The 57,221-nt window shown below is 62.5% G+C and carries 47 protein-coding genes and 8 pseudogenes (1 of these 55 running past the window's edge); 20 read left to right on the plus strand and 35 right to left on the minus strand.

Going from position 1 to position 57,221, the window contains the following annotated elements; all coding sequences use genetic code 11:
- Positions 1-54: 54 nt before the first annotated feature.
- Positions 55-294: pseudogene (locus PAA8504_RS19295) on the plus strand (integrase core domain-containing protein); the annotation flags it as partial.
- A 734-nt stretch (positions 295-1,028) separates the two neighbouring features.
- Here the strand turns inward: PAA8504_RS19295 and PAA8504_RS19300 are convergent.
- From PAA8504_RS19300 to PAA8504_RS19315, 4 genes are read right to left on the minus strand one after another with little or no spacing between them, the layout of a single operon-like run.
- Positions 1,029-1,892, minus strand: coding sequence for a glycosyltransferase family 2 protein (locus PAA8504_RS19300; RefSeq protein WP_108895785.1), 864 nt, complete (start codon positions 1,890-1,892; stop codon positions 1,029-1,031).
- 2 nt (positions 1,893-1,894) lie between these two features.
- Positions 1,895-2,458 (minus strand): SAM-dependent methyltransferase, encoded by a 564-nt coding sequence (locus tag PAA8504_RS19305; protein ID WP_245897702.1) that lies wholly within the window; start codon positions 2,456-2,458, stop codon positions 1,895-1,897.
- A 4-nt stretch (positions 2,459-2,462) separates the two neighbouring features.
- The gene (locus PAA8504_RS19310; protein WP_108895787.1) at positions 2,463-3,140 is read right to left on the minus strand and encodes a PIG-L deacetylase family protein; all 678 of its coding nucleotides are present in this window, start codon (positions 3,138-3,140) and stop codon (positions 2,463-2,465) included.
- Positions 3,133-4,146 carry an acyl-CoA dehydrogenase gene (locus tag PAA8504_RS19315; RefSeq protein ID WP_146190535.1) on the minus strand — a complete coding sequence of 338 codons (1,014 nt, stop codon included), beginning with the start codon at positions 4,144-4,146 and terminating at the stop codon, positions 3,133-3,135. The genes PAA8504_RS19310 and PAA8504_RS19315 overlap by 8 nt, the downstream gene beginning before the upstream one ends.
- 285 nt (positions 4,147-4,431) lie before the next feature.
- Here PAA8504_RS19315 and PAA8504_RS19320 point away from each other — a divergent pair, with 285 nt between their 5' ends.
- Together PAA8504_RS19320 and PAA8504_RS19325 are read left to right on the plus strand one after the other, a co-directional pair.
- Positions 4,432-4,848: a ribbon-helix-helix domain-containing protein gene (locus tag PAA8504_RS19320; RefSeq protein WP_108895789.1), complete on the plus strand. Its 417-nt coding sequence runs from the start codon at positions 4,432-4,434 to the stop codon at positions 4,846-4,848.
- Positions 4,849-4,873: 25 nt separating this feature from the next.
- A complete protein-coding gene (locus tag PAA8504_RS19325; protein WP_108895790.1) occupies positions 4,874-5,956 on the plus strand; it encodes an extracellular catalytic domain type 1 short-chain-length polyhydroxyalkanoate depolymerase in 1,083 nt (360 codons plus the stop codon).
- Positions 5,957-6,416: 460 nt separating this feature from the next.
- Here PAA8504_RS19325 and PAA8504_RS19330 read toward each other — a convergent pair whose 3' ends face one another.
- The 6 genes and pseudogenes from PAA8504_RS19330 to PAA8504_RS19355 form a co-directional block, all read right to left on the minus strand.
- Positions 6,417-7,541: an ATP-binding protein gene (locus PAA8504_RS19330; RefSeq protein ID WP_108895791.1), complete on the minus strand. Its 1,125-nt coding sequence runs from the start codon at positions 7,539-7,541 to the stop codon at positions 6,417-6,419.
- Between the two features lie 39 nt (positions 7,542-7,580).
- Complete coding sequence (locus PAA8504_RS19335) at positions 7,581-8,570, minus strand: SpoIIE family protein phosphatase (RefSeq protein WP_108895792.1); 990 nt, start codon at positions 8,568-8,570, stop codon at positions 7,581-7,583.
- 29 nt (positions 8,571-8,599) lie between these two features.
- Complete coding sequence (locus tag PAA8504_RS19340) at positions 8,600-9,016, minus strand: ATP-binding protein (protein ID WP_219928958.1); 417 nt, start codon at positions 9,014-9,016, stop codon at positions 8,600-8,602.
- Positions 9,013-9,369, minus strand: coding sequence for an STAS domain-containing protein (locus PAA8504_RS19345; RefSeq protein WP_108895793.1), 357 nt, complete (start codon positions 9,367-9,369; stop codon positions 9,013-9,015). Before PAA8504_RS19345 ends, PAA8504_RS19340 begins: the two co-directional genes overlap by 4 nt.
- 16 nt (positions 9,370-9,385) lie before the next feature.
- On the minus strand, positions 9,386-10,255 hold the full coding sequence (locus PAA8504_RS19350; protein WP_108895794.1) for an STAS domain-containing protein: 870 nt from the start codon (positions 10,253-10,255) through the stop codon (positions 9,386-9,388).
- Between the two features lie 325 nt (positions 10,256-10,580).
- Positions 10,581-11,247, minus strand: a pseudogene (locus PAA8504_RS19355) (transposase); the annotation flags it as partial.
- A 389-nt stretch (positions 11,248-11,636) separates the two neighbouring features.
- Here PAA8504_RS19355 and PAA8504_RS19360 point away from each other — a divergent pair.
- From PAA8504_RS19360 to PAA8504_RS19375, 4 genes are read left to right on the plus strand one after another with little or no spacing between them, the layout of a single operon-like run.
- On the plus strand, positions 11,637-12,728 hold the full coding sequence (locus PAA8504_RS19360) for a transporter substrate-binding domain-containing protein (RefSeq protein ID WP_181375882.1): 1,092 nt from the start codon (positions 11,637-11,639) through the stop codon (positions 12,726-12,728).
- A 10-nt stretch (positions 12,729-12,738) separates the two neighbouring features.
- Entirely contained in the window at positions 12,739-13,560 is an 822-nt protein-coding gene (locus PAA8504_RS19365; protein WP_108895796.1) for a class I SAM-dependent methyltransferase, read from the plus strand.
- On the plus strand, positions 13,557-15,119 hold the full coding sequence (locus tag PAA8504_RS19370) for a transporter substrate-binding domain-containing protein (RefSeq protein WP_108895797.1): 1,563 nt from the start codon (positions 13,557-13,559) through the stop codon (positions 15,117-15,119). Before PAA8504_RS19365 ends, PAA8504_RS19370 begins: the two co-directional genes overlap by 4 nt.
- Entirely contained in the window at positions 15,116-15,772 is a 657-nt protein-coding gene (locus PAA8504_RS19375) for an ABC transporter permease family protein (protein ID WP_108895798.1), read from the plus strand. Before PAA8504_RS19370 ends, PAA8504_RS19375 begins: the two co-directional genes overlap by 4 nt.
- A gap of 252 nt (positions 15,773-16,024) precedes the next feature.
- On the opposite strand, the pseudogene PAA8504_RS22845 reads toward PAA8504_RS19375, so the two are convergent.
- Positions 16,025-16,179, minus strand: a pseudogene (locus PAA8504_RS22845) (IS3 family transposase); the annotation flags it as partial.
- On the opposite strand from PAA8504_RS22845, the gene PAA8504_RS19380 reads away from it, so the two are divergent.
- From PAA8504_RS19380 to PAA8504_RS21890, 3 genes are all read left to right on the plus strand, one after another.
- A complete protein-coding gene (locus tag PAA8504_RS19380; protein WP_108895799.1) occupies positions 16,167-16,394 on the plus strand; it encodes a hypothetical protein in 228 nt (75 codons plus the stop codon). The pseudogene PAA8504_RS22845 and the gene PAA8504_RS19380 sit on opposite strands and share 13 nt — an antisense overlap.
- Positions 16,395-17,503: 1,109 nt before the next feature.
- Positions 17,504-17,965: a hypothetical protein gene (locus PAA8504_RS19385; protein WP_108895800.1), complete on the plus strand. Its 462-nt coding sequence runs from the start codon at positions 17,504-17,506 to the stop codon at positions 17,963-17,965.
- A 441-nt stretch (positions 17,966-18,406) separates the two neighbouring features.
- Complete coding sequence (locus PAA8504_RS21890; protein WP_146190538.1) at positions 18,407-18,652, plus strand: hypothetical protein; 246 nt, start codon at positions 18,407-18,409, stop codon at positions 18,650-18,652.
- A 627-nt stretch (positions 18,653-19,279) separates the two neighbouring features.
- Here the strand turns inward: PAA8504_RS21890 and PAA8504_RS19395 are convergent.
- The 3 genes from PAA8504_RS19395 to PAA8504_RS19405 all read right to left on the minus strand — a co-directional run bounded on the left by PAA8504_RS19395 (position 19,280) and on the right by PAA8504_RS19405 (position 22,961).
- Entirely contained in the window at positions 19,280-20,755 is a 1,476-nt protein-coding gene (locus PAA8504_RS19395; protein WP_108895802.1) for an L-lactate permease, read from the minus strand.
- 3 nt (positions 20,756-20,758) lie between these two features.
- Positions 20,759-21,760, minus strand: a complete 1,002-nt coding sequence (locus tag PAA8504_RS19400; protein ID WP_108895803.1) for a 2-hydroxyacid dehydrogenase — start codon at positions 21,758-21,760, stop codon at positions 20,759-20,761.
- A 598-nt stretch (positions 21,761-22,358) separates the two neighbouring features.
- Entirely contained in the window at positions 22,359-22,961 is a 603-nt protein-coding gene (locus PAA8504_RS19405; RefSeq protein WP_281259966.1) for an IS3 family transposase, read from the minus strand.
- A gap of 153 nt (positions 22,962-23,114) precedes the next feature.
- Between PAA8504_RS19405 and PAA8504_RS22195 the strand changes: the two genes are divergently transcribed.
- Positions 23,115-23,396 carry an IS110 family transposase gene (locus tag PAA8504_RS22195; protein WP_181375883.1) on the plus strand — a complete coding sequence of 94 codons (282 nt, stop codon included), beginning with the start codon at positions 23,115-23,117 and terminating at the stop codon, positions 23,394-23,396.
- Positions 23,397-23,420: 24 nt separating this feature from the next.
- Positions 23,421-23,807, plus strand: a complete 387-nt coding sequence (locus tag PAA8504_RS19415; protein ID WP_181375884.1) for a transposase — start codon at positions 23,421-23,423, stop codon at positions 23,805-23,807.
- A 263-nt stretch (positions 23,808-24,070) separates the two neighbouring features.
- Here PAA8504_RS19415 and PAA8504_RS21895 read toward each other — a convergent pair.
- The 6 genes and pseudogenes from PAA8504_RS21895 to PAA8504_RS19445 all read right to left on the minus strand — a co-directional run.
- Positions 24,071-24,364, minus strand: a pseudogene (locus PAA8504_RS21895) (hypothetical protein); the annotation flags it as partial.
- A gap of 330 nt (positions 24,365-24,694) precedes the next feature.
- Positions 24,695-25,678: an ABC transporter ATP-binding protein gene (locus PAA8504_RS19425; RefSeq protein ID WP_108895807.1), complete on the minus strand. Its 984-nt coding sequence runs from the start codon at positions 25,676-25,678 to the stop codon at positions 24,695-24,697.
- Positions 25,679-25,681: 3 nt separating this feature from the next.
- Positions 25,682-26,506, minus strand: a complete 825-nt coding sequence (locus PAA8504_RS19430; RefSeq protein WP_108895808.1) for a carbohydrate ABC transporter permease — start codon at positions 26,504-26,506, stop codon at positions 25,682-25,684.
- Positions 26,503-27,363 carry a carbohydrate ABC transporter permease gene (locus PAA8504_RS19435; protein WP_108895809.1) on the minus strand — a complete coding sequence of 287 codons (861 nt, stop codon included), beginning with the start codon at positions 27,361-27,363 and terminating at the stop codon, positions 26,503-26,505. The genes PAA8504_RS19430 and PAA8504_RS19435 overlap by 4 nt, the downstream gene beginning before the upstream one ends.
- Before the next feature lie 81 nt (positions 27,364-27,444).
- Entirely contained in the window at positions 27,445-28,725 is a 1,281-nt protein-coding gene (locus PAA8504_RS19440) for an ABC transporter substrate-binding protein (RefSeq protein WP_108895810.1), read from the minus strand.
- A gap of 22 nt (positions 28,726-28,747) precedes the next feature.
- A complete protein-coding gene (locus PAA8504_RS19445; RefSeq protein ID WP_108895811.1) occupies positions 28,748-31,072 on the minus strand; it encodes a family 78 glycoside hydrolase catalytic domain in 2,325 nt (774 codons plus the stop codon).
- Between the two features lie 141 nt (positions 31,073-31,213).
- On the opposite strand from PAA8504_RS19445, the gene PAA8504_RS19450 reads away from it, so the two are divergent.
- Together PAA8504_RS19450 and PAA8504_RS19455 are read left to right on the plus strand one after the other, a co-directional pair.
- Positions 31,214-32,200, plus strand: coding sequence for a LacI family DNA-binding transcriptional regulator (locus PAA8504_RS19450; RefSeq protein WP_245897703.1), 987 nt, complete (start codon positions 31,214-31,216; stop codon positions 32,198-32,200).
- A 236-nt stretch (positions 32,201-32,436) separates the two neighbouring features.
- Positions 32,437-33,546: pseudogene (locus PAA8504_RS19455) on the plus strand (IS110 family RNA-guided transposase).
- 581 nt (positions 33,547-34,127) lie between these two features.
- Here PAA8504_RS19455 and PAA8504_RS19460 read toward each other — a convergent pair.
- The 4 genes from PAA8504_RS19460 to PAA8504_RS19475 all read right to left on the minus strand — a co-directional run bounded on the left by PAA8504_RS19460 (position 34,128) and on the right by PAA8504_RS19475 (position 37,723).
- The gene (locus PAA8504_RS19460) at positions 34,128-34,775 is read right to left on the minus strand and encodes a nucleoside triphosphate hydrolase (protein ID WP_108895813.1); all 648 of its coding nucleotides are present in this window, start codon (positions 34,773-34,775) and stop codon (positions 34,128-34,130) included.
- Between the two features lie 15 nt (positions 34,776-34,790).
- A complete protein-coding gene (locus tag PAA8504_RS19465) occupies positions 34,791-35,567 on the minus strand; it encodes an ATP-binding cassette domain-containing protein (protein ID WP_108895814.1) in 777 nt (258 codons plus the stop codon).
- Positions 35,564-36,628 (minus strand): ABC transporter permease, encoded by a 1,065-nt coding sequence (locus tag PAA8504_RS19470; RefSeq protein WP_108895815.1) that lies wholly within the window; start codon positions 36,626-36,628, stop codon positions 35,564-35,566. The genes PAA8504_RS19465 and PAA8504_RS19470 overlap by 4 nt, the downstream gene beginning before the upstream one ends.
- A gap of 78 nt (positions 36,629-36,706) precedes the next feature.
- Positions 36,707-37,723 carry a substrate-binding domain-containing protein gene (locus PAA8504_RS19475; RefSeq protein WP_108895816.1) on the minus strand — a complete coding sequence of 339 codons (1,017 nt, stop codon included), beginning with the start codon at positions 37,721-37,723 and terminating at the stop codon, positions 36,707-36,709.
- Positions 37,724-37,903: 180 nt separating this feature from the next.
- On the opposite strand from PAA8504_RS19475, the gene PAA8504_RS19480 reads away from it, so the two are divergent.
- Both PAA8504_RS19480 and PAA8504_RS19485 read left to right on the plus strand, forming a co-directional pair.
- The gene (locus PAA8504_RS19480; protein WP_108895817.1) at positions 37,904-39,067 is read left to right on the plus strand and encodes an ROK family transcriptional regulator; all 1,164 of its coding nucleotides are present in this window, start codon (positions 37,904-37,906) and stop codon (positions 39,065-39,067) included.
- Positions 39,068-39,706: 639 nt separating this feature from the next.
- Positions 39,707-40,718, plus strand: a pseudogene (locus PAA8504_RS19485) (IS5 family transposase).
- A 608-nt stretch (positions 40,719-41,326) separates the two neighbouring features.
- Here the strand turns inward: PAA8504_RS19485 and PAA8504_RS19490 are convergent.
- From PAA8504_RS19490 to PAA8504_RS22620, 11 genes and pseudogenes are all read right to left on the minus strand, one after another.
- Positions 41,327-41,983 (minus strand): DMT family transporter, encoded by a 657-nt coding sequence (locus PAA8504_RS19490; protein ID WP_442417782.1) that lies wholly within the window; start codon positions 41,981-41,983, stop codon positions 41,327-41,329.
- Between the two features lie 18 nt (positions 41,984-42,001).
- Positions 42,002-42,247 carry a DMT family transporter gene (locus PAA8504_RS22615; protein ID WP_245897705.1) on the minus strand — a complete coding sequence of 82 codons (246 nt, stop codon included), beginning with the start codon at positions 42,245-42,247 and terminating at the stop codon, positions 42,002-42,004.
- Between the two features lie 84 nt (positions 42,248-42,331).
- Positions 42,332-43,096: an ABC transporter ATP-binding protein gene (locus PAA8504_RS19495; RefSeq protein ID WP_108895818.1), complete on the minus strand. Its 765-nt coding sequence runs from the start codon at positions 43,094-43,096 to the stop codon at positions 42,332-42,334.
- Positions 43,093-44,127 (minus strand): FecCD family ABC transporter permease, encoded by a 1,035-nt coding sequence (locus PAA8504_RS19500; protein WP_370739710.1) that lies wholly within the window; start codon positions 44,125-44,127, stop codon positions 43,093-43,095. Before PAA8504_RS19500 ends, PAA8504_RS19495 begins: the two co-directional genes overlap by 4 nt.
- A gap of 2 nt (positions 44,128-44,129) precedes the next feature.
- Positions 44,130-45,137, minus strand: a complete 1,008-nt coding sequence (locus tag PAA8504_RS19505) for an ABC transporter substrate-binding protein (RefSeq protein WP_108895820.1) — start codon at positions 45,135-45,137, stop codon at positions 44,130-44,132.
- A gap of 311 nt (positions 45,138-45,448) precedes the next feature.
- Positions 45,449-46,103: pseudogene (tnpC, locus tag PAA8504_RS19510) on the minus strand (IS66 family transposase); the annotation flags it as partial.
- 131 nt (positions 46,104-46,234) lie between these two features.
- Positions 46,235-47,094, minus strand: a pseudogene (locus PAA8504_RS19515) (transposase).
- Between the two features lie 434 nt (positions 47,095-47,528).
- Positions 47,529-48,755, minus strand: a complete 1,227-nt coding sequence (locus tag PAA8504_RS19520; RefSeq protein WP_108895821.1) for a GAF domain-containing sensor histidine kinase — start codon at positions 48,753-48,755, stop codon at positions 47,529-47,531.
- Between the two features lie 288 nt (positions 48,756-49,043).
- Positions 49,044-49,472, minus strand: coding sequence for a response regulator (locus PAA8504_RS19525; RefSeq protein WP_181375885.1), 429 nt, complete (start codon positions 49,470-49,472; stop codon positions 49,044-49,046).
- A complete protein-coding gene (locus tag PAA8504_RS19530) occupies positions 49,438-50,868 on the minus strand; it encodes a sensor histidine kinase (RefSeq protein ID WP_108895823.1) in 1,431 nt (476 codons plus the stop codon). Before PAA8504_RS19530 ends, PAA8504_RS19525 begins: the two co-directional genes overlap by 35 nt.
- 281 nt (positions 50,869-51,149) lie before the next feature.
- Positions 51,150-51,521 (minus strand): hypothetical protein, encoded by a 372-nt coding sequence (locus tag PAA8504_RS22620; RefSeq protein WP_245897706.1) that lies wholly within the window; start codon positions 51,519-51,521, stop codon positions 51,150-51,152.
- A gap of 369 nt (positions 51,522-51,890) precedes the next feature.
- Between PAA8504_RS22620 and PAA8504_RS19540 the strand changes: the two genes are divergently transcribed.
- The 4 genes from PAA8504_RS19540 to PAA8504_RS19555 form a co-directional block, all read left to right on the plus strand.
- Positions 51,891-53,051, plus strand: a complete 1,161-nt coding sequence (locus PAA8504_RS19540; protein ID WP_245897707.1) for an MFS transporter — start codon at positions 51,891-51,893, stop codon at positions 53,049-53,051.
- A 493-nt stretch (positions 53,052-53,544) separates the two neighbouring features.
- Positions 53,545-54,885, plus strand: a complete 1,341-nt coding sequence (locus tag PAA8504_RS19545; RefSeq protein ID WP_108895825.1) for an IS1182 family transposase — start codon at positions 53,545-53,547, stop codon at positions 54,883-54,885.
- A gap of 561 nt (positions 54,886-55,446) precedes the next feature.
- Positions 55,447-55,827: a glucose dehydrogenase gene (locus PAA8504_RS19550; protein WP_108895826.1), complete on the plus strand. Its 381-nt coding sequence runs from the start codon at positions 55,447-55,449 to the stop codon at positions 55,825-55,827.
- Between the two features lie 8 nt (positions 55,828-55,835).
- Positions 55,836-57,221: the 5' portion of a pyrroloquinoline quinone-dependent dehydrogenase gene (locus tag PAA8504_RS19555; protein ID WP_245897708.1), read on the plus strand. Its footprint extends 708 nt past the window's final position; the window shows 1,386 of its 2,094 coding nt (coding positions 1-1,386); it begins with the start codon at positions 55,836-55,838; the stop codon falls past the right edge of the window.

Raw genomic sequence — 57,221 nt, forward strand, 5'->3', positions numbered from 1 at the left:
TACATCGCGTCCCGTTGCCCGGCAGGGTCATGCGGAGCATGATCCCGGGAGGGGGGAAAGCCAATGCAGAACGGTTTCGTCGAGAGCTTCAACGGCAGGATGCGCGATGAGCTGCTCGACGAGACCACGTTCCGCAACTTGGCCCATGCGTGGATCGTGATCGCCGCATGGGCTAACGACTACAACACCGAACGCCCGCATTCGGCCTTGGATTACCAGACCCCGGTCGACTACGCGCGGACCCTGACCACCGCAATCGTGGCAGGTCAGTGGCTCTCCAGATCAGGGCCTTGAGCTTCGCAAGCGCCATCTCAATGGGGTTTAGATCCGGGCTGCAGAAAGGCATGAACCGGAATCAGGCACCTACGGCCTTCATGGTCGTCGATGCCTTGGGGCTCTTGTGCGATGCCGGGTTGTTTAGAATGGTCTTCGCGCCCAGTGCCGAGGGCCGGTTGGGTCTCGACATTGAGCGCGAAGACTCCGAGACATGGCACCGTCGATCACCCCGGGCGCATCCAGCCAGTCGTGACACAGGGCCGCGATGAGGGTCGGGGTGTTCCCTTGGCCGAAGCACCCGTGGTCGACGAGGCGCTTTGCCTTTTGGGGCCATCCAGTGGTCTAGGCCGTATTCGTCTTCGGCGACGTTTCGTCGATGAAACCAGGGCAAATAAGGGCGTTGCGCAATCCAAGTGTCAAGGATCATCATCCGTCCGACTCCAGTGCCATGAACGACGCCCTGCCCTCTATGAGTCAAAAATATCGCGTTCACCCGGGAGTCTGCAGTTCGACGCAAAGGCACTTCTTCTCCCCCCTTGTCGTGTCGTTCCCGGGCCGCGGCGGACGGCGCCGACGGCCAGGAAGCGATATGCGTCCGTTCTTCGCGTCATACTCGCCCTATCAGGGTCACGGGTCATCGGCCAATGGATCCGTTCCAAGCTTGGGTTGCCGCCCCAGCCGCTGCGATGGGGGCCGTGTCTGAGCGGCGCTTGCCGCCCAATACGAACTATAGGCCACGGTTCACTACAGCATCAGACTGCGCCGGCGAGCTGCGATGCATGATGCGCCGAGATCAAAGCGCGGAGATATTTTGCCGTGCGGCGAAGATCCGCAATCTCCCCTTGCAAACGGATCTGATCGGTCGCACGCGCCGAGATGGTATCAGCCATTCCCCCGGGCGCTCGCCCTTCAAGACGACACGAGGCGGTCACCACCAAGTCCCACGGCCGCGCGATGCGACCGCCCGATGCCTCGATCCGGGCGACGATCCTGCGATCTTCGTGGCACGGGATCGCTTCGAATCCGCCCGCGGCGAGATACGTGCCGGTCCGAAAGGCCAGGCTCGCACCCGGCGTCTGCCCATGCCGCGGCAGGGGGTCGTATGTGCAGGGCGCACGAAGGCCGTCCAACTCGGCCCCCAGCGCGGCAACCTCGTCTTCCAGCGCGCCGTGCATGCGCACGATCCTGGGCAATCGCGCAAACTCTTCCGGGTCAGGCACGACACGGCCACAGATCACGTCGACCTTTTCCATCGCACTCCGTACGATATGGCCCCACCCCGGCATCACGACGCAGTCGGCATCAGTGGTAGCCAGAATCGTTGCATGGGGCGCCGCGTCGAGGGCCGCCTGCATCCCCATTCGCCGCGCCTCCCCCACGCCCCCGGAAAGGCAGCCGGTTTCGAGCACGGCGACGCGCAGACCCTTGGATCGCCGGGCGATGGTTGCAGTCGCGTCGGAGCATCCGTTCGCGATGACGATAACGTCCTGGATATCAGGCTCAGAAGCGAATGCGGACAGGGTGACGGGAAGTCGGTCCGCCTCGTTGCGCGCCGGTATGGCGACGATGAAGCCGCTCACGCCCCAATCGGATGGAATGAAAAGGTCATCTCTCATCGTCAAGCCCCGCCGAGCGGTGCAAAGAGGTCGATCCGATGGCGCGGGTCGCCCGGTTTCGCAGGTATTCCATCGCGGGTCGTAGAAGCCGTGAAGTGTTTGAACGCGTCCGATCCTTCCAGCGGATTGCCGGAGGGTCCAAGCCAGGTCACAGCCAAGATTACTGCACCGGGCCACCGGAAATCGAGTTGTTCCGCAAGCGCCCGTAGCCCTGGCCGGTCCAGAAAATAGAGGATCTCCGACAGGACGATCAAATCGTAGGCCCCCTCGGGCAGTTCGCAGGGCAAGAACGCCTGAACGAACTGCCCTTTCGGGACGGCGGCCCGTGCGGCATCGAGGGCTGCGGGGACGGCATCGATACCGGTATAGGCGTCGCAACGCGGGGCCAGACGCGTCGCGAGCTCTCCGTTGCCGCAGCCAATTTCCAGGGCGTGGGCATATCGCAGGTTCGGCAGTGCGGCGAGCGTGGCCTCGAACCGGGCAGCTTCGTAGGGCGAGGACCGGAAATCCCACGGATCGTCGGTTCGGGCGTACAGGTCTTCCAGATGCGTCCGCGAAACGGCCAAGGCGCTAACCGATCCGCTCGTCGAAGATCTCTGGACCTTCGGCGAACATCCGGGCAAAGCCATCGGGCATTGTGAACCCGTCGGGGTCATCGCGGATCACCCTGCCGTGCTGGCTAGCATGCGCTTCAATGGCACGTTGTTTCAACGCCGTGTCGACCGGATAGGTGAAACGCCGACTGCCGGGAACAGGCGGCGCCTCACCACCGCCAGCCCAGCGCGACCAGATCGGATAATATAGCAGCCGCAATCGCGGTCGCCGGGACACCAGTTGGCCGGCGAGTGACGCCGTCGTCACGTGGTCGCAATGGGGGTCGAGGGGCGACGGTGCGATCAGGACTCGGCAGCCCAACCGGTCGATCAGGTCCTCGAGCCTCGAAAGAACGGCCCTGAGCGGCACCTCGTGGAGGGCCGCATCGGGATAGCCTAGACACGTCACGTCCCGGCGCGGATCGCCGCCCAGAATCTCGATGGCACTGGCCAACTCGCGCGTGCGTATCAAAGTAACATCTTCGGCGCTGCGGGGATGCGACGCCCCGCCATCCGTAAGGCAGACGACATGGGCCTGTTTGCCGCTCCGCCACCAATCGGCGAGAAGTGCGCCGCAGCCAAGCACTTCGTCATCCGCGTGCGGCGCCAAAACCAGCAACGAAGCCGCGCCGGAAAGATGATTTTCCCTATCCATGCCAGATACCGGAAAGCGGTCCGGTCCTTCCAAGAAGGGTCCGGCCGGCGCGTAGCTCCATCGCGTCTCGGGCGACCTGCCGGCAATAGGTCGCCAGATCGCGTGCCATCCGTCCCGTCTCGGAACCCTGCGCGAAATGTGGAAGGCCCACCGATCGCTCGACGGCCGCAATCGTATCCTGCGCCAGATCCTCGGTCAGAAGGCGAGCCTGGATCGACAGGGCCACCGACCGATCAGGATCGACGGCCCCTTCTTTTCCCTGGGCCACTTTTGCAGAACGCTCGACCAGGCCGAACGCGGCGAGAGCCCTCGCGAGTGGACCGGCAAGCCGGGCAACCTGTGCATCCGCGTCGAGACGCCCGAGGCCTGCAAGATAGTCGCGCGTCGCGCCCAGAAGGCCCATTGTTCCCCCAAGCTGCAGCGCCGCGATGCGCCAGACGCCCCCAACGAATGTAGGCTCCGCGTGGTACGCCCCAGGGGCACCGATCCACGAAGGCCGCAGGCCTGTCACGTCGAACTCTCCCGAAACGGTCGCGCGCATGCCCAGCATGTCCCAGCATTCAGGACGGCACCTTGCAGGATCGTTCGCCTCGACAAGGGCCAGCCGGCTTGTGTCGCCATGCGCGACGGTCACCAGCGCGTGCGTGACGACTCCAAGGCCCGAGGCATATCGCTTGCATCCCGAAAGCTGATCGCCCGCGGCCTTCACCGGATCGTCGCCATCCGCCCCCCAGATGCCAAGAATGGCGCCGTCCGGCACAACGCTCGGTGCATGAAGGTCTAGAAGCTGCCGCGCATTCACATGCCCCTCGGCGAGGCGTGCCACGGGCAAATTCGCTTCGGCCAGTGCGACGAGCGTTCGGGCAAGCTCAACAGGCCTGTCGTCATCCAAAACTCCCGAAGCCAGAACATTGGTGATCGAAGTATAAAGCGATGCCCCGGCATCCTCGTCCGCTGCCCTCTTGCGAAGTGTTCCGAGGATCTGGTCCCGGGAATGAAATGGCATCTGGTTGCCCAAGGTCTGGTCCTGTCGCGAACGGCCATGCAGTTCTGGCTTGCTTGATAAGCGCAACAGCCCATCAGGGTCTTCGTTCCGCCCAGGATCTTGTTCCGCGCAAAAATTGGTCGGGCGGCCGTCAGGTGCAACTCCGGCGCTGCCTTACGCTGTTCGGGCCTGAATTGCGCCCTTTGCAGCAGGCCGAAATTCGAATGGACCGAAGAATTCCCTTTGGCGCCTTGCCGTTCCGAAAAATAGCATCCATATACCATCCACACGGATGGAGAATCAGCGATGGCCGAGATACGACAGCTCAGGGACAAGCAGCCGGAAAACGAGAAGATCACCATCAACCTCGGTTTCGTCGATCTGGGTCGCATCGACCTTCTGGTGCAGGAAGGGTTCTACTCGAACCGCAGCGATTTCATCCGCACCGCGATCCGAAAGCAACTCGACACGCACGGAGAGGCTGTCGACCGCTCGATCGAGCGCCATACCATGGAGCTCGGCCTGCGAGATTTCAGCCGCGCGGAACTCGAGCAACACCGTGCGGCAGGCGAGGTCCTGCACATCAAGGTCGTCGGCCTCGCCCGTATCGGCTCTGACGTCACGCCCGACCTCGCCCTGGCGACTATCGGCTCGATCACCGTTCTCGGCAGTCTTCAGGCCTCCGCGGACATCAAGAAAGCCCTGGCCGACCGCATTCAGTAACGGCAGCCCCATAAGGACGAAACAGATGATCAACTTCAACGCCGGCGCATGGCGCCCGGCGAGCGATGGCGCGCGCGCCGCACAGCTCTCCGCCGCCAACGATCTGGTGACCCGCACACTCGCTCAGCACGGTCTGACCGCAGGATCTTTGCCCGGTGGCAACACAGTCGGGGTTGACGCCGCACCCGCTGCCTTGTCCGCCCTTCTGGCCCGTTTTCAACCGATCGGGTCCATGGCAACCGAACCCTATGGTCTGCCGGAGGGTGCCCGCTTTGACGATGACAGCTTCACCTGCGCCGCCGGGACGCGCCGATATCGCACCTACGTCCCTGCCTCTGGGCAGACCGGCGTCACCGGCCTCGTGGTGATGCTCCACGGTTGCACGCAAACCCCGGAGGATTTCGCTGCTGGCACCGGGATGAACGCCCTGGCCGAACAACACCGCTTCATCGTCGTCTATCCCCAGCAGTCGCGAGGTGACAATGCCCAGTCGTGCTGGAACTGGTTCAGCCGCGGCGATCAGAAACGGGACCGCGGCGAACCCGCGATCCTTGCCGGCCTGACCCGGGACGTCATTGCCCGCCACGACGTTCCCGAAGACAAGGTCTTCGTCGCGGGACTTTCGGCCGGGGCGGCGATGGCCGTGATCCTCGGGGGTGTCTACCCCGATCTTTTCAAGGCCGTGGGCGCCCATTCCGGACTACCTGCCGGAGCGGCAAACGATATACCTTCCGCCTTTGGGGCGATGGCCGGGCGCGCGGCCGAGGGCGCTCCGCGTTCGACCATCACGCGAACCATTGTTTTCCACGGCACCGGCGATACCACAGTCCACCCATCGAACGGCGAACGGATCGCCCGGCAAGCCCTCGAGGGCGGCCCGCGGCAGAGTATTCAGGATGAGGGCACCGGAACGATCGACGGCCGATCCTACCACCGATCCTCGACCTACCGTTCCGACGGTGTGGAAGCGGTGGTTCACTGGACGGTGGAGGGCTTGGGCCACGCATGGTCGGGTGGACAATCCGCAGGCAGCTATACCGACCCGCGTGGTCCGGATGCCAGTGCAGAAATGGTCCGCTTCTTCTTCGCGGGAGCCGCGGCAGACTGACACTTTTGCGTCATTCGCTTGGCCCGAACGCCGAAGTGCTGAAGGACCGATAATCCAAGCGGGGCAGATCAAAAGGCAGGTCGCTCCGCACCCCGGTCCACCTGTGTCGGCGTGAAGATCAAGACCGGGTCGTCCAAGCAGGACGGCCCGGTTCCCTCGGCTTCGCGCCCATCAGAGACGTCGAAAGGGCCATACCTGGTTCTCTGGATCCCGCGCCCACTCAGTCCCGACTGCTATCACGATGTCTTACCCGGCGAAGGCTTGCGAAAACAATCATTCTGCCCCGTTTGGATTTGCAGAAACGCCTACCGTGCAACGGGCGCCGTTGGGCGATACGACCGATCGGATCGCCTATCCGGCTGTTCCCTCTCCAGCCCAGAACAGACGTTCGAAGGCTACATGGCCGCCCCGGTACACCCCTCGTTCGCCAAGGATTAGGCAGCGTCTCGAAATGGCGGGTCTAGGCAATCACCGGGAAGGTCATCTCGACAGTAAGACCCTCCCGTCCGTCGACCGAGAGATGGCCCATGTTGCTCGAGACGGTTCCGCGGATCATACTCCACCCGAGCGATCCCGACCGTTCCGGCTGCTGTCCGTCGGACAGGCCATTGCCGTCATCCCCGAAGCGAAATCGCACCAGCTCGCCCTCTGTGAACAGCGAGAGCTTGATATGGCCCCGGTTCCGCCCCGCGAAGGCATGCTTGAACGTGTTGGTGATCAGTTCGCTGGTAATCAGCCCCAGACCCAGCGCCAAGCGTGCCGGGATGGGGGTCTCGTCTGCCTCCACCTCGACGCGGACCTTCAGGTCCGCACGGTTGAACGTCTCGGCCAGCGCGGCAATCTGTTGCAAGTGGGCACGCGGGCTGACGCTCGATTCCTTGCCGGACTGTAACAGCCTGTGCGTCCGCGCCATCGACTCCACCCGAATACCGAGTGAGGCCAGGACATCCCGCGTTTCCTCGGCCTTGGCGCGGCGTCGTTCCATACGCATCAAAGAGGCAATCATCGTGAGGTTGTTGGCGGTGCGGTGATGAACTTCGCCGATGGCGAGGTCGCGGGCGCCGAGGTCGGTCTCGAGCTGGCGGATACGCCGGTCTGCGTTGGACTCGCGCATCAGGATCTCTTCACACCGCATACCCGCGTCCGCGGCGCACCGGGCCAGTTCCGAGGTTTCGACCGGAGCCTGGAAATCCGCCTTGACGCGCGTTCCCGAGGCCCCGGTCTCGATCTCGAAGTCATCCGCCATTCGCTTGACACCCGAAAGGCCAAGCCCCAGCCCGCTCTTGCGCAGGGATGGGCCTTTGTCGGCAAGGGCGGCGTCAACGTTGTTGATCCCGGGTCCCTGGTCGGCGAAGGCAAGGCGCAGAACAACCGTTCCACCCCGCGGCTCGTGCAGGCTGAGGCGCGCGTAGCCGCCCCGGCCGTGTTCGATCACGTTGCGGGACAATTCCATGGCACAGGTGATCACCCGCGTGGCGTGAAAGGGCTTGAACCCGACAGCTTCGGTCACCGCCTTGGCGATCTGCTGCAGGACTTTCACATCATCGGTATCCGTGAGCGAAAGGGAGGTAATCGTATGGGCCATCGTCCTCTCTGGGTGGGCAGGGCAAATGCGGGTTCAGTTCTACGGGCTCCAACGGACCGCGGCCACGCTGATGTCGTCGCTTCGATGCAGATCGTGCCGCGCCAGCAGTAAAGCAGATGCCATGAGCGCGCTATGCCCGGACAGGCTCTGCGCTACGTCGCCATTCACGGTCCGCAGCCCGTCGCTGTGCAGCACGACGAGGTCGTTGGGTTCGAGGTCGAGCTGCTCTTCCATGGGGCGGGAAATCGCGCTGCCCACGTAGCCGTCCCGGGTCACGAGGCGTTTGACTTCACCCCGCCGCAGACGAAAGCAGCTGATATTTCCAAGATTACCGTAATCCATCCGCGGGATGTCGGGGTGTAGATCCAGGATCGAGATGACGCCGCCACGCGATCCCTTAAGCTCCTCGACAAGCTGCGAGATTTTCTCCCGTGGGGTCTCAAGGGGGCGCCGTACCGCGCCCTGAGCCATGGCTTGCCCGGCTTCGGCGGCCGACATCCCGTGCCCCATGCCATCGCTTAAAGCGAGTCGAACGCCGCCCCGGTGGGCCAGCGTGGCCCAGGCATCACCACAAACCGTTTCGGTCGGGTGGGACCGGCGCAATCCGGCCACGTCGAGGCCCTGGGGCCGCTCCACCTCGGGGCCGTCGAAACGGCACGCCCATATTGTTCCGGTTGGCCCGGTCACGACTTCGGCGCGGTCCGACAGTCGCTCGATGGCGCCGATGCCTATACCCGCCCCGGCGCCCCCGCTTTGCCGATCCTGACGCATGAGGTCGAAATTGGAAATGCCCGGCCCCCGGTCATAGGCGACCAACGCGACCGAGTGTCCCCGGGGCTGCGGCATGGCTTGCGCGATGAAAAAGCCCTCATCGGCGTATTTCAGAATATTAGTCGTCAGTTCAGTCGCGACGATGGCCAGTTCCTCGGCCGTGTCCGCGCCGAGTCCGGCTTGAAGGGCTTCGGCGCGCGCATGTTGACGTGCGATGGCCACGTCGGCGCGCGTGGTGATGTCAAGCAATTCCAGCATGCCGTCGCTCTTCCTGATGCCGCGACGGTCTAGGCGCGCCCGGCCAATCTCACATGTGTGCCGACTCCGGGTTCGGAGACGATGTCGAATTCGTCAACGAGGCGCTTCGCGCCTCCCAGCCCGCGCCCCAATCCGGTGCCCGACGTATAGCCGTCGCGCAGGGCAAGCGCCATGTCCTCGATGCCGGGGCCGTCGTCGATGCAGTCGACCCAGACCATGCGATTGCCGGCGTCGCAATGGATAAGCGCGACAGCCCCGCCGCCATAGTTCAGCCCGTTGCGGAAGATCTCGCTTGCCGCGGTCACTAGGCGGGTTTTCCGAATGGCTTTCGCCCCCAGACCATCCATGGCCCGTCCGACAGCCTGGCGCGCGCGCACGATATCCTTTTCGACGGTGATCTCGTGCCGCTCAAACAGCTGCCCGCGCAACCTGGGCAGCCGGTTCACCGACCTGACCGCAGGCGAGATACCGCATGCTGAAGGTTGCGCGCCGTCCGAACCGAGGGCAGCGTCATTCCCAGCTCGACCAGCGTCATGGCCACCGCCGGTCGCATGCCGACCAGGTAAGTCGGCGCATCCAGCAGCACCCCGATACCGGCAAGCTGGGCGATGATGCGGCCCACGAAGGTGTCCACGATCTCCAACGCGCTGATATCGATCACGATGCCCTGAGCGTCGTTGGCGTGCACCTCTTCGGCCAGCCGATCCTGAAGCGCCACGATATCGCCATCGTCGATGTTCTCGTCGATCGCGACCAGCATGATCTCGTCGACCAGGAAAAGCCCTGCCGCCTGGCTCATTTTCGACCGCCTCGCCTCACTGGACCTTCCGAGCAACGACGCCGGCTTCCAATTGGCGCAACGCGTCGGCCAGGGCCATTCGCAGCGAACTGCGGGTGCGGACCTCACCGGTGTCGACGCCCAGTTGCACCATGGTCTGGGCGATGCGCGGGCTGATGCCGCTGATGATCGCCTCGGCCCCCATCAGCCGCACGGCGGCCGCGGTACGGATGAGATGCTGCGCGACCTGCGTGTCCACGGTCACGACGCCTGTGATGTCGATGATGACGATATCCGCCTTCTTCTCGACGATCGCGGAAAGCGTGTTCTCCATCACCTCCTGCGCGCGCATCGAGTCCAGCGTGCCGACCAGCGGCACGGCGATCACGCGGTCCCACAGCTCGACCACGGGCGAGGCAAGCTCCATCATCTCGTCGTGCTGACGCTGGATGGTCTTGTCGCGATCCGAGATGCACAGCTCGGTCGTGTAGAGTGCGACCGCGTCGATCAGGCGGGTGAACTGGCTGATCGCCTCGATAAGGACCTTGCCGTTTACGTCATCGACCGTATCACGCAGCCGCTCGAAAAGCGGGTATTTCAGCGCCAGAACGAATGCCGCCATGTCGCCGGTCGAGACACCGCGCTTGGTCCGCTCGCGTGTGACCTCTGCCAGCGCCGCGCGCAGGTCGTCCCAGCACTCGGCCTCGGGGTCGAGATCGTCGCTCTCGATGCTGGCACTGACGCCTTTCGCCAGCGCATCATAGAGCATTGTGATCTGCGCCCGCGCTTCGCTTTCGGTGAAAAGGTCCTTGCGGATCAGGCCTTCCTCGGCTTGGGACGAGCCCCACGCCTTCAGCAGCCTGTCGCGTTCGTTGTCCAGAATAACATGAATATGGCGCACGGGCATGATACTGGTCCTTGGTTAGGCGACAACGAATGCGTCAAGTCTTTTCGAGTATCATCCGTGACTTGTGAATAGCAAAAATTACAATTGCCACGGACCAGCAACGAAACGCTCCCTGAGCGGCTGCAGGCTGGTTCTCCCGATCCCGTCTCACGACTGTTGCGCCAAACTGCTCCTTGCCCTCTTCCGCTCCGACGTCCTCGCGATCGACGGTCGGCTCATGCCGCCGCGACCCGAGACTGATAGACACCGCTCTTGACCGGCAGGGCCCGGACGATGCGCGCCATTCACTGCCCGGCATCACATGCGCAGCATGTTTGAGAGGGATGTTCGCCAATGCAACGCGCACCGGCATCGGCGGCTTGCGCGACAGCATGCCGCCCAGCCACGTGCCGGGCTTGGCCGAAGCGTGGGTATGCCGTTTGATAATGACGCTGTTGGCGCCGATGATCAGCAGGCGTCGCAGGGACCGCTCGCCCATCCGCTGCCCGGCATGGCATTTCGCAGAAATGTCCCGCGAGGGTCGTCGTGGCTCCGAGCCGCCGGTCGAGTGCTGCCGGGGCACGAGGCCGAGCCAGGCTGCAAAATCGCGCGCTCGGCGGAACGTGTCAGGCGGGGCCAAAGTTGCGATGGCTGTCGCAATCAGCGGGCCGATACCCGGCACCTTCATCAGACGCCGCGCCACTTCGATCTCTTTGGCGCGTTGATTGATCTCTGCATCAAGCTTGCCGATCTCTGCCTCGAACTGCGTCAGTCACGTAGGCGGGTGGGATCAGCCGAACGTCATGGCCCAGCTTGCCGACCTCACGACCCCAGAAATGAGCGCCGCCGCGGGCTTCCATCGCCACGAGGCAGGCCGGGAGCTGGCCGGAAAGCTCCAGCACCTGATCGCGCCGCAACGTCTTGCGCAGGACCGCACGACCAGTGCCGTCGGCCCTATGCCCCTGGACCACGGTCTTCGCCAGATCGAGCCCGACCGTGAAAATCTCCGACATGACCGCTCCCCTCCCGTGGATCGTTGCCTTGGCACACCGATGCCGTAGGGGGGCGGTCACATCATCAACGCCGATCTGCGGTGGAAGGCCCTAAGCGCATGCGACAACGCCAAAGGCATGATCTGCGGTCTTCCTCAACAAAACTGCAACGGTCATCGAACACGCGCCTCCAAGTCGGAAATTTACCGGCTGGTGACTTCTTTGCGTCAGTTTGTCCGCCATCACGCTCCCTGATCGAAGCGTGGTTTGCTCTGATCGCGGGGAAATCGACAATGTGGCTTCGCTTCTGCGTCCTGTTGCTCGCAGGTTCCGTCGTTTATTTTGCTTTCACGACGACTCCCGTTGAAGCCGCAAAGCTCAAACTTTGCTCGGACATTACCCGATCCGCCGTGGCGAGCGACCAAATCCTCGTCGGGGTTCGAGACGCACCGCCATTCGTCGAAACTGACGATATTCGTGGTCTGCATGGCCTGTCCATCGATCTGTGGGAAAGCATCGCGATGGACCTGACCGATTCCGGATTGATCTCGGGATATGCCTATGTCGAATGCCCCCTCGGAGAGCAGATCGACCGCCTCGAAGATGGATCGCTCGACATCGTAATCTCGCCCCTCACCGTGACGTCCGAAAGACTGGCGCGGTTCGATATGTCACACCAGTACGCCTCGTCCGGCCTGACGGTGGCACGACGTCGGACCGAAGCAATTAACTATACGGCAGCCGCAGAGATCCTCAAATCGGCTCTTTCGCACAATCGGCTTATCGCGATCGCCCTTGGCTTTGCCGCCCTAAACTTGTTCCTCGCAGCGGTAATCAGGCATCATTGGGTGAACTCAGAACATGCGCCGCGGGCGAGCGGGAAATTCTCGGCGTTCATGCAATATGGTTTTGAGGCCGGAACCCGAACGACCGGCCTGCGCGGGATCAGCGACAAGTTCGAGACGATGGGCGGGCGGTTGATCGAGCTGTTCATGATCGTCATCGGGACGGCCATATCCGCGCTGTTGGTCTCGTTGATAACCACATCCTTTGTTGGTTCGATGGGGCAGTCCGGGGATGTCGATGCGCAAGACCTTGGAGCCTATCGGATCGGCACTTTGGCGGACTCCACCGCGATGCGGTTCGTCGAACGCCAAGTGGATGATACCGAATGCACCGCCACGCAGTCCAGCTCCGAACCGGCATGTCGGACGGTGCGAAGCTGGCAGGATGCCATGTCGCTCTTGGCGGATGGTGAGGTCGATCTGGTTGTCGGAGACTGGCTCCAGCTCTCCTACCTCGCCCGGTCGGATCTTTACGGCGAAGTCGATGTGCAAAGCAAAGTAATGATGAACGAGCCCTACGGTTGGGGCCTGTCCCGGGATCGGGACGATAATATCGGGCTCGAGATCGACCGGGGCATCGTGCAGCGGTTGCGCAGTCCGGAATGGCGCAGCTTCGTAGAACGGTATCTTGGCGACGGAAGCATTTCCCCCGAATAAGGAGAAACGAATGACCGACCAGATACTTTTCCCGGCGGGCACACTCGGTTGCGCGGCGGGCTCTCCGCGCGACGCTGTGCAAACAGCCGCGCAATACGAAGTCTATTACGGGAAGGGACACTATGACGCGCGGTATCCCCGGCCGAACCCTCGCCTGCTGCGCCTTGTTGCCAAGCACCTACAGCCATCGGGCAGGCTGCTGGATTACGGATGTGGTAGCGGACGGTATCTGCTCCCTCTTGCGTCAGGCACCTCATCGGCTATCGGGTTTGACATCTCTGCTACGGCACTCGCCACTCTCAGAAAGCGGTCGACTGAGATGGGGCAGACTAACGTCGTTCAGGCAATCGGCCCGAACCTCGGTGATCTCGACGAGCATCTAGAGCATACCGGGCTCGTCGATCTCGCCATCTGCCTTTTCGGCGTTCTCAGCCATATCACGGATGATGCGGCCCGCCACGCCGCGCTTGTAAGACTTCGCCGCGCAATCGATCCCGGGCGCGGCAGGGTCATCCTGTCGGTGCCGAACAAGCGCCGCCGTTTCCGCAATGAGCAGCGAGATCAGACCGCTGTTAGCTCAGGTCGGATCAACTACACCCGTACGCTCGGAGCTGACAGGGTCGATCTGGGATATCGCTTGTACGACACGGAAACGCTGCGGTCTGAACTCGCCGAAGCCGGTCTGGAAGTAGAAGCCTTTCATGCCGAAAGCTGCCTTCCGGAAAACATAGTGGCGTCCCATCCTAACCTCGCCCGCCTGGATGGTGCGCTTAGTCGGCTGTGCCCGTCGAGCTTGGGCTACGGCATCGTTGCAGTAGCGCGCCCGGCATGATCGGCTACTGCATCAAGCTGATGGTGCTTGCGCTTGCGGTTTTGGCGGCGGAAAGTGCGAGCGCCGATACGTTGGATGACATTTCGGCCAGTGGAACGATGACCGTGGGCGTCAAAGTCGACTATGGCCCTTGGGGACACTACCGGCCGGACGGCACGATTGACGGCTTTGAGCCGGATTTGGCCCGGCTGATAGCAACGGATCTCGGCGTCAACCTTCGCCTCGTGCCAGTGACGAGCGCAAATCGGCTGGCCCGCTTGGCACAAGGTGATGTAGATCTGGTCGTCGCCACGATGGGCGACACCGAGGAGAGAAGGCACGTCGCCCGCCTCATTACACCGCACTACTACGCCAGCGGCGTTCGACTGCTGATGCCGTACGGTGCCGCCCTCGATAAGTGGAGCCATCTTCAAGGGCGCAGCGTATGCTTGGTGAAAGGCGCCTATCAGAACCGCCATCTGATCGAGACATGGATGGTTACGCCGGTGGTGTTTCCGTCGCTCACGGATGCCGGAGCTGCGCTGCGCCAGGGGCGGTGTGTCGGACTTGCCTATGATGACACCTTGCTGGCGCAGATCGCCGGGACGCGAGACTGGTCCGGCTACAAGATTTCCCTGCCGCCCGAATTCGCAACGTCTTGGGCGATGGCCGTACGGCTTCCCGACAAGCGATTGGCCCGAAGAATAGAAGACCTGCTCGCCGGTTGGCATTCGGACGGCACACTGCTTGACCTCGAGAACAAGTGGCTCGGCGACACGAGCAACTTCCTTGAGGATCAGAACGCCATCTGGTCGCAGACGGCAAAAGGGAAACGCATCTGTGTTCGCGGACCTGACGGGGACTTCCCGGAGGCCTGTATGACAAGTCGGGTCATCCGCACCGGCCAATCCTTCGCGGCGCCGGAATGGATGGCGAAACTGACTGGTGCGACGGGAATTGACCCGGCTTTCCTGCTCGACCCTTTCAACCGGGGACGGATCAAAGCGGCCCTTGGAAATACCCTACTCATCGTAGGGCTAAGCTTGGCGGGTGCTAGCGTGATCGGCATCGGGGCCGCACGGCTGATCTCGCGATCTTCCGGCGGTAATCGCCAAGCGCGGATCACCGCTCGAATTGTGGGAAGTGGCTTGGCATTGGCGCAACTGACGCCTCCGATCCTGCAGCTCTACATATTGTTCTTTGGTCTTGCGGCCTGGATCCAAGCCAGTACCGGCTACCAAGTCTGGACCCTCGCAATAGCAGCATCGGTCTTCTCGGCATACGCCGGTGCGACGATTTCGGCGCTGGTCGTCAACGCTTATCGTGCCGCGCCAGATGCCGGTTTTCGGGAGGCCATCGCGACTGCCTTCGACGGTATCGTGGCCACCCTGGTAAATATCGCCAAGGCGACAGGAATTGCGAGTGCAATCGCGTATTTCGACACGATCACCGTTGCGGGTGATCTGATTGCGGAAGGGGCAGACAAAGCAACCGTGATGAACCTCCTTCTCGTCTTCTATCTCGTTTTGGTCATGGCTGTAATGGGTGTTCTTAACCTGCTGAAGGCAAGGCTGCTGTGACGATCGCCGCCAAACTCAGTCTCCTCCTCGAATGGTCTGGATATATCGCAGGCGGCTTCGTCGCGAACCTCGCAATCTCTGCTTTGGCCATGGTCTTGGGAACGCTTGTCGGCGCGGGTCTGGGCGCGTTGCGAACCAGTCCAAGTCTTCTCGCCCAGCAGGGCGGCGGTTTTGCGACGTCGCTGGTCCGCAACGTGCCCTCTTTCGTCCTGATGTTCTATCTCGCCGTAATGCTCCCGCAGGAAGCTTCACTGCCTTTTTTGGGTAGCCACGTGATCCAGCCATGGATGAAAGCCGGTTTGGCGCTGGCCATTCCAGTTTCGGGCTTCGTCTCTGACGCGTGGGTCGGCGCGAGGCGAAATGGAAGGTCTCTGTTCGACTCGGCTGCCCGCTTCGCTTGGATCCAATACGGAATGATCGTGGTCATGGCGTCGGCAACGGCTTCGGTCATCGGCTGCGATGATATCGTGGCACGAGCCGCGCGTGTCGCTGCCATCACAGATGTCCAAGGGCTACTGGTCTGGTGCTACGGCTACGCCGCCGCGTGGTTCCTGGGCTTTGGTCTCGTCGTGAAGCTCGTTTTAGCGTCCGTACGCATTTCAACGCCTCGTCACCGGAGATCAGGTTCCGACAAAAGGGCTGGGACCGTATGACAGTCAGCACCCGAACGTAGAGTCCTTGGGATGGCCTTCCCCTATCTGCCGGTCCGGTTTCGATCTTGGTTTATATCGGGCCCCAGGGCCGATGCCGTCGCCTTCGGTCTCGTTATTTCACGAAGTCTTACGGCAACCCAAGGACCGACGACCGGCGAAAAAATCGGCTCGAAGCTTCGAGTTGAAGCTTTAGCAAAAGCCTGTTTCGGGAAACTCTGCACAGTCCCACGGGGGTGTTCCGCTTGATCATTTCGACTTCGCGCCGACCGCTTCGATCCAGTCCCGCACGGCCTGGGCGATCAGCTTGGGGAATTGTCGGAACGCACTTGGCCGGGCACTTCTTGCGGGATGAAGAGGTCAGCCAAGGCATCGATCACGGCGGGCAAATTCAGCTGTGATCGGCCCCTGGCGCGCGAACGCGGCGCAACAACGGGGCTTCGCCTTGCGCGAGTCGACCCGCGCAGAAAAGACGGTCGAGATCGGTGTGGATCTCGACCAATATGCCACCTGCTGCACTATGGCCGGGGGTGAGCACGATACCGTCGGGGAAGATGACGAAGGGCTTGTGGGCTTGGTGGACCAGACACGGATGTCCGAGACGTTTCTCAATCTCTTCGACTGACCTGGCGTTGACGACGGGGGGATCGGAAGGAGGCGTGGCGCGCTCGGCCACCGCTTGTGCGGCCTCAGTCAGACCGGACTGTAGGAGCGCGATCCCGGCCTAAAGGGCGGTCAAGGCGTTCCGGATGGAGCAAAAATTTGCTTCCTCCATGATCGCCTTCATCAACCCGTCCCGCCCGCACTCAAGTTTCCTCAGCTTCGACGTGAGGCCCCCAGATCCTTGCTTTGCGTCTCTGTGCTCTTCCCCACTCCAAGCTCCTCAACCGCGATTTCCATACTTCGTGCTTTAAAACCCGGTCCGGGAACAATTTGCGATTCCGAATAATATGTGGAATGCGGTGTTCCTTCAAGATCTCATCTTAGATGTCGGCCGATTTCCCTTTGAATTCTAAATGGTTCGTGACGATGATGATCTGATGGTAATCACGCTTGGTCCCGTAGATGGCGGCGAACGCTGACTCGACTTTCGTGCGCCAAGTCCGCTTGGAGTTGAATGTGGAAGCCGATTGCTCGCCGGACTTGTCGTTGGTGGGCATAAACCCGCGTACAAAGGTTTCACCTGACACAAGGAATATGTCTGCGCCGGTCTTTCCGTCGCCGCTCCCAATTAGATCTGTTTGACTGCAAATATTCAGCGCGATTCGTTTTTCGCAACGTTTCTGCGCGAAATTCTCGAATACGGTGTCATCCCTCCAATCGGTGAGCGTTTGCGGGTGCCGGGGCAGGTCTAAACTTCGCGATCGAGTTGATATTCCACTTTCACCAAATAACTGGAGAACAGATAAGAGTGACGTTCGCGAATGCAGAGCGACTGCGAATACTTGGATCGTGCGGGTTCGGAGTTTTTCGATTCACTTATTCGAGAGGATTTTAGCATACTTCCCAGACCAAGATACACGTAATAATGAGTCTAGTTTCTCAACCTTCCACGTCCATATGACGCAAGTCGGGAACGCCCGCTCGTTTCAACCCGCTTTCTGTCACCACGAATACCCACGGGCAATGGAACGCTCCGGGCTAGGAAGCGGTCATCCTTTGCGCCAAGTGGGTTGGGGCACGGATTTTTGAGAAAGTTCATAGCGCTATTTCGCTGGATCAAGGTAGTATGAATTGAACGACAAGAAGACGGCAGCACCAGGCGCGGCGGAGGCGACGGCCTTGTCGGCGCCCGCCCATTACGCTGGCGACGACGGGGCCGTGGCCGTGGCTGGCGGGGCGAAGGGCTTGCCTGCGAAGCGCAAGCTGACGGCAGTTCAACGGCTGATGCATGGGGAGAGCCTTGAGGCGGTATCGCGTGATCTGAACGTTCCGGTCCACCGGCTATCGGAATGGCGCAATCGGGTTCTCATGGCTTCGGAAAGCGCCCTAAAGGAGCGCGAGAGGGATGACCGCGACGAGGAAATCGCGCGGCTCCATACCGAGGTGGGCGAGATCACCATGGCCAACGAGTTGTTGTACGCGAAGATCGACACGCTGGAGGGCGGGCGCCCTTTGGCCCGGCGGAGGTCGCGAAAAGAAGCCGGGCGCATTCGATCTCCACGCGAGGGGCTACGGAACGGCACGGGTCTGTGACCTCTGGAAGGTTCGCCGGGCCACGGTGGCTCGGCATCGTGTTCAAGAAGCGCCGCGAATGGCGGCATCACCAGTGCAGGGCGCTGTCTCATTTCCGTGCCCCGGTACGTCCGTTGGGCCAAGCGTGAAGGTCCGCTTCTCAAATTGGACGTCCGGGTCAAGCTCGTCTTTATTCTGTCTGCGCGGTCGACGTCGCGCATCCGGGTCATGCTTCTCTTCGCAGTCTGGTTGATGCCACTAGGCATCGCTGCACCCATATGTTGGACCGGTCATGGAGAGCCTTGCTTTTAGGCGCGCTTCTGGTTGCGCAGCAGGCGTTTCGGCTTCATCGTTATCCGACGGGGTATGATTGCATGCCCGAGAGGGGAACGGTCATGATCCGCACGCGGATTTCGCCCTGAGTAGCAGCGTGATTGACCCGCCGGTCCACAACCTAAAAAAATGTTGGCACAAGATAAGGCGCGCGTCGAGAAGCGGCACCAGCGCGTGGGTCAGACCCTCGTCCATCTCGATCAGGGGGCGGACGATGTCGTTCAAAATGCCATGCTGCACGATCTTGGGCAGGCGGATACCGAAGACCTTCAGCAGCCCGCGCACTTCGTCGGCAAGGTCATCGTCTTCTTGAGGAGCGGGTTGCGAGTGCTCCGCAATGCACGGACGCCATGCGCCACCCGGCTGTTCATGTGAACCGGGCCGCATCAGCCGGTTTTGCCGCGCATGCCGATGGGGCCGCATTCACCTAGCGCGCTCCATTCAGACGACACCGAAGCCGGCGGCGGTCAGACCAAAGGCCAGATGCTGGCTCATCGTCCAGCTTCAAAGCCGACGCGTTTGTTCGGATGGGAGAGGCCCGGCACCTACGCCGCTGGCGGAAACCTCGTCTGGCAGCTTGCGCATCACCCTGCCCTCTCCGTCGACATTTTACAGCGCACATGACCGCATGCGAAACGTTCAGCCCGGCAAAATAGTCCTCATCGCTCTCCCTTGTTCACGGCGATGTCGTGATCCTAGCGGGAGCTCGACCTTGAAGTGGAGCAAGCCCAATTACGCATGCTTCAAGGCCGCCCAAGACCGGTTTCGGAGCACGCGCAGAACTGCGCTGCTACAAGTTTGCTTCAAGCCAATTGACGGGAACACACCGGCGGGACTGCGCAGCTGCAGCGAACTTGCCTCGCAGAATATGGCCGAATGTCGACTATCGTCACAAGCCCTCCGCCGTGCTGATGCTTTGGGGAAGTAGCCCTTTGTCCGTTAGAAGATCATAGGGCCGGATCGAAGATTCCCACTCTCGGGAAATTCCTCCGGGCGAGACGATCAGGCAGCAACTTGAAGCCACCCGAATGTCAACAGGCCACCGAGGGCCGCGTATATCAGGCATGGCTTGGCAGTGCGCGCCATGACCTCGCCCTCGCGTCCCGACAGCCCGACCGTTGCGCTTCCCGCGATGATGTTGTGTGGCGCAACGATGTTCCCAATGGCGGATCCAAACCCTTGCGCTGCCACCAGATTGGCGGCCGATAGGCCCACGCTGTCCGCGGTAGAAGCCTGGAACTCGGTGAACAGGATATTGGACGACGTCGCCGACCCGGTGATGAAGGTTCCCAGCACGCCGACGAACGGCGACAATAGTGGCCAGGCCGGTCCGACACTGGCCGCCGCCGCCGCGAGGCTGTCGATCATGCCAGCATGGACCATAAGCCGCGAAAGCATCAGCATGACCATCAATGCGAAGGCGACGGGAACAAGGCGCCGTATCGAAGCGGACACCGCCCCGGTAAGGAGCCGCAACCGCCCGGTGCCAATGGCACCGAGAAGCAGGCCCAAGAACAACAACGTGCCCGGATGATAGAGCGGCTGGAACGCGCCGGAATATTCGCTGCTTATGCTCCAGGATAGAGACAGATCCGCCAAAGCCCGCTGCACCGGTGCGATCAGTCGCGTCACCAGGACAAGCATCAGGATCACGACATACGGCGCGAGGTCCGCGAGAACTGCGCGCGGGCTCGCCGCCTCGCCAGAGGGCCTGCGGCGCAACACGGCGATGAAGACGGCCGCGCCGACCAGCGCGCCGCCGAGGGTGGGGAGTTCCGGGCCGACTACGGCCGCCAGAAGGACTGAGGGCACAAGGAAGCTCGCCGCGGCGAACACGGTCCAGGCCAGCATCCGCGCTGACAGGGGCGGGTCGTCCGCCATCCGGACCATGATCAGCAAAAGGACCGGCGCGCAGACCGCATGCATCGACGCGGTCCTCATCGCGACGTCCTGCGCTGGCAGCCCGGACAGGGTCACCTGCGCCAGGACCGGCGTGCCGACCGCACCAAATGAGACGCCGGCCGCGTGGCCCAGCAGAGCCAGGACGACCGCCCGGACCGGCGGATAGCCCAGCCCGACAAGCAGCGGCGCGGCCAAGGCGACCGGAGTCCCGAATCCGGCGGCGCCCTCCATGAAGAGCCCGAAGAACCACGCGATCAGGATCGCCTGAAGTCGGCGATCTTCCGTCACCGAGGCCAGCATGTCGCGGATGCGGACGATCGCGCCGGACGCCTTCTGAAACTCGAACAGACCCAGCGCGGGGAAAATGATCCACACGATCGTCGCGGTGGAATGGGCTGCCTCTGCCCCGACCCCGACCAAAAGGGGGACGATTCCCTCCGCCGGTTCGAACGCCGTCAATGCCAGAGAGATCGCCAGCGCAAGACCTGCCGCGCCAGAGAGAATGGCAGAACGCCGCAGGATCACCATGCCGATCAGGATGAGCCCCAGAGGCGTGGACGCCAACAGCGCGCTCATGGATCAATCCCCCGGTGGCATTGGCACCGGGTGGACGGGCGCCCCATCGCGCTCGAAGGTGGAGATGTTATCCAGCGTCGTTCGCGCGATAGCGGTGAGGGCCTCGTGTGTGAAAAAACCCTGGTGGCCGGTGACCAGCACGTTCGGAAAGGTCAGAAGCCGGGCGAAGACGTCGTCGCGGATGAAGGTTCGCGACAGGTCCTCGAAAAACAGATCAGCCTCTTCCTCGTAAACGTCGAGACCGACGCTGCCGATGGTCCCGCTCTTCAGTCCGGCGATCAGCGCCGACGTGTCCACGACGGCGCCGCGGCTCGTGTTGACCAGCATTACGCCAGACTTCATTCGCGAAATGGCGTCCGCGTTGATCATGTGTCGGGTCTGCGGAGTGAGAGGGGATTGCAGAGTGATGATGTCGCTTTGACCAAGCAGATCGTTCAGGCCGACGTAACGAACGCCCATCTCGGTGCAGGCAGCGTTCTCATTCGGGTCGAACGCCAGCACCTCGCAGCCGAAGCCACAGAGGATGCGCGCCACGATCTCGCCAATCTGTCCGGTCCCGACGATTCCCACGCTCTTTCCGTGAAGATCGAAGCCCAGCAGCCCATCGAGTGCGAAGTTTCCCTCGCGCACGCGGTTGTAGGCCCGGTGCAACTTACGGTTCAGTGTCATGATCAGGGCCACCGTATGTTCGGCGACGGCGTGAGGCGAGTAGGCCGGAACTCGCCCGACAGCGATGCCGGCCGAGGCCGCCGCTGCGAGGTCCACGTTGTTGAAGCCGGCCGAACGTAGGGCGACGAACCTGATGTCGAGGCGGACCAGTTCCGCGACGACGTCGGGCCCGAGGTCGTCGTTGACAAAGGCGCAGATTGCATCGCTTCCGCCTGCAAGCGCGGCGGTAGCGGAGGTCAGGCGCATGTCGTGAAACACAAGCTCGTGGCGTTCCGCGTTCGCCGCGCTCAGATATTGCTCGTCGTATGGCTTCGTGCTGAATACCGTTACACGCATCGGGTCTCCGTCGCTGAAGCGGCCGTACCGGGTAATCCGAGGAACGTAGTGGCCTCTTCGGCCGTCACATGAAGGCATACGGCCTTTTACCCCCTGAATACAGGGCCCACCTAAATCGCCCGAAAATGCGCGCGCTGTCGCGCTGTGCCTGATGCCGAGCCGCCGGCGCCGTGTGGCACGCCGTTATAAGCCCTCTACTCGTCGGGTTCGCTCAGGCCGAAGCCTGTGCTTTATCACTAACTCTAAATGGCCCCCACATTCTGTGGCGAAACGATCGATGGAAGCGTCCGCTCAAGGCCTCCATCCTCGTGACCATTGCTAGGCTCATCTCCGACTTGGCTGCCACCTCTTCCGCGGTCATGCTGGCTGCATCGCGCAAGCTTCAAAGCTTCACAGCGATCTCGCGCTTGGCCGCGTTCGCCTTCTACCGTCCATAAGCTTGGGGACGTGCTTCGCGCATCCGCTGTCGGAACGATATCTTGTCGGTAGCATTCGCTATCCGCCTCGGTTGATCGGCCGCTGCAGTTTTGTACCGACTATCGCGCGTTGACCGCCAGAAATGGACCTGTCGCGGTTTGGTTCCGGTCACGGTGCTCATTTAGGCGGCCTTTCGCTCCAAGGCCGAGGGACTTTTCCAGCCCAGTGCTGAGTGTCGCCGCCGTGGATTGTAGAAGCCGTTGATGTATTGGAAGAGGGCCAGTTCGACGTCGCGGCGTGTCGACCAGGATCGTCGCCAGATCATCTCAGCCTTCAGGGTCTTGAAGAAGGTCTCGACGGCGGCGTTATCGTAGCAGTTTCCCTTGCCACTCATCGATACCTTGAAGCCGTTCCGGCGCAGGATCTTTTGATAGTCGTGAGAACAATACTGGCTGCCGCGGTCGGTATGCTGGATGCAACCCTTGGGCGGCCGCCGCAGGGCGATCGCCATGTTCAGCGCCCGGACCGCCAGATCTTTCTTCAGCCGGTTGCTGATCGCCCAGCCGATCACGCGCCGGGAATGCAGATCGAGAACGACGGCCAGATAAACCCAGCCTTCCCGGGTCCAGATGTAGCTGATGTCGCCCGCCCATTTTTCGTTTGGATGATCTGCATGGAAATCCCGACCCAGAAGGTTCGGCGCGATGTTGAACGTATGATCGCTAGCCCCCTCTTGTCTTATTGATGTCTCAGCTCTTGTTGCATGATGGGAGCCACCACGCAGATCGCGCAAATCGGCGTGGTGGCGGGGGATGGATCGTACCCCTCTTGGTCGTCAGGGACCGTTGCCGAGTATGGTTGTCCCCGCTTTGTCTTCGAGCCTGAACGGATACCTGGGCTTCGGGCCCGCATGACAAGACGAGGTGGGAGATACTCCATGCAGGATGCAACCGGCGACGACGTTTCCAAGGCCGTGCTCGTTGCGTATTGCTCATTGATAAATGAGTGCCGGCAGTTTTCAAATGATGCTGCTGGCTTGGCCGCGCTTGAGCAGTGGGCGTCGGATGACGTTGCGGTCATCGTCTTCGAAGCGTCCGGCACATATCATCGGGAACTTGAGCGTCATTTGTCGCGCCGGGGACTGGCCTTCGCGAAGGTCGATCCCCGACAGGCACGACGGTTCGCGGAAGCGATCGGGCGTGTTGCCAAGACAGACTGACTCGACGCCGAGATGCTGGCCAGGATGGGGGCTACCCTGCAGCCCGAACCGACGGTGGCACAGCCTGAAGTCGTTGCAGATCTACGCGATTTACTGGTGTTCCGCCGAGGCCTGATCAAGGATCGCACCGCCGCGAGAACGCGGCTCAAGATGGCAAGGCAAGTGGTCCTGCGCCGTTTTCCCACGCAACGGCTGGCACAGGTCGAGCGGCAGATCGCGCGTATAGATGCGACGATGCAGGCGCTCATCGCCTCTGACACCGGGCTGATGGAACGACTGAGCATCTTGGTCAGCATCCCCGGCATCTCCCTCGTTTCGGCAACGGCCTTGCTTGCAGACGTGCCGGAACTCGGCAACCTGTCGGGAAAGGAAGCTGCCGCTTTGGCCGGGCTGGCCCCGATATCGCGCTAATCAGGGCAATGGCGTGGTCAGGAACATATCCAAGGAGGCCGGCAGTCTGTCCGGAAGGTCCTCTTCATGCCGGCGCTCAGCGACATCCAGCACAACAGCTCCGCCAAGGCCAAGTTCGAAGACCTCGTTCAAGCAGGAAAGCCAAGAACAGTTGCTGTGACCGCAGTCATGCGAAAACTCATCGTTTTGGCAAATGCGCTCCTGAGAGATGGACGAAAATGGGTTCCCGAACCTACTTGCTGCCCATGCGCCTGCCGGGCGATGGTCGTGACCTTGTATCTGCGTTTCCGCACCACGCGGATGTCGTTCTGGCGCATCAGACGACCTACCTGGCCACTCTCATGGTTTGCTCTGCAACCACTGCCGGGCAGTGGATGGCCGACGTCGAAACCAAGTTCCGTTAGCTCCTCGGTCATCCGTGGCCGGCCGTAGCTGCCCAGGCTGGCACGGTGCTGGTCACAGATATGTGCCAGCAGCACCATGTCGGTGCGCTGCCGCTGCGACAGCGCGCGCTGTCGCCAAGCGCGCAGCCCACGATCCGTCACGTCCAGCATTCGTTACAGATGGACCTGTAGCAGCGCCCCACGATATTAGCGCTCTGAGGCGCGCCGTGCTTTGACAAGTGGCTCCCCGTGAGGGAAGGCTCGGGTCAAGCCGCCTCCCTCACTTTTCGGCTAGGTCCAAGACCATCCAACCCCGAGCCCGCACTGGATTTCGACCTCCCGCGTCGCCGGCATGGATCCCGCCGGAAAATGGGCCCGCATGACATCCCGCTGGTATCTGTTGCGCGAAATGTCGTCGCCCGTCGGACTCTCGCAAGAGCTTGGGCCCAGAACAAACGGCATCTCAGGCGCCGCCCTGTTCGTGGCGAGGTGCTCATGGGTCGATCAACTCTTTCCGAAACGGAACTCCCTCTCCGGCATAGGCGCCGCACGTATCTCGCGACCCTCGCGGAGTTCGGATTGCCCGTCGGTGCGGATGATCATCGGGCCGAACGTCTCCATCTCGGCGTGGACGATCGTGTCGGCGCCGAGACGTTCGACCAGGCGCACGCGACCGTGCCAGTCGCCGTCATCGGTCAGGCGGATATGCTCGGGGCGGATGCCGTAGACCTCGCAGCCCTTCTGCGCCGCGACATCCCCATCGAAGAGGTTCATCTTGGGCGATCCGATGAAGCCGGCGACGAAGGGAGTCGCCGGCTTGTCGTAGAGCTCCATCGGGGTGCCCACCTGTTCAATCGCGCCGTCCTTCAGCACCACGATCTTGTCGGCCATGGTCATCGCCTCGACCTGGTCGTGGGTGACGTAGATCATGGTCGAGCCCAACTGCGCGTGCAGGTCGGTCAGCTCGATCCGCATCTGGCTGCGCAGCGCCGCGTCGAGGTTCGACAACGGTTCGTCGAAAAGGAACACCTTGGGGTCGCGCACGATGGCGCGTCCGATGGCGACCCGCTGGCGCTGACCGCCCGACAGCTCCTTGGGGCGGCGGTCCAGGAGGTGGCCCAGTTGCAGCGTCTCGGCCACGCGGTTCACGGCCTCCGCGATCTCGGCCTTGGGCTTGCGGGCGAGTGACAGGCCGAAGCCGATATTCTCGCCCACTGTCAGGTGCGGATAGAGCGCGTAGGACTGGAACACCATGGCGATGTCCCGCTCGACCGGCTCCAAGTTACCGACATCGCGCCCGTCGATCTCGATCCGGCCGCTCGTCTGCTCTTCCAGCCCCGAGATGATGCGCAGAAGCGTGGACTTACCGCAGCCCGACGGGCCGACGAAGACGCAGAACTCGCCATCCTCGATGGTCAGGTCGATGCCGTGGATGACCTCGACCTTGCCGAAGCTCTTGCGGATGTCGTGCAATTCGACACGTGCCATGGATTACCCTTTCACGGCCCCGGCGGTCATGCCGGCGACGATCTGACGGTTGAAGAACAAAAAGACGATGAGCGGCGGGATGGTAACCAGCAGGATGTTCATGAACAGCAGGTTCATCTGACTGACGAACTGGCTCTGGAAGTTGTAGAGCGTCAGCTGCACGGTCACGTTCTCACGCCCCGGAAGGTAGTAAAGCGGGTGGGTGAAGTCGTTGAACACGGTGATCGACTGGACGACGATCACCGTGACAGTCACCGGCTTCAGAAGCGGCAGGATGACCCGGAAGAAGATCTGCAAGGGCGAGGCGCCGTCGATCCGCGCGGCCTCGTCCAGGTCGCGGGGAATCGTGCCGATGAACTGCCGGAACAAAAGGACCGAGAAGGATAGCCCGTAGGCGCACTGGATCAGGATCATCCCGTGGATCGTCTTGAAGAGGCCGATCTGCTGAAGCAGCCAGATCGTCGGCACAACGGCGGGCGGGATCATCAGTCCCGCCAGGACGAAGCCAAAAATCACCTTGTTCCACGCGCTGTGCCGGCGCTGGAGGATATAGCCCACCATCGCGCCGAAGATCACCATTAGCGCGACCGAGCACACCGTGATGAGGGTCGAGTTCCAGTAGGCCAGCAGCAGGATGTAGTCGCGTGCCTGCACCACGGCGATCAGGTTTTCGAAGAACACCCAGCGGTCGGGCAGCGAGAAATCCAATGCCGCCGAATCCTGCGACGTCTTGGATGCGTTGAGCAGGATGAAGATGAAAGGCAGCACGAAGATGACGAAGGTGGCGGCAAGGGCCGTGATGCCGATGACGTATTGGCGACGTTTCATAGGTCGACCTCCCGGCGGTTCAGCCAGTAGACGAGCGGCATGACCAGCACCCCGATCAGGATGAACAGGATCACGTTCCCTGCCGTGGAGAGACCATAGAACCCGGCCTGGTACTGCTTGTAGATCACGCTCGCGAGGACATCAGACGAGAATCCCGGCCCGCCCCGCGTCATCGCCCAGATCAGGTCGAAGAGGCGCATGCCGCCGATCAGCGACAGCAGGATCACGGTCGTCGTCGCGGGCCGCACCAGCGGCACCGTCACGCGCCAGTACTGCTGGAGGCGCGTCGCGCCGTCCATCCGCGCAGCCTCGTAGTATTCGGGGCTGATCGACGCCAGTCCGGCGATGTAGATCAGGGTGGCCAGCCCGACCCCCCGCCAGACATCAACCAGCGCGACCGAGATCAGCGCAAGGTCCGGGTTGGTCAGCCAACCGGGCCCGTCGATTCCGAAGAAGGATAGCCCCATGTTGATGGCCCCGTCCGTGGGATGCATCAGCTCGGTGAAGGTCAGGCCGACCCCGATGGTCGAGACGAGGACCGGGAAGAACACGACGGCGCGCAGGAATCCTTGTGCGAAGATGCCGGCGGTCAACAGCACGGCCAGCAGCAGCCCGAGCACCGTCTTCAGCCCCGATGTCAGCCCCGCGAAGATCACGGTGTTGATCAGGCCGCGCGTCAGGCCCGGCTCGCGGAAGAACTGCACGAAGTTGTCGAAGCCGATGAAGGTCTGGCTGAACAGATCCCAGCGGGTCAGCGCGAAGTAGAGCGACGTGACCGTGGGGATCGTGAAGAGCACGGTGAAGATGATCGCGGCGGGGGCTACGAACCAGTAGGGATAGGGTGTCTTGCGGCGCATGGACGACCTCGGGACAGACTGGGGGCGGTCCTGCCCGGGACGGATCCCGGGCAGGTTACGCGTCGGGCGGCAAGGGGAGGCTTACCAGCCCTCGAGACCCAGCTGACGCGCCTGCTTGGCCGCGTCTTGATCGTAGAGCGAAGCGCCCTCTTCCGCCGTGTTGATCCCCGAGCCCACGGCAACCGTGATCTGCTCGAGCGACGGTCCCTTCACCGGCGAAACGTATTCCAGCGCCGGGGCCGTCCGCCCCTCTTCGTCGAAATACTTCTGCATGTCCGACACCGAGGGCGGCACGTCGTCCGGAAGCTCGCATCCCTCGACGACCGCCGGGCCGCTGGCACCGACCGTTTCGAAGATGATCCGGCAGCCCTCGGGCGTGGCCACGAAGTTCATGAAGTCCTTCGCGACCTCGAGGTTGTCGGTATCGGCCGGAACATAGAGCGCCGAGGGCATCCAGACCGTCAGGCCGTTCTGCTCGGGGTCGTCGCCCGGCTGCGCGAAGAAGCCGATGTCGGACAATTCCTCGGGGTGGTCCTGGCTCAGCGCACCGATCGCGAAGGTCAGCATCGGGTAGTGGACGCCTTCGCCCGAGGCGAGCATCGCAAGGCCGTCAGCGTAGGATGCGGCGCCGAAATCCTCGTTGAAGTAGCCCGACTCGGCAGCCTCCTGCAGGCGCCCGAAGCTTCGCAGCGCCTCGGGCGTTTCGGCATACTTGGCCTCACCGGCGGTATAGTTCTGGGCGAAGTCAGGATTGTCGACCTGCACGTTGAAGTAGTCAGCCAGGACAAGAAGCTGGGACGTCCAGGTCTCGCGGTAGGTCTGGATGATGGGCGCCTTGTCGGTCTGTTCGGCGATGATCCGGTTGTTCTCCATGAACTGGTCCCAGGTCAGGGGGACCTCCAGCCCGAGTTCCTCGTAGGTGGGGATGTGATAGAAGATGCCCCCGCCCATGGCCGCCTCGATCGGAACGCCATAGATTTCGCCCTCAGGGCCGGAGACGGCGGTCTTGAAGCCCTCCAGAAGATTGTCCATCGCCGGAAGGTCCGTCATCGGCGCAAGCGTCCGGCTGGGCCGCAGGTTCTGCAGCAACGAGCCCGAGTTGTATTGGAAGATGTCGGCCATCTCGCCTGTCGCGAGGCGTGTCTTGACGACGTTGTCGCCCTCGCCCCCGCCCGGGCGCGTTTCGATCGAGAAGGACACGTCCGGGTTCATCTCGCTGTAGGCGTCGCCCAGAGCTTGCAGCGTCGCCACTGTGTCGGGGCTGGAATCGCTGAGGATCGTGAGGTCCTGCGCCCAGGCGGCGCCACCCGACAGGGCGAGCACAGCCGCAAGCGCGGGGCTGGTGATCAGTTTCGTCTTCATGTCGTCTCCTCCCAGAGAGTGATCAGGTGCGGTCGAAGGTGATCTCGTGCCGACCGCTTGGCACGTTCAGGCCCGTCTCGGGGATCGAGACGGAGTCGCCGTTCAGGGTGACGTTCCCGCGACGGGCCGAGGGCATCAGACGCCCCTCGCAGCCATCGGGCAGCATCACTGCATAGGTCACACGGACGCCGTCGAGCTGCCATGCAGCCTCGATCCGGCCGTGGCGGCAGGTGTGCCACATCTTCACGTGGCCGAGTTCGAGCAGGATGGTCGGGTCGATCGCGACCCGATCGAAGCCTGGCCCGCCCGGGGTCGGCGCGATACCCGCGACACCCTCGAACAGCCATTGGCACACGGCCCCGTAGGCGTAGTGGTTGTAGCTGTTCATCGACGGCTCGTAGATCGTGCCGTCCTCGCCGATGGCGTCCCAGCGTTCCCAGATCGTCGTGGCGCCTTGCTCGACCTGGTAGAGCCAACCGGGCACGCGGCGGTTCAGGAACACCTTCTCGGCCAGGTCGTCCATGCCAAGCTTGGTCAGCGCCGGCAGCAACGCGGGCGTCCCGATGAATCCGGTGCCGATCAGGTAATCGGCCTCTTCGATCACGCGGCGGAAGTAGGCCTTGGCCGCCTTGTAGTGTTCGGCCGGGACAAGGTCGTAGAGGAACGCCAGCGCGTAGGACGTCTGATCGTTATGCGCCATACGACCGGTCGAGGTGAAATACTCGGCATGGAACGCGGTGCGGATCTGCTCCTTGCGGACCTCGAGGCGCTCGGCTTCGGCATCCTCGCCCAAGGTGCGGGCGATCCGCGCGGCAAGTTCGGTCGAGATGAAGTGGTACAAGGTCGCCGCGCAATCGTCGGCGATGGTCGGGCGCGGTTTGCGGTTGTCACCGACCGGCTGGAGCCAGTCGCCGAAGGTGAAGCCCGTCTCTCCCCAGGTCGAATGGGGCCGGATGATCGGGCCGTCAGACAGGCTCCAGAGGTAGTCCACCCAACGGATCATGGCGGAGAAGCACTCGGACAGCACGCCCTTGTCACCGTAATGCAGGTAAAGCTGCCACGGCATGACCGTGATGACGTCACCCCAGCCGGTCGAGCCCGCCCAATCCCCGTTGAAGCCGGCAGGATGCAGGCGCGTCGGGTCGGGTGAGAAGTGCGGCACCGCCCCATCCGCACGTTGGTCGTGCATCACGTCGCGCAGGTACTTCTTCAGGAACGTCTCGCTGTCGGCCAGCCAACAGGCGGTGCCGGCAAAGACCTGCGCGTCGCCGGTCCAGCCCAGCCGCTCGTCCCGCTGGGGACAGTCGGTGGGAATCTCGATAAAGTTTGCGCGCTGCGACCAGACGGTATTCATCACCAGCCGGTTCACGGCCGGCTCGGCACATTCGAAGCCGCCGGCGAGATCGGGGACCGAAGTGATCGGGATCGAACGGATCGCGCGGACCTTCGCCTGCCCCTCTATTGCGACGCGCGCGTAGCGGAAGCCCATGAAGGTGCAGGCCGGGGCATAACGCTCGATCCCCTCGCCCTTCAGCGTGTAGCGGATCGCCGCGCGGGCGACGCGGTAGTTGCGGCGGTCGAAGTCGCCCTCTGCGCCGGTGACCTCGGCGTGGTCGATGTAGACGGTTGCGCCGGTCGCGCCTTCGACCTCGATCTCCACGAAACCGGCAGCATTCTGGCCGAAATCGTAGATCGTCCGGCCTTCGTCGTCTTCCCACGTCGCGGCCGGCTCGATCCGGTCCAGTGCCTTCACCGGGCCGGTCTCGTGCGGCACGAAAAGGCTCATGTCGGTGTCAAGCACGCGCACGCCGCTGCTTGCCCCCTCGCCCTCGAGCCGCGCGTCGTAGTCTTCGCCGTAATAGATCCCGGCCTTGGTCACGGGCAGCAAGCCGCTTTGCCAACCGTCATCTGTGGCGAGGATCACTTTGCCGGTGACTTCGATCTCGGCCACGGCGGCGATGGTGTCGCCCCAGCAGTTCGGGATGCCCTTGTCGCGCCACATGATGGGCGAGCGGTACCAGCCATCTGCGAGTTCGATGCGAATCCGGTTCTCGCCCGCGGCCAAGAGGTCGGATACGTCGTAGCTCTGAGCGCCGATGCGGTCATCATAGCAGGTCCAGCCCGGGGTCAGCAGATCATCGCCCACACGCTTGCCGTTCAAAAATGCGCGATACAGCCCCAACGCCGAGATCCGCAGGATCGCCCGACCCGTCGAAGGGTCCGCCTGGAACGTGGTCTCAACGAAACTGGCCCGTCCGCCCTCGCCCGGATCGCATGCCGGGGCCACGGGCCGGGCCGCGCTGAAGACCTGTTCGCGTGCCGGGGCCCGCTTCACCGAAACATCCATCTTTCCTCCCGCAGGTCATTTCGTAGACCGTTATACGTAGAACATTATACAAGTCGGATTGCCGATCAAGGGGTGTTTGCGTATTCTTACCGAAGCCGAAAATGCGGAGGTCGCGTGGATAACGGAACCAAGAGTGAGCGCGTGACCATACGAACGGTTGCGCAGGACGCAGGTGTGTCCGTCTCGGCCGTCTCGAAGGTGCTGCGCAACGCCTATGGGGTCAGCGACGAACTGCGCAAACGCGTCAACGTTTCGATCTCACGACTGGGTTACCGGCCCAGCATGGCTGCGCGCAGCATGCGCGGACGCACCCACACTGTTGGCATTCTGCTGGTCGAAATGGAAAACCCGTTCCTGCCTGTCATCGTCTCGGGCATCATGGATGAGCTGTCGCAGGCGAACTACAAGAGCATGTTGGCCGTCGGACGGGCCGACACGATGATCGAAACATCGCTGATCGATTCGATGCTGGACTTCAGGATGGACGGGATAATCTTGGTCGCCCCGCGCCTTAAGGGAGCGCTTCTATCCAAGTACGCCAAGCAAATTCCCACGGTGGTCGTCGGCCATCACGAACCGGACTCTACTGACTTCGACACGGTGAACGGCGATGATGTCGGGGCAATGCGCCAGATCGTCCGCAGGGTCCACCGTGACGGCCGCCGGCGGATCGAGATGGTCAGCATCGACCGCAGCACCAATGACAGCGATGTCTCATATCAGCGCGAAGTCGGTTACGTGGCCGAAATGACGGCGCTCGGTCTGGCCGAGTACATCCACATCAACCGTCTGTCCGAGCAGCACAAGCGCGAAGCGATCTCCCCGCTGGTCGCCCGGCCGGATCAGCCCGAAGCCTATATCTGCTGGAGCGACCTGCACGCTATCGACCTCGTCTCCCAAGGCCGCGCTAATGGCTGGCGCATCCCGTCCGAGATCGCGGTGGTCGGCTTCGACGACAGTCCGGCGGCCGCGCTGCCGCAGATCGACCTCGCCTCGTACAACCACGACGGCACGCGACAAGGCGCCGAGGCTACGCGCCTTCTGCTGTCGCGCATCGACGGTCGGACCGATGCGCGGCACGTCCTTGTCGAAGGCAGATTGAGTGAGCGCTCGAGTCTTACCGCATAGGCCGTCCTCGCTTTGACGCCTCGGCTGAAGAAATCATCGGGTGGGAAGAGTTATTCCGCCGTCGATGAAGCGAGTCATGAGGTCGGCATTGTAGAAATTACCTGAGGCGACGCCCTGCGGGCCGCGCTGCGGCATTGAGGAAAGCAGTGAACGGCAGACAATGGGATGTGTCGGCTGCTTCCCCACCGTTGGGGTATCCTGAAGAGGGATCAACCGTGCATCAAGGAGAAGTAGCCATGTGTGCAAAGAAGTCAGGAAGCTTTGAAGACCTCGCCGTCGTCGGTGCCGATATCGGCAAGGACACGTTTCATCTGGTCGGGTTCGACCGCGCCGGCCAACTGTTCATGCGCAAGCAGATCAACCGCTTGGCCCTGAATGCCACCTTTGAGCAACTCCCGCGCTGCATCGTCGGAATGGAGGCTTACCTCAGCGCCCATTTTGTAAGCCGAACGCGGCGGGGCATGGGGTTCGAGCCGCGGATCATACCGGCGATTAACGTGAAGCCGTTCAACAAGGGCCAGAGTGAGGAGGAAAAGAAAACGATCCAGTGAATCGTTTTCCCGACAAACGATTACAACGACGCCGAGGCGATCGCCGAAGCCGCGTTGCGGCCGAACTTTCGGACCGTTTCAGAGAAGAACCAGTATCAGCTCAACCTTCAGGCCCTGCACCGGGTGCGCGCACGGCTGGTGTCGCGGCGCACGGCGACCATCAATCAGATCCGGGCCTTCCTGATCGAGCAGGGCATCACCGTCAGGTCGGGGCTGCGGGCGCTGAAGAATTCCTTTGAGGCGATCCTCGAACAGCGGCGGGATGAGATCTCACCTCGAATGCGTGGCATCCTGATCGGGCTTTACGGCGACTGGCTCTGGCTGGACAAACGGATCGGGGACGTCTCCGGCGAGATCGAAGCGATCAGCCGCACCGAAGAGAACTACGCCAACATCATGACGACACCCGGCATCGGGCCAATGATCTCAACGGCGATGGTTGCGGCAGTCGGCAAGGGCGAGGCGTTCGACAGGGGGCGCGATTTTGCGGCCTGGGTTGGTCTGGTGCCCCGGCAATTCAGCACGGGCGGTCGCACCATTCTCGGCCGGATCACCAAACGCGGCAGCCGCTACCTGAGGATGTTGTTCGTGCAGGCGGCGAAAGTGATCATGATGCGCCCACACCGATGGTCCGACTTCAGTTTCGGACCGTGGCTGAGCGAGGCGGTCGCCCGTATGCCACGAAACAAGGCGGCCATCGCGCTTGCCAACAAACTCGCTCGAACCGCCTGGAGCCTTCTGCGGCACGGCACCCGGTTCGACGCGCCAAAAGACGCGGCCATGGAAGCGATCTGACGCTTTCCACGGTCACGAAGGAGTTCGCGGTAGAGAGGACAGCATGGAACGGAGAAAATACGCCCCCAGAGTCTGACGGCCCAAATGGTCGTAATGGACCTTGCCGGTAATGAGACCACGGAGCGTGCGTAACCCCATCAAGGGTGAGCCTGCGAACGCCCGCGAGCCGATCAACAGGCCGGATACATATGAGCGATTTCCGAAGTCGTGCCGGATTCTCGATTGCGAACAGCAGCCCACACATACATTGGGCCGTACGCGTAGGACGGCCCGATCGTTCATATCTCCCCCGGATATTGCCAGGTCATCTTCACGCTCGACGCCGAGGTCACGGACTGTGCTTTCCATCTGCGTGTGGCTAAGTAGCAGCCGCTTGGCCCAAAGGATCCTGGTTTCGCAGCGAATCTGGACGGCCTTGGGGCGGCGCATCGACCGCACTGCCGCAGGTCCGCTTTGAGGACATACTCCCCATTTCAACTGCGGGTGGGTTCGTAAGCGCAGCATAATCCGCTCGGTGTGACCGGCTTTACGTTTTGGACCCGACCCCTTGAGCTATCGAGCCTGAGACTCGTCGAAACGCCTCATTCGTTTGGCAGGCGGAAATCCGGTGGCATGCTGTGGGAAATCACCAATCTGGCGTTGGGAAGGTCGTTCCCATCGACCTGACGCACTGCAGCTGCGGGGGCAAGTGCGGTCCATCGATCGAGGAGCCGTTGATGAAGCACGTCGATCGGCACGTCGAGAAAGACGGTGATGTCGAAATAAGGCGACAGGTCCCGCCAATACGGGCGGTCGAGAAGCAGATAATTGCCTTCGACGATGACAAGGCGGATTTCGGGGCTGATTACCCGTGCCCCGGCGCGCGCGACCTCGATCGACCGGTCGAAGACGGGCACTGCGACGGCACGCCCGCTTCCGTCGGAAAGGCGCGCCAGCGTGCTTTCGAAGCCGGCTACGTCGAAGGTTTCGGGGGCGCCCTTTCGGGGCAGCAGGCCTAGGGGTTCGAGATAGATGTTGTCGTAGTGGAACCCGTCCATCGGCAGGATGGCCGCCTGTGCGGTCGGCTGCGCGTTCAGTCGCGCGACAAGCCGCTCGGACACCGCGCTCTTGCCCGATCCGGGGGCGCCGGCGACGGCGACGAAGTGCCGCCGTCTCCCCGTATCGAGCGCCTCCAGCCGTCGGACAAGCGTGTCGAAATCGATGGTCTCGGTCAAATCCTCGCCCGCCATTCCCGGTCCCGCCCGTCAGGCCGCCCGGGGCGCGTCCGGCTCCTTGGCGCCGGTCATGAAGGCCACGGCGTCGGACATGCTGTATTCCTTCGGATCGATCACGCAGAGGCGGCGCCCCAGCCGGTGAACGTGGATCCGGTCGGCCAGTTCGAAGACATGGGGCATGTTGTGGCTGATCAGGATAATCGGGATGCCGCGATTCCTGACGTCCTGGATCAGCTCCAGCACACGCCTGCTTTCCTTGACGCCAAGCGCCGCCGTCGGCTCGTCCAGGATAATGACCTTCGACCCGAACGCCGCCGCCCGCGCAACTGCGACGCCTTGGCGCTGGCCACCAGAAAGGGTTTCAACCGGTTGGGTGATGTTCTGAATAGTCATCAGCCCCAGGTCCGACAACTTCTGGCGGGCGAACTCCTCCATCGCCTTCCGGTCGAGCTGGCGCAGGTACTTGCCCATGAACCCCTTCTTCCGGATCTCGCGCCCCATGAACATATTGTCGGTGATCGACAGGGCGGGCGACATGGCCAAGGTCTGATACACGGTTTCAATGCCTGCCTCGCGCCCGTCATTGGGCGAGGTAAAGTTGACCCGTTTGCCTTCGACATAGACCTCACCCTCATCGGGGGGGGCCGCCCCCGACAGCGCCTTGATCAGCGTGGACTTGCCGGCGCCGTTGTCGCCGATGACGGCGAGGATTTCGCCCGGGTAGAGTTCGAAGTCGCAATGGTCCAGCGCGGTCACCTTGCCGTAGCGCTTGACCAGGTTCTTGGCAGAGAGAACGGGCTGGGTCATGCCGACACCTTTCTGATCCATTGGTCCACGGCGACGGCTACGATGATCAGTACGCCGATGAAGAAATAGGTCCACTGCGCATCGGCCCCCAGAAGCCGCAGCCCGAGTGAGAAGACGCCCACGATCAGCGCACCGAACAACGCCCCCAGGATCGACCCGCGCCCCCCGAACAGGGAGATGCCGCCGATCACCACGGCGGTGATGGATTCGATGTTCGCCTCGTAGGCCGAGGTCGGCGACACCGACCCAAGCCGTCCGATCAGCGCCCATCCCGCAAAGCCGCAGATCAGACCACCCAGCATGTAGACCGACATCAAAGTGCGGTGGACGTTGACGCCCGACAGTGCCGCGGCCTCGGCATCGTCGCCGACGGCATAGACGTGCCGTCCCCAGGCGGTGTTCTTCAGCGCCCAGGCAAGGACCAGCATGAGCAGGATCATGAAGACGACGCCGAAGGTGAAGACCGCGCCGGCGATCTCGAACCGCGTGCCCATGAATTGCAGGATCGGCGCACTCGCCTCGATATCCTGCGACCGGATCGTCTCGTTCCGGGAATAAAGGTAGTTCGACGCCAGGATGACCTGCCATGTTCCCAGCGTGACGATGAAGGGCGGCAGCTTCATCTTGCTGACAAGAAGTCCGTTCAGCGCGCCGCACAGCGTGCCGAAGGCCAAGCCGCAGACCACCGCGATGGAGGGCGGGATACCGTAGCGAAAGGCGAACTGCCCCATAACCACGGAAGAGATCACCGTGATCGCTCCGACTGACAGATCAATTCCGGCGGTTAGGATGATCAACGATTGTGCCGCAGCGACGATGCCGACGATCTGCACCTGTTGCAGGATCAGTGTCAGCGCGAAGGGCGAAAAGAAGCGCGACCCCAGCAGCAGCCCGAACACGACGATCGAGGCTAGAAGGACGATCAGCGGCACCAGCGCCGGGTTGCCGTGCAGCAGGTCATGGACCTTGTGCAGCAGGCCCTTCCCCCGGCTTTCGAAGGCGGCGAAGCTCTCCTCTCGCCGCGTCTTTACGACATCTTCGTAAGAGTCATCCTGGCTCATGCGCCGTCCCTCCCGTGACAGGCGGTTCGGCCGGGGCGTTCTCGCCCCGGCGCTTTAAGGCTCGGTCGGGTTACGGGGTCAGCCCCAGCACCGCTCCAGCCCCTCGTCGACGGAGATCGACGCGACCCCCTCGACAGGCTCGTCGGTCACCAGCTCAACCCCGGTGTCGAAGAATTCCTTGCCTTCGGTCGGTTGCGGAAGCGTGCCGTCCTGCGCGTATTGGTGGATCGCCTCAATGCCGAGGGCCGCCATGTCCAGCGGGTATTGCTGGGCCGTGGCGCCGATCACGCCGTCGCGGATATTCTGCACGCCGGGGCAGCCGCCATCGACCGACACGATCAGCACGTCTTCGGCCCGGCCCAGAGCGTCGAGCGCCTCGTAGGCTCCGGCGGCGGCGGGTTCGTTGATCGTGTAGACGACGTTGATGCTAGGGTCCTGCGCCAGCAGGTTCTCCATCGCGCGGCGCCCGCCTTCCTCGTTGCCTTGGGTCACGTCATGACCGACGATGCGGGGGTCGTCCTCGTCCCCGTAGCGGGCCGGATCCTTGATATCGATCCCGAAGCCCTGCATGAACCCCTGGTCGCGCAGCACGCCCACGGTCGGCTGGCTGACGTTCAGATCGAGGAACGCGATGCGCGCATTTTCGGCCTCGTCGCCCAACTTGCCCGCAGCCCATTGACCGATCAGCTCGCCGGCGCGGAAGTTGTCCGTGGCGAAGGTGGCGTCGGCGGCATCCGCAGGGCTCAGCGGAGTGTCGAGCGCGATCACGATGGCTCCGGCTTCCTGCGCCTGTTCGACCGAGGACACGATCGACGATGTATCAGACGCCAACAGGAGAATACCGTCCGCTCCGGCGGCGATGCAGGTCTCGATAGCCTGGGCCTGGGTCTCGTGGTCGCCGTCATACTGGCCGGCGAAGTTCATCAGCTCGATGCCGAGTTCGTCCGCCTTCTGCTGCGCGCCTTCGCGCATTTTCACGAAGAACGGGTTGGTATCCGTCTTGGTGATCAAGCAGGCCGTGGTCTGGTCCTGCGCCATTGCTGCGCTACCGGATACGGCAAGCGCCACGGCCGTGAGTGCCGTCGTGTATCTCATGATGTCTCCTCCCGATTTGTCGCATTCGACAATGACCGGCCTGGACCGTCGAACTGCCGAAAACGGCCGACTCCTCCAGTCGGCAAGGCAAGCATGACCACGGAAAAAGCGGTCGTCAACGCTTTTCTAAACTTGCTTTAGAAAGAGCCGCTGACAACAGTGAGTGAAGGAGGTCCTGACATGGATGATGCGATGCGAGGCGTCGTGACCGCCGCGCAGGAGCGCAGCGCGAACGAACGTGCGATCCTGAACCTGATACGCCAGGACGGGCCGACACCCGCGGCCGAAATCGCCCGCCGGATGGACCTGTCCGTGCAGTCGGCCTCGGTCATCACCCGCAAGCTAGAGGCCGAGGGACTGGTGCGGCGGGGCGCGCCCGTCCGGGGCAGGATCGGCAAGCCGTCGAGACCGATCAGCCTCGATCCGAACGGCGCGTTCTCGGTCGGGCTATGGATTGGCAGGCGGCGATCCGATCTGATCCTCATCGATTTCGAGGGCAAGGTTCTGGATCAACGCACAATCACCTACGCCTACCCAACGCCGTCCGCTTGCCTCGATCTGGCCCGCGGTGGACTGGCAGAGTTCAAGCATACCCTTACGCAAGAGCAGAGCGATCGGATTGCCGGGATAGGGATAGGGATGCCGTTCGACCTGTGGAATTGGCTGGACCTGCTGGGTGCACCGCAGGCCGAGATGCGGGAATGGCAGGATTTTCCGGCCCGAGACGCCTTCTACGAAGCGCTCGGCTTGCCGGTCTTCGTGGGCAACGACGGCTCTCTCGCCTGCCAGGGCGAGCATCTTTTCGGGGCTGCCCGGGCGCTTCAGAACTTCGCCTATATCTATGTCGGCACCTTTCTGGGCGGCGGCATCGTTCTCGACGGAAGGCTGTATCTCGGGACGAGGGGAAATGCCGGAGCGCTTGCCTCGCTCCCCATACCCGGCGCGGACGGCACCATGTCACAAATGGTGGAGTTCGCATCGATACACCGGCTTGAGCGTCGTTTGGATGCCCGCAATCCTGGGCAAGGAACACAGCTACTAAAACAGCCCGAATGGACGGGGTTCGAGGAGCTCGAGGCGACATGGATCAAAGAGACGGCGCACCAGATCGCTTCGGCCAGCATGACACTTGTTGCCGTTCTGGATCTTCCCACCGTAGTTGTGGACGGAAGTTTTCCCCCGAAGGTGCGGGATAAGCTCATCTCGCGGATCGAATCCCTTATCTCCCACTGGGACGCCAGGGGAATTCACAGCCCGCAGATCGTTCCAGGTACACTGGGGACAAAGGCCTGCGCGCTCGGCGCCGGCTATCGGCCGATCGTCGCCCGCTACCTGAAGGAGTAAAATACGACGGTGCACATGAAAATTCTCAGCCGCCGGTTTTTCGCAGCAAGGCGTCGCAAAGTCCTGAGAGTGCATCCGGCCGCAGACGGCAAGAAATCGCGTCACGAATAAGCGGCTTGCGGGCTATGAAAGGATGGTTTTTTCGAAGAAGAACACGTGAGCAAAGGCACGACGGCGCCACGGGGATTTACGAATTCCGGGTCCACCTTCCTCGTCACGAATACACCCGGCAGTGAACGAATTACCACTTCTACCCTCGAGAAGCGCTGGCCGCATTCCTGGCGGTTAGCATAGGAGGCTCAACCGCAGTGTCCGCCACTCGCTGTCGGATCTCGGCCACTGGGGCGGCGAGACCCCAGCACTCCCTGCGACTATTTGATCGAGGGCGATGGGATCGCGGTACAGTTTCCTGAAACGCCGACTGGCATACCGGCGGGGTACGATGACGAGCGCACCACCTTCGCCACCAGCGTTTCGGGGGCCAAGCTCTTCGGAAGCCAATCTGATGGGTCGGCTCGATCCGGCGCAGACGCGTCGCTACGCGCTGAATGCCTATGAAGAGCAGTCCCTGACGGCGTGGTTGCAGAACTCTGACTTCGGACGATTCAGACCTTGAATCCACGCGGTTAGAGAGCTCGTATGAGCAAGCCTCCTTCCGCCCGCTACCGCACGACGAACTGGTCCATCTACAACGCGGAGCTGCGTAGGCTCGGCTCGATGCTGATCTGGGTCGACCAAGATATGGGCTGGCTCGCGCCGCATGAAGGCCGCTCCGTCCGCCCTCCCGTTTTCTCAGATGCTGCCATCCAGTTCTGTCGGTGTGTCAAGGTTCTATTCAGGCTGCCCTTGCGACAGACCGCGGGGATGGTGGCCAGCCTGCTCCGGTTGGTGGGGCTGAACTGGTCCGTGCCCGAATTTAGTACCCTGTGCCGCAGGCAGAAAGCCTTGGCCGTTCAGATCCCATATCGCCGTATCGATGGCCCGTTCAATCTGTTCGTCCCCTCTCGGGATCATGCTGAGCATGACCCTGCCGGGCGGCGGACAGCACGGGCATCAAGTTCCTTGGAGATGGCGAATGGCAAGCCCGCAAGCGCGGCGTCCAGGGCCGACGCCAATGGCGCAAGTTCCATCTTGTCATGGATACGGCGACTTCGGACATCCGGGCGGTAGAGTTCACCCACAGCAGCGATGGTGACAGTCCGATCCTACCCGAGCTGCTCGGTCAGATCCCTGAGAACGAAAAGATCGGAACTGTGACCGCTGATGGTGCCTCCGACACACGCCGCCTCCACGCGGCCATCACCGAACGGCAGGCCGTACCTTTCGGGCACTCCTTCGGACCGGTGGCAGTCATGCCCTCACTCCCGATCCGAAAGAACGGGCGGACCTGGAAGGAAGACTGCCCCGCGGCAAAGGCCCGGAACGAGACGCTGCGCGCTACGAAACACTACGGGCGCGCATTCTGGAAGCACTGTATGGGTACCACGCCAGGAGCCGCGTGGAGGCGAAGATGCGAGGTATCGAGGCATTCGGCGAAGAACGTATCGCAGCCCGAGACCCCGACAGCCAGACCGTAGAAACCCACATTCGCATCGCTCTCATGAACCGCTTTAACGCCCTCGGCACCGCTGAGATCGTCCGCCTGCCATAACGCCATCGAGGTAAGCGGACTTCACCACTCAAGCGTGAGTTCTGCAACTACGCCGTTGGCTGTGCGGGACTTTGCTGCCCTTCGCTGCGGCTGCTTAATTTCGCCGCAGCTGCGAAGGGTTCTTGAAGAATAGGCAGAGTCCGGGCCTTCGCCGCGAGCGCGAGACAGATCCACCGAACCGTCGGTGCCGACATTCGCGGGACCCTCAAAATCTGGCGACATGCTACGCCGCCGCAGGTCCGCTTCGAGCCCTTTTCGACCGCGCTGGAGGTGACCTTCTTTGCCGTTGCAGCGTCACTGCCGCCGGTCTTCGGCGGCCGTATACTGCCGCGTGGCGTGCTAAAAAAGATCGTCGCGGCCGCGTGCATCATACTTGAGCGAACTATTCAGCAGGTCGGACTTCCTCCCTGCTCGGCACACCGCTGCGCGTGTTAACGCCTGCGAAAGGAGCCTGGGATGGGTCGCATCGCTCTGCTCACCTGGATGAACGACGTCGGCAGCGCCCATCGCGTCGCGATCAGTTCCTGCCGCTGACGCCAAACCGGAAGCGAGCGCGCGCTTCGGGCCGAGCGCGTCCTGGCGCTCACCGAAGGCTCAGATGCCGAAGGTCATTTCGATCGGGTGCGCCTTACGGCCAACGGCCTTGCGACGTATGCGCCCGTCAAAATCAGCGGCCCCGCAAGGAGAAGTGCCCAGCCTGGAACCTCGCCAAAGAAGATAAGCCCCAGAACCACCGCCCATAGAACCGATAAATATTCGAACGGGGCCAGCGCCGCCGCATCCGCATGACGGAATGACAGCGTCATAAGAATGTGGGCGATCCCACCCGACAGGCCGGTGCCGATCAGCAGCAGCCCCGCCGTAAATCCCGGCCAGACCCAGCCCCACGGAAAGGTTGCAAGGCCGCCCAACGCTGCGACGATGGCGAACCAGAAGGCTATGGCGCCCGCGCTTTCGCCCATCAGGGTCAACCTGCGGACCTGGATCAGCGCGCCCGCCGTGAGAAGTGCGGTCAGGAGGCCCAGGATCACTCCGAGGCCGGACGCGTCGGGCAGCGTTCCGGCCAGGGCGGGCACAGAGAATGCAGCTCCGCCGGCCAATCCCAAGGCAACGCCCCCGATCCGCCCCGCACTCAGACGCTCTGCGAGAAGCAGCCAGCCGAGCAGGGCAAGCATCACCGGCGCAAGGTAGGACAGCATCGTCGCTTCGGCCAGCGGAAGCAGGCGGATCGTCGCAAAGGAGGTAAACATGGCCGCCGCCCCCATTGCGCAGCGGGCGATGTGTCAAAGGGGATGGCGCGTGGCCAGTCCTCGGGGCCAGTCGCCGCGCCACCACAGGAAGGCCACCAAAGGCAGCAGCGCCACCGCGGACCGGAAGAACACCACTTGCCCCAAGGGAACGGCGTCTCCCAGGGCCTTGACGAAAGCGGCCATGGCGGCAAACGCCAGCGTCGAAAGAATGCGCAGCGTGACGCCGAGGCTTTCGTTTGTTACGGGGATCGGTTCACTTCTCACCGCGTAACGTGCCATACCAACTGCACGCGCTGCGGGTGCGATCCGATGTTCGGCCGGTCGATGGCAGCTGCTGCCGGACAAATGGCGGTGCAATCCGCTTCATTCCGTCCTGAACCGGATGTGCGGACGGCCCGCATCGGGCGACGCGCTCACATCTGCGGCGACCCGGAACACTTTGCGCAACAGGTCCTGCGTCAGCACCGCGTCCGGTATGCCACAGGCACGCACCGACCCCGCATCCAGGACCACGATCCGGTCGCAGAACATGGCCGCGAGATTCAGGTCGTGCAGCGCGACAATGCTTGTCAGATCCAGATCGCGGACCATGCGCAGGATCTCGATCTGGTGGTGAATGTCGAGGTGGTTGGTCGGCTCGTCGAGGAACATCACCTGTGGCGTCTGCGCCAGTGCCCGCGCGATATGGACCCGCTGACGCTCGCCCCCCGACAGGGTCTGCCAGGCCTGCGCGCGGCGGCCGGTCATGTCGACGCAGTCGAGCGCCGCGGCCACCGCCGCCTCGTCCGCGTCGGACCAGCCGGACAGAGCCGAGCGGTGGGGCGTCCGACCCAGCCGCACGACATCGCGCACGGTTACGTTCGTGTCGGTCGCCGCGTTTTGCTGCACGAAGGCGACCTGTTGCGACAAGGCGCGGCGCGGCACCTTCGAAATGTCCCGGCCGTTGATCTCCACCCGGCCGGACAGGGGCCTTCTGAGCCCGGCCAGCAGCCGCAGCAGCGACGACTTGCCCGACCCGTTGGGGCCGATCAGGCCCAAGGTCTCGCCCGGTGCCACCGTCAGGGAAACGTCGGACACGATGGTCTTGCGCTTGACGCCCCAGCGCAGGTCTTGCGCGACAACGTTCATGCCTGGGGCCTCGCGCGGTAGAGGATGATGGCAAAGAACGGCACGCCCACAAGCGCCGTAACGACCCCGATCGGAACGGTCTGTTGCGTCGCGATGACCCGCGACACGATGTCGGCGATAACCATGAATACGGCCCCTACCACGGCGCAGGCGGGCATCAGCCGCAGGTGCATCGGCCCGACGACGTAACGCGCCGCATGGGGGACGACCAAGCCGACGAAGCCGATTGCGCCCACCATGCTGACGATCGTGGCCGTCATCAGCGCGGTGACCGCGAACAGCAGCAGGCGGATGCGTGCGACCGGCACGCCAAGGGCGGCCGCGTCCTCGTCCCCGAATGTGAAGGCATCCAGCGACCGTGCCATCAGGATGCAGATCGTCAGGCTCAGGCAGACGACGAGCAGAAGCAACTGGAAATCCGGCCAGCGCACGCCGCCGAAACTGCCCAGCAGCCAGAACATGACGTCCCGCGCCTGCTGGGCGTTGCCCGACGTCGTGACGATGTAGGAGGTCAGCGCGTTGAATAGCTGCGACGCCGCCACCCCGGCGAGGATCGTATGGTTGGGCCCGCTGGTCGCGCCGTTGGACAAGAGCGCCACCAGCGCGAAGGCAGCGAAGGCGCCTGCGAACGCGCCCAGCGACAGCGATAGGCTGCCGGCGCCGATCCCCAGAACGATCACGCAGACGGCCCCTGTCGAAGCACCCGCCGACACCCCCAAGACAAAGGGCTCGGCAAGCGCGTTGCGCAACAGCGCCTGAAGGATCGCCCCACAGATCGCCAGCCCCGCCCCCGCCAGCGCCGCCACCAGAGCGCGGCTCAGCCGCAGGTTCCAGACCACGCTCTGCTCGATCGGTGCGACTTCCGCGCCGGTCAGGCCGAGTTCGTTGGTGACCGACAAAAAGACGGTGTCCAGACCGATGTTGTAATCGCCGATTGCCGTCGCAATGGCGACGGCGAACGCAAGCACAAGCAGCGACAGGCTTAGAAAGAGGACGAGACGGCCCGCCCCGCCCCCCGGCTCATCGGACACCGTCACGGAAGATCAAGCGCCTCGAGCTGCTCTGCCACCTGCTCGGCCCCGTAGAGCGTGCGGATGCTCGGGTTCATGGCTGCGCCGCTCATCACCACGATCCGTCCCTCACTAACCGCCTCCATCTGGCTGACGGTCGGATCGGATTCAAGGAACTCGATCTTGTTTTTCGCGGTGTCCAGGTCCCAGCGGTTACGGTCGACCTGCGCAGCCACGAAGACCGTGGGATCGGCCGCCATGATGCCTTCCCAGCCCACCGCAGGCCAGTCCGCCTCGGTCGTGATGGCGTTGGCGCCGCCAAGCACGTCGGCGATGTAACCCGACGGCCCGTGGCCCCCGCCGAGATAGGCGTCGTCGGCGGGCGAGGGGCTGGAGAACCAGAAAAGGAAGGTCAGGTCGTCATCCTCGGCAAACCGCTCGCGCAGAGCCGCTTCGCGCGCCTTGAAATCCTCGATCAGTGTCTCGCCACGGTCGGCTACGTCGAAGATCCGAGACAGGTCCTCGATCTCCTTGTAGAGCAGGTCCATGCTCCACAGTTCGTCTCGCGAGCCGTAGGCATCACTTGCATCTAACGTTGTCGAACAGGCGCTCGGTGACAAATAGGTGGGGATGCCGAGGGTCTCGAAATCTGAACGCTTGGCCACCTTGCTGTCGGGGCCCAGAAGCGTGGTCAGCATCGCGGCGACGAAATCGGGTTGCTTCGACAGCACGGATTCCAGCGTCGGAAACTCGACGGTCAGCACTTCGACCTCGCTGTTCGCCTCGGCCACTTCGGGCAGCACGGCGTTGGGCCAGAAGGCTGTCGCCGCCATCCGGTCCTCAAGGCCCAGCAGCAGCATGATCTCGGCGCTGTTCTGGCCCAACGCCACAGCGTTCTGCGGGGCTTGTTCGAACATGACGGTCTGGCCGCAGTTCTCGATCGTCAGGGGGTAGTCCGTTTCGGCGTGCAGGGCGGTGCCGGAAACCGCCAGCGCAACGCTTCCGAGCGCCAGGATAAACTTCATTGGCATCGATTGATTCCCATTTCCGAGTAGTTCAGTCGGGAAGCGACTAAAGGCATGCAACCACCGGATCAAGAGCAAACCTCTCGCGTTGAATTTCCGACGCCTGACCTGGGCCGGGCCGCGAAACAGATAGGAGGTGATGCGTCTTTAGGCGCCGGCCTGGGCTGCCGCGCGGTGGTCGATCCTGACTCTCAGGGTGAAGATCGGCCTGCAAAAAGCGGCTCACATTCCTGGCGCGCATGCTGCTCGTCGGACGGGCAGGAAATCACTTTCGTGCGTCAGTGGAAGCGTCGTAACCGGCCGATTGGGGCCGCAGTTCAGGCCTCGGCCTTCCAGTTCCAAGGGAGGAGCTCGTGGAGGCGGTTGATCTTGTGATCATGGATGCGGTCAAGGATGTCGGTGAGCCAAGCCTGGGGATCGAGATCATTCATCTTCGCCGTCTCGATCAGCGTCATGGCCCGGGCGAGGGTCTCGCCGCCGCTGTCGGACCCGGCGAAGAGCCAGTTCTTCCGGCCGATCCCGATTGGACGCATGGCACGTTCGGCCGGATTGTTGTCGATCCCGATGCGTCCGTCCTCGAGGAACAGTTCGAATGACGGCCAGCGGGAGAGCCCGTAGCGGAAGGCCTTGGCGAGATCGCCTTTGCCCGGGATGCGCGGCAGCTGGGTCTCGGCCCATACCTTGAAGGCATCCACCATGGGCCTGGAATGCTGCTTGGCGCAGCTCGGCAGACCGGCCGGCGATCTCACGCTCGACGTCGTAGAGCTTCCCGATCCGGTCGAGCGCCTCCCGTGCGATCTCGGACTTCGTGGCCTCCCGGACATCGTGGAAGTCGCGGCGTAGATGCGCCCAGCAGACCGCCTCCCGGAACTGGCTGCTGCCGTCCGCCCGGCGTTGGTAGAGCTGGCCGAAGCCGGCATAGGCGTCCGCCTGAAGGATGCCGCTGCTACCTTGCAGATGCCGACGCGGATGTCCGCTTCCAAGTTCTTAGAAGAGTTCGTTCGCACGCGCAGCGAACGTCCGCTCCCCGCCGATTCTGTGGAAAAACGCCGGTTCCCGAGCGCAGAAATCGACGGCCGATAAATGCGCGCGCGCCCTTCGCATCAGGCTTTTTGCGCTTGCTGCGGTGCGGGAAGGATCTTCGCCAGTTTTCGGAGGTTCTGGGCGGTAGCGGCGAGCAGGAATTCGTCGTTCGCGCCGCATGGTCCCCGTAGTCGGAGCCTTCCAAGGCCGAGGATACGCTTGAGAAGCGCGAACAGCATCTCGACCTTCTTCCTCAGCTTCATCGAGACGTCGTATTGCTCGGTCCTGGCGATGTCGCGGGCGACCTGGCGGGCGTCCTCATGCTCCTCGCGGGTGATGGAGCGGAAATCCATGTTCGGGCAACAGCGCGGCTTCGAGGGGCAGGCCTGGCAGGTGAGCTTCGGACCGCGGTACTTGGCGACGCCCGTACCGGTCGGACCCCGGTTCGGGTCGGAATAGCTCCGACGGAACTGCTTCAGTTCGTGGCCCTCGGGGCAGATGTACTGGTCGTTGTCGGCGTCCCATTCGAAGTCCGCCCGGCTCCACGTGCCGTCGGTGCGGCCGGCTTTGTCTATGACGGGGATGTGCGGGGCGATCTTGCGCTCGACCGGCCAGCCGAGCATCGGACCCGACCCGTAGGCCGTATCTTCGAGAACGTCGAGTGATCCGGAACCCGGTCACTCAGGTCGAGGCGGCAGAACCAGCGATACGCCAGGTTCAGATGCACCTCTTCGCACAGTCGCCGCTCTGACCGGATGCCGAAGCAGTAGCCGACCAGCAGTATCCGGATCAGCAGCTCGGGATCGACGGACGGACGGCCGGTGTGGCTGTAGAAATCCGCGAGATGGCCGCGGATGCTGCTCAGATCGATGAACCGGTCGATGGATCGCAGGAGGTGATCTTGAGGAACGTGATCCTCCAGCGAGAACTCGTAGAACAGCGCCGGTTGGGCCTCCTGCCTCGGTCACATCATCGCCATCCCTCCCGACCAATACCGGAATTGAATCAGCGAGATGCCCCTCGATCAAGCGAACGTTTTTCAACGAAATACGACCAAAGCAGACTTGCGGCCTTGCAGCATGGCTAACGCAGCATATCGAAAGAGCAGTCTTCCGATTGCATTAAGAAAAGAAGGCACGGTTGGCGGTGAGGGGGCGTGGCAGAACACGACGATCCGCTGGGCGGCCAGGACGGACGGAACGCGAGCCATAACCAAGATTGAGAGGGAATCTGCAAGCTGAAAGACATAAAGTCCAGATCCCCGAATGATCCCCTCTACTCGTATTTGGATGCAGAGCGACGGTGCGCCTTCACATCGAACTCAGCTACCTTCAATTGTGGTCATCCGTCTCGCTGCATCATTGTTTCCACTCGTCAAGCGGCTGAGATCAACATTGGCACCCTGAAAATAAAGGTGGTTGTTCCGCTATCGCATTCCACATCGATTTCACCATTATGCGCGATGGCGATGGACGACGCGATGAAAAGGCCGAGCCCAAGTCCCTCTCCCAAGGCCTGATCGCCACGCTCGAACGGGTGGAACAGACCTTGTCGCAGCTTTTCGGGGATAGCCTCTCCTTGATTGCGGACACGGATTTCAAGCTCGCCCTCGCCAATCAAACCCTGCACCTGTATGGGCGCGCCGGGTGTTCCGTGACGAACGGCATTCGACAAAAGATTCGAGATTGCCTGCGCGACGCGAGGGGCATCACAGCTGACCGGCTGGTCGAAGGATAATTCGAGCGAAATCTCCTGCTCCGGGAATGCGACGCGGATTTCCTCAACGATTTGAGTGACAGCGCTGGTCAACGGCGCGTCCGGCGTAGCTGAGATGCGGATTCCACCTCCCAGCCGGGCCTTCGCGTGCAGCATGATATTGTCGATAAGGTCATTCATGCGACGCAGTGATGATCGCATCAAGGGAAAGAGCTTGCGCGCTTTGTCGGTTAACGGCTCCTTGTCCAGATGCCGAAAGCCAGCATCGAGCGCCGCAACCGGATTGCGCAGGTCATGGCCGAGGACAGCAACGAATTCTTCCTGGATGCGGGTCAGCTCACGCTCTTGCTCCACCAACCGTTCTTGGGTTTCCAGCCGTTCTTCGGTTTCCAGGCTGCGCCCAATGATGTTGGCGAACATCTCCAGCATCGACACTGCGCGTGGCTGCTTCACGTCGCGCGGCTCCGTATCGATCGCGCAGAGCGTGCCGAAAAAGCTTCCGTCGCTGCGGTGAATCGGGATCGAAGCGTAGCTCACGATGCCGAACTTGGCGGCGATGGGATGGCCGCGATAGAGATCGTCGGTTGCGGAGTCGTTGAACAGAACCTTGTTCGACGTTTCACGGACCGACTGACAGAAGGTCGACTCGATCCCTATCTCATCACCCTCGGCCAACCCGAAGTTGACCTCGTCCACAGTGCGGCAAGCGACCCAGCGATCCGCTGTCACGCGGGCGACGGCCGCAAAGCGCATGTTCGTGGCCAGCATGACCGTTTCCAGGATGGTGCCGACAAGATCACTGCTCGCAAGTATGCTGATGTCAGCCTGAAAGTCATGCTCTCCCCGCAAGAAGGCCGCATGATCTTGAGTGATAGCGTTCTGCATCTTCTTATCGTCCCCATTCGGCCCCGGCTCGTTCGGTCCTTTTGCAGCCTTCGGTGAGCGAGCAGCGAAGACGATCGAGGGATTCACCAGATTCAGCGAAGAATGTCGGCAATGTCACCGAAGGAAGCAATGGATTTCTGGGAAGACGGCGTCAGGGGCGCCGCTTGGGGCTCCTGCGCGCTCTGAACTGAGCTAAACTTGGGTGTCTTCGACACGTCGCCCAACGATGTGGTCAGGATAGCTGATAACTATGACCGCGCGGCGTATGATCGCCCCAAATCCTCCCAGCTAACGGTCTTTCCAAGCAAGATCGGAGCTTGCCGCAGCTTCGATGGTGCGTCGCAACTCGTTCGGCAACAGAGGTTTCGAAAGCATTGCCAGTGGACGGATCGCCTCCTTCTCGTCGTCGGTCACCTGGTGCAAGCTTCCGCTGACGAATACAGATGGAATTCCCATCTCATTCCGCAGCACGAACGCCGCATCTTGCCCTCTGCTTCCGTCGGCGAGTTGAAGGTCGACGATCGCAATATCCGGGCTGGACTGTCGTGACATAGCAATTGCCTTTGTCGCTGTTGCGGCGATGCCGACGACGTCATGCCCCATCTCGACAAGCTGCGCCTCCAGATCAAGCGCAATAAAGATGTTGTCTTCGACGACAAGCACGCGAAGTTCAAAGCGTTCATCATTCGGCAAAGGAGATGCGGGTCCGCCAGCCACTTGTTTTATCTTCCTCGATCGTTCCGCCCAATTGCGAAGCCATCCCCGCAATCAAGCGCTGCCCGAGGCCAGTGGAATGAGAACTCCGATCCAAACTGTCGAAACTGGGACCCGTTCCATCATCTGAAACATCGAGGACGATCTTGTCGTCGCCGCTCCGCCGCAAGCTGATGGTCACCGTGCCATCGTCGTCTTTGCCGAAGGCGTGCTTGAACGAGTTGGTCACCAGTTCGTTCACCGCCAGCGACAGGGTGACGGCCTTGTCCGTTGGAAGCCGGATCGGTTCGACATCGAGCGTGATCTGCACCCGGCGTTCTTCGCTCTCGAGCGAGGCGCGAAGATGCCTTGTCAACTTATCCAGATATTTGTCGATCTGGACTGATCGAACGTCGTCGTCTTCGTAAAGCGAGGCATGGATTGCCGCGATGGAGTTCACCCGTGCGGTTGCTGCCCGAAGAGAGGCGCGCGCAGCGGAATCCTCGGTCGCATTCGCCTCAAGGTTCAAAATGCTGGTGACCATTTGAAGTGAGTTTTTCACCCGATGGTTCACCTCTGCGATCAGCAGGTCGCGGGCTTCGACCGCCTTGCTAAGGTTAGCTTCATTTTCGCGGATAGACGTGACGTCCAGCACGATCCCGACGATACTGATAGCCTTCGTGCCCGGATCGCGAACCGACTCTCCCCGCCCAGTTACCCATCGCGTCGTCCCGTCCGGCAGCATAATCCGGTAGTCGAGATGCAAGTCCGACCCGATGGTGCGGGCCACTCGCTCGATCTCGGAAATTGCGGCATCGCGATCATCTGGGTGAAAGCGATCTAAAAACGGCTTAACCTCCGCTGCGGTCTCGCCCTGTTCGAAACCGAAAAGCTCGTCCAACTGCGGCGAGCGGACCAGGCTTTGACTAACGGGATCAAGCTCGAAATAGCTAAGATCGGCCCCCCGCATCGCAGCGCGACGCTTGGCTGCATCGGCGCGCTCTCCCAGAACGCTGCGCGTAACGTCTTCGGCTGTGTGTATCACGTGAGTAACTCGTTCCGGCTCCGACGCGTCGGCGAAAACCGGAGAATTCAGGATGCGCCAGTAACGCGTGCCGTAGCGTCCGTCGGCCTCCAAGACGTCATGCTGCCGAAGAGGCATCTCCTGTGCCTGACCAGTTGCGACCACGGCATCCGCGGATGCCTGTAATTCTGCTTCAGCGTCGGCGTTGGGGTCGTCGGGGTTGGGCGGAAAAACCTCGAAGACCCGGAAGCCAACCAAGTCTTCGGGTTGGCGGCGCAGCATGGCGCAATAACGCTGGTTTGCCGCAACGATCCGGAGGTCTGGCGTGAACACCAATTGCGCATTTGGCGCGGCATCAAAGAAGATGCCCAAATCGATATGCCGGACTTCATCCATGACAGCGCTTTTCCTTGCAGCACGGCTCCACCAAAGGCACCGCTCACATATCCGAGTTCAAGGCACGATGGTCGTCGAGGCCTCGCTATAAGTTGGAGAAGGATACCAACCACACGTTCGGATATGCAAGACGAGCCTAACGGGTCGCGCGATTGCTGTTCAATAGTGAGTAACTCTCGAAAACAAGCCTTTGTTTCGAAGCATTTCGCATCAATGGTCGGTCTGGTGACGCTGCGCCGCGGCATTAAATATAACGGCCAAGGGCGGGTTTGGGCCGTTAGTTACTGTGCATACGGGACGACGTTTGATCCACCGTTCGCGAAAGCGACTGCGCCTTCGCTTCGAATGGTGCTGATTGCCTCTTCGAATGCGGCCCGATCGTCGCCAAAGAGATCGTCCCAGACAATAGATGTCCCGTCTTCGGTCACAACTTCCAGCGACCGACCATCCCCACCTTCGAGTTTGTAGATGTCCACCTTGAATGGCACCCCATCCTCAACGATGCGCTGCGAAGCGCTGCGAAGCGCTGCGAAGCGCTGGAAATGACAAGGTTGGGTTCGCGTTCCATCTGAATACCTCTTTGGTCTGCGATAGAGCATAGAAGCACTGATCACGAAAGCCAATTTCCGCAAAGCAGGCTGCGACCGCAGCATGATGAGTGCCCGCTTGATCTCTCCTTTGGGCCGCGAGCGACGCCACGTGAGGGGCGACCAGGCGCTTGACCCTGCTACGCAGCGAAGGTCAGGTCGGAGTCCTGGATATCGAATGCTGCGGCGTCGATGAGTGGCGGCTTTGCGCACTGCGCGTCCAGCGTGACGTCCCTTGTGGTTTCGACCTTCCTTCGGCGGCGCTCCCACAGGCCGGTGGTGGACCCATGTGCTACCGAGGGAGCCTTTCACGCGATCGTCCCACGGGAGTGCGCCCTAACGAGCCACTGCCTCGTTCCCGAATGTCGCCACGTACTCCGCAATGCTCACCCCGTAGCGGCGCGGGAAGGCGCGACGCATGCGCTGGAGGTCTCCGTGGCGAACACGATCCTGACTGCGGCCATGCCCATGCTCATCATCCTGGGCGGACTGGCCGGACTGCTGCTCTCGCCGTCCCCTGCCTTCGCAACCCTGCCACCTTCTGTGCAGACGCTGGCTGGGCTCGTCGCCACGGGGCCGTTGTCGCTCCTCATGGGGTGCTATGGGCGAAGAGTCGGGTTCGTAATCGGCGGCGCGCTCGCCATTCTGGGCGGGGCTGCCGGCGCGCTCGCCTGCCTCTGGGCGAGCTTCGCGCTGCTGCTCGTTGCCCATGCCGCGCTCGGCGCTGCTCTCACGTGCTACCTCTACCCCCGCTTCGCCGCCGCCGAGGTAGTATCCGAGAACTGGCAGCCGGTCGCGATCTCGCTTGTGCTGACCTCTGGTCTGATCGCCGCCTTCGTGGGGCCGCAGCTGTTCATCTGGACCAAGGACCTGTTCGCGCCAACGCCCTTGGCAGGCGCGTATGCCGCGATCTGTGCGGTCACGCTGATCGGTCTTCTGCCGCTTGCTTTCGTCCGCGTACCCCGCCCGACTGCGCGGGTAACCCGTCTGCGTCTGGATCGTGCGGCGCTGCTCGCGATCCTGCGCCGTGGCCCCGTTTTGACGGCGGTGATCGTGGGCGCGGTGTCGCAAGGGATCATGGTGCTGATTATGGCGCCCACCCCGCTCGCCATGACGGGCGCGGGCTACTCGGAAGCACTGGCGGGCGATGTCGTTCGCTGGCACGTGGTCGCAATGTTCGCGCCCAGCTTCTTTACCGGCTTCGCCATCAAGCGGTTCGGTACCGTGCCGGTCGTGGCAACGGGGCTGGCACTCCTTGTCGTCTCGGGGCTCCTGGCAGCTAGCGGTCTGTCCCCGCACCACTTCTACGGGGCTCTGACCGTGCTCGGGGTCGGCTGGAACTTCGGCTTCATTGGAGCCACGAACATGCTCGCCAGTGCGGTGTCGGCCGACGAGCGTGCCGTCGTGCAGGGTACCAACGACACGCTGATTGCTCTTGGAGCAACGATCTGCGTGTTCGCCTCGGGTGCAATCGTGACCGGGTTCGGATGGAAGATCCTCGCGCTTGCCAGCCTGCCGGTTCTGGCCGTCGCGCTGCTGTGGGTGCTCGTTCAGGGAAGGCGATCATCCGGCGCGCGAGACAGAGCATTCCGGTAGATGTTCAGGATCGGCATGCTGATCAGAGCGGACGTTCGTGGGTGGCGCAGCGAACGCCCAGTTTATTCCGCATTGTGTGAGTTCCCCGGTTCCTGCCGTGCAGCCGCGGCGAATGTCCGAAGTGGTGAAGCCGCACAGCGGCGGATAACCCATTCGCGAAAGTCCGGAATGGGCCGGAAGGGACGGAGGCCTGGGCCAAGATTGTGGTCTCGTTCGCTGCAGCGCCACAGGTCCGGTTCGAGCCCTTCCTGCTCATTCGACGGGCTGCAGCGAACGGCCGCTCTAGCGAGCAGCCCAAAAACGTGCCGGAACCACATGGGCTTTGCCTTGGGGTTCTGTCCCGGCTAACCATCTGTAGGCACAAGCACCTGTAGGGAAGGACAGAAACGGCCGATATCGGTGAAAAAGGCCGGGTCCTACATGTAGTGGAATAATCGTTGATCGGCTCGCAAGCTGATGATTCTCTCATGTTGAGAGATGGGAGGGCTTGGCGATGATGGGACGGCTGGCAGTACAGGAGGCGCTGTTCTACCGGTTTCGGATCGAGGACCGCGTTCCGCCCGAACATCTGCTTCGGCGCATCGACCGGGTTCTGGATTTTGACGTTATCCGCCCGCAGCTCGCCGCCCTCTACAGCCCGATCGGCCGTCCCTCGATCGACCCGGAGCTGATGATCCGGATGTTGCTGGTGGGCTACCTTTACGGCATCCGGTCCGAGACGCGCCTTTGCGAAGAGGTGCACCTGAACCTTGCATACCGATGGTTTTGTCGCCTCGGGCTCGAGGGGTGCGTTCCGGATCGCTCCAGCTTCTCGAAGAACCGGTACGGGCGCTTCGCCGATGGTGATGTCCTCCGCTCCGTCTTCGAGATGGTGGTCCAGCGCTGCGTCGAGGCCGGGCTTGTTGGCGGCTCTGATGCCTTGGTCGATGGCAGCACGGTCGAGGCCGATACCAACCGCGAAAGGCGCGCTGCGCCGGAAGAACTCAAGGCTGCCTGGTCCGAGGCAGATGACGTCGCCCGGCCCGTACGTGCATATCTCGACCAACTGGAAGCCGAAGCGGGCGTCGAGCGTGAAGGACCGGTGCACAAACCACCGAAGGTGATCTCTGAAACCGATCCGCAAGCGGCCTGGTCCACGAAGGACGGTCCCGGACGCTTCAGCTACGAGACCAACTATCTGGTCGACGACCGGCATGCGATCATCATGGACGTTGAGGCAACGCCGGCGCGTCTGAGCCAGGAGATCGTCGCGGCGAAGGCCATGCTCGAACGCAGCAAGGCCAAGCTTGGATTTAAGCCGACATCGCTGGCAGCGGACAAGAGCTACGGTACTGCACCCTTCCTCGCCTGGCTTCTGAAGCGGAAGGTGACACCCTATGTCCCCGTTCTTGACCGACGCGCGCAGACCGACGGCAAGCTGACCCGCGACGCGTTCGTCTATGACCGGGACCGCGACTGCTTCATCTGCCCCGAAGGCCACGATCTTACCTACCGCAACATCACCGTCGAAACCGGCGTGAAGCGTTACAAGCCATCGGCCGCCGCGTGTCGGGCGTGTCCGAGGAAGCCCGACTGTACCGACGCCTCGGCACGGTCGGTCATCCGGCTGGTCGACGAGGATGCCCGTGAGGCGGTCCGCGAACTGGCAGGCACGGTGGCCTACAATACGGCCCGGGCCCGGCGGAAAAAGGTTGAGATGCTCTTTGCGCACCTGAAGAGGCACCTCAAATTGCGTCGCCTACGCCTGCGAGGACTGACCGGAGCGACCGAAGAATTCCTCCTCGCCGCCACCGCCCAGAACCTCAGACGCCTCGTGAAGCTCTCGCCCGCCTGAAGGCGGAAAAGCGAAGCCTCGATCAACTGAAGCGCCGAAGACCAATGATCAAAAAGGTCCGTCAGCGGTCATACCACATTTGGCGCCCGGCCTTTTTCACCGATATCGACCGTTTGTGTCCAACTCCGGAAGCTGCCGTTCGTCGGAGGTCCGCTTCGTCCCGCGTTCCGGCCGCTCAGGCGTCACGCGGCGGACGTCAGCTCCGAGCCCATTTTTCCGATTCTGCATGATGCGCGGATATCTGCTGTCGTGTGCGAGCAAAGCACCTTCGCGAACTGCCCGGATTTTGAACAGGGTTTGTGGCGGCGTCCAATCGAGTTTGTATGCGTATGTTCCCAAAAAGCAGCGTTTGGGGATACGCTTGCCGTTTCGATTTTTGGGTGTCTGCACCAATGTGCCGGCCCCTCATTGCTTCCAACAAAGCATCACGCAAGAAAACAGGCGCTGGTGACCGTTGGACGTGGCGCCGAGGGCAAAGGGCGTGGTTTTCTGTCCGCCAGGCACTAACCTATAATTGGTGCGGTAAAATGCCGCGTTCGTTTTCCAAGAGATGGGAAGGCCATGTCCACTTCCACAAACAGCTCGATGCCCCAGCGCGCCGGTAAAATCGCCGTAATTGTACTCGCCGCAGTTCTAGCCGTGATCGGCGCCATCCTCCTTGGCGGGGGGGCCTATCTCATCATTCTTGGCGGCAGTTGGTACTACGCCCTTGCCGGAATCGCGTTGATCGCCTCTGGGGTACTCCTGTTCCGCTTCAGCGTGGTCGCGGTCGCGGTCTACACGGCATTGTGGCTGGCGACACTCTTCTGGACGCTATGGGAAGTCCAGTTTGATTGGTGGGCGTGGGTGCCGCGCATGGTGGCGCCGAGCGTACTCCTGATTCTCGTTCTTCTTTGCCTGCCGGCGATCACCACACGCCGCCCCGCCGCCCGTTCCGTATGAGGTTCCCCATGTCGATCCGTCCAACCCTTCTCCTCGGTGCCGCCGCCATGGCGCTGGTCCCGCTTGCTGCCATTGCCCAGTCCGACACGCCGACCGGAGGATCTACCAACCAGAGTCCACTATCTCAGACCCCGCTCGCTGAGGATTCCACGGGTGACGAGACCGCGGGCGCGAGCCCCGTGACGCAAGCACAGGAGCTGCCCCAGGTCGGCGCCGACTGGCCGTTCTGGGGCGGGGACGCGCAGGCCACGCGCTATTCCCCGCTCGACCAGATCACGCCCGAGAACGTGGGCCAGCTGGAACGGGCCTATGTCTACCACACCGGAGACATGCCCGAGGGGACGGCAGAGGGGAAATACTCGCCCGAGATCACGCCCCTGAAGGTCGGCGACGACATCCTGACCTGCTCGGCGATGAACATGTTGATCTCCTTCGACGCCGCGACGGGGGAGGAGAACTGGCGCTACGATCCGGGCGTGCCGAATGATGCCATCCCCTATGGCGCCACGTGCCGGGGCGTCGCGGTCTGGACCGATCCCGAGGCATCGGAGGGCGACACCTGCGCCACCCGCCTGATCGAGGCCACGCTGGACGCGAAGATCATCTCCCTCGATGCGGCCACCGGCGTTCCATGCGAGGATTTCGGCGAGAACGGCACCATCGATCTGTGGCAGGACCTGGGCGAGCGGGTGCCGGGCTGGTATGCCGTCACCGCGCCGCCAACCATCGTGCGCGGCGTCATCGTCACCGGCGCACAGGTCAAGGACGGCCAGGCCGAGGACGCGCCATCGGGCGTCATCCGCGGCTTCGACGCGCGTACGGGCGAACTTGCATGGGCATGGGACATGGGCGCGCCCGAACAGAACCGCGACGGCCCGCCGGAGGGCGAAGTCTACACCCGCGGCACGCCGAACATGTGGACCACCGCGGTCGCCGACGAGGAACTGGGCTACGTCTACCTGCCCATGGGCAACAGCTCGGTGGATTATTACGGCTCGAACCGCTCCGAGGCGGAGAACGAGTTCTCCACCGCGCTCGTGGCCATCGACGCCACGACGGGCGAGGTCGCCTGGAACTTCCAGACCGTGTATCGCGACGTCTGGGATTACGATCTCGGCTCGCAGCCGACGCTCGTGGATTTTCCGCAGGATGGCGACACCGTTCCCGCGATCATCCTGCCCTCCAAGCAGGGCGATATCTATGTCCTCGACCGCGAGACGGGTGAGAGCCTTCATCCTGTGGAGGAGAACCCGGTCCCGACCCGCGGCGAGATCGAGCCCGAGTACATTTCGCCGACACAGCCGGCGAGCAGCTACCACCAGATCCGTTTCGAGCCGCTGCAGGAGCGCGACATGTACGGCATGTCGCCCATCGACCAAATGTTCTGCCGCATC

This window comes from Palleronia abyssalis, assembly GCF_900302445.1.
Taxonomy (GTDB): Bacteria; Pseudomonadota; Alphaproteobacteria; order Rhodobacterales; family Rhodobacteraceae; genus Palleronia; species Palleronia abyssalis.

What these genes read in the sequence shown, in the direction of transcription:
- PAA8504_RS19425 (WP_108895807.1), bottom strand. Translation starts at nt 25,678, where the DNA reads ATGGCACGTGTCGAATTGCACGACATCCGCAAGAGCTTCGGCAAGGTC.
- PAA8504_RS19415 (WP_181375884.1), top strand. Translation starts at nt 23,421, where the DNA reads ATGGGGGCTACCCTGCAGCCCGAACCGACGGTGGCACAGCCTGAAGTC.
- PAA8504_RS19400 (WP_108895803.1), bottom strand. Translation starts at nt 21,760, where the DNA reads ATGCGTGTAACGGTATTCAGCACGAAGCCATACGACGAGCAATATCTG.
- PAA8504_RS19480 (WP_108895817.1), top strand. Translation starts at nt 37,904, where the DNA reads ATGGATGATGCGATGCGAGGCGTCGTGACCGCCGCGCAGGAGCGCAGC.
- PAA8504_RS19470 (WP_108895815.1), bottom strand. Translation starts at nt 36,628, where the DNA reads ATGAGCCAGGATGACTCTTACGAAGATGTCGTAAAGACGCGGCGAGAG.
- PAA8504_RS19490 (WP_442417782.1), bottom strand. Translation starts at nt 41,983, where the DNA reads ATGGGGGCGGCGGCCATGTTTACCTCCTTTGCGACGATCCGCCTGCTT.
- PAA8504_RS21890 (WP_146190538.1), top strand. Translation starts at nt 18,407, where the DNA reads ATGTTGGCACAAGATAAGGCGCGCGTCGAGAAGCGGCACCAGCGCGTG.
- PAA8504_RS19430 (WP_108895808.1), bottom strand. Translation starts at nt 26,506, where the DNA reads ATGAAACGTCGCCAATACGTCATCGGCATCACGGCCCTTGCCGCCACC.
- PAA8504_RS19335 (WP_108895792.1), bottom strand. Translation starts at nt 8,570, where the DNA reads ATGCTGGAATTGCTTGACATCACCACGCGCGCCGACGTGGCCATCGCA.
- PAA8504_RS22620 (WP_245897706.1), bottom strand. Translation starts at nt 51,521, where the DNA reads ATGCTGCGGTCGCAGCCTGCTTTGCGGAAATTGGCTTTCGTGATCAGT.
- PAA8504_RS19495 (WP_108895818.1), bottom strand. Translation starts at nt 43,096, where the DNA reads ATGAACGTTGTCGCGCAAGACCTGCGCTGGGGCGTCAAGCGCAAGACC.
- PAA8504_RS19395 (WP_108895802.1), bottom strand. Translation starts at nt 20,755, where the DNA reads ATGAGCGCGCTGTTGGCGTCCACGCCTCTGGGGCTCATCCTGATCGGC.
- PAA8504_RS19325 (WP_108895790.1), top strand. Translation starts at nt 4,874, where the DNA reads ATGATCAACTTCAACGCCGGCGCATGGCGCCCGGCGAGCGATGGCGCG.
- PAA8504_RS19345 (WP_108895793.1), bottom strand. Translation starts at nt 9,369, where the DNA reads ATGAGCCAGGCGGCAGGGCTTTTCCTGGTCGACGAGATCATGCTGGTC.
- PAA8504_RS19370 (WP_108895797.1), top strand. Translation starts at nt 13,557, where the DNA reads ATGATCGGCTACTGCATCAAGCTGATGGTGCTTGCGCTTGCGGTTTTG.
- PAA8504_RS19315 (WP_146190535.1), bottom strand. Translation starts at nt 4,146, where the DNA reads ATGCCATTTCATTCCCGGGACCAGATCCTCGGAACACTTCGCAAGAGG.
- PAA8504_RS19465 (WP_108895814.1), bottom strand. Translation starts at nt 35,567, where the DNA reads ATGACCCAGCCCGTTCTCTCTGCCAAGAACCTGGTCAAGCGCTACGGC.
- PAA8504_RS19445 (WP_108895811.1), bottom strand. Translation starts at nt 31,072, where the DNA reads ATGGATGTTTCGGTGAAGCGGGCCCCGGCACGCGAACAGGTCTTCAGC.
- PAA8504_RS19505 (WP_108895820.1), bottom strand. Translation starts at nt 45,137, where the DNA reads ATGCCAATGAAGTTTATCCTGGCGCTCGGAAGCGTTGCGCTGGCGGTT.
- PAA8504_RS19435 (WP_108895809.1), bottom strand. Translation starts at nt 27,363, where the DNA reads ATGCGCCGCAAGACACCCTATCCCTACTGGTTCGTAGCCCCCGCCGCG.
- PAA8504_RS19320 (WP_108895789.1), top strand. Translation starts at nt 4,432, where the DNA reads ATGGCCGAGATACGACAGCTCAGGGACAAGCAGCCGGAAAACGAGAAG.
- PAA8504_RS22195 (WP_181375883.1), top strand. Translation starts at nt 23,115, where the DNA reads ATGCAGGATGCAACCGGCGACGACGTTTCCAAGGCCGTGCTCGTTGCG.
- PAA8504_RS22615 (WP_245897705.1), bottom strand. Translation starts at nt 42,247, where the DNA reads ATGGCACGTTACGCGGTGAGAAGTGAACCGATCCCCGTAACAAACGAA.
- PAA8504_RS19350 (WP_108895794.1), bottom strand. Translation starts at nt 10,255, where the DNA reads ATGCCCGTGCGCCATATTCATGTTATTCTGGACAACGAACGCGACAGG.
- PAA8504_RS19550 (WP_108895826.1), top strand. Translation starts at nt 55,447, where the DNA reads ATGTCCACTTCCACAAACAGCTCGATGCCCCAGCGCGCCGGTAAAATC.
- PAA8504_RS19300 (WP_108895785.1), bottom strand. Translation starts at nt 1,892, where the DNA reads ATGAGAGATGACCTTTTCATTCCATCCGATTGGGGCGTGAGCGGCTTC.
- PAA8504_RS19475 (WP_108895816.1), bottom strand. Translation starts at nt 37,723, where the DNA reads ATGAGATACACGACGGCACTCACGGCCGTGGCGCTTGCCGTATCCGGT.
- PAA8504_RS19365 (WP_108895796.1), top strand. Translation starts at nt 12,739, where the DNA reads ATGACCGACCAGATACTTTTCCCGGCGGGCACACTCGGTTGCGCGGCG.
- PAA8504_RS19530 (WP_108895823.1), bottom strand. Translation starts at nt 50,868, where the DNA reads ATGGATGAAGTCCGGCATATCGATTTGGGCATCTTCTTTGATGCCGCG.
- PAA8504_RS19310 (WP_108895787.1), bottom strand. Translation starts at nt 3,140, where the DNA reads ATGGATAGGGAAAATCATCTTTCCGGCGCGGCTTCGTTGCTGGTTTTG.
- PAA8504_RS19460 (WP_108895813.1), bottom strand. Translation starts at nt 34,775, where the DNA reads ATGGCGGGCGAGGATTTGACCGAGACCATCGATTTCGACACGCTTGTC.
- PAA8504_RS19330 (WP_108895791.1), bottom strand. Translation starts at nt 7,541, where the DNA reads ATGGCCCATACGATTACCTCCCTTTCGCTCACGGATACCGATGATGTG.
- PAA8504_RS19520 (WP_108895821.1), bottom strand. Translation starts at nt 48,755, where the DNA reads ATGCAGAACGCTATCACTCAAGATCATGCGGCCTTCTTGCGGGGAGAG.
- PAA8504_RS19440 (WP_108895810.1), bottom strand. Translation starts at nt 28,725, where the DNA reads ATGAAGACGAAACTGATCACCAGCCCCGCGCTTGCGGCTGTGCTCGCC.
- PAA8504_RS19545 (WP_108895825.1), top strand. Translation starts at nt 53,545, where the DNA reads ATGATGGGACGGCTGGCAGTACAGGAGGCGCTGTTCTACCGGTTTCGG.